Below are 56,022 nucleotides of genomic sequence, written 5' to 3' on the forward strand. Positions count from 1 at the left end.
TCATAGCGGCATAATGGCGGCGTGATCAAATTCACTCTTCGGCTTCCCGAGGACCTTCACGAGCGGCTGGCCGCTCAGGCCGCTACCGACCGGCGGTCCCTCAACTCCGAGATGCTGCACCTGCTTGAGGTCGGCCTCGACACCGTCTCTCCCGAGACGCCGAACCGCCCTGGCGGCGGTTCGGCTACCTCTGCCCCGATACGCAGGAGCGGGCGTTCCCTCCGGCCCTGAAGGACCGGGCCCCTGCCCAGAAAAGATCGGTGGACCGGCGTCGGCGAGATCATCGCGATCGACGGGCGGGCCTGCTGAAGTCGGCCGGGGTGGGCGGGCCCGTGGTGTTCCTGGGCATCCTGGTCGTGGTCACCCTGATCAACCTCGTGGTGACCAGCGGATCCGCGCAGTGGGCGCTGGTCGGCCCCATTTTCGTGCCGATGCTGATGCTGCTGAGCATCCCGCCCGAGTACACCCAGGCCCTAGACCGCATCGCCGACTCGTGCACGAACGCGATCACTCCGATGGGCCCGTACTTCGTGATGGCGCTCGGCTTCCTCCAGCGCTACCGGCGCGCGGCCGGGATCGGCACGCTGGCCTCGATGACCATCCCGCTCTCGGTCACCCTGCTCGTCGTCTGGACGCTACTGTTCTTCGCGTTCTGGTGGCTCGGCATCCCGCTCGGCCCCGGAGCGCCCACTCCCTAGAAAGGACCTCGTGTTGATCACCGACTGGGCCCGGCAGGCCCTCCCGGCCATGCTGGACGACCTCAAGGCCGCGGTGGAGCTGGAAACCCACTGGACGAGGCGTCGGTGGGGGACGCCAGCGACGGGAACTTCGTCTCGGCGCTGGGCCGGCCGGTGCTGGACGGGATGGGCGCGGTGGGGGACGGGGCGCACGCGCGGCACGAGCACGTGGTGGTGGAGCACATCCCGGAGCGCACGGCGCCGGCGATGGGCCTGATCACCGCCCTCACCTGACCACCACCACAGCCCCCTCCGCCGGCACCGCTTCACCCTCAGCCGAAGATGTGGTCGCGAGCCAGGTCCAGGGCGGTCAGCACGGCGCCCTGAAGCACCGCGTTGCCCGTGACCGTGCTGGCGCGAACCTCCGTGGGCGCCGGACCCAGGGCGCGCAGGTGCTCGGCCACCAGTTCGGCCAGCTCGGCCCCGCCCACGTGGCCCGTCGTCCCGCCGAGGACGACGAGGCCGGGGTCGAGGAGGGTGGCGAAGGCGAAGGCGCCCTTGGCGATCCGCCGGGCCAGCTCGTCGCCGTCGAGGCGCAATCTGACCTCGGGGTCCACCTGCTCGCAGAAGGCCACACCGTCCACTTCCAGGAACCCGATCTCCCCCGCGCCGCCCGACATCCCCCGCCGCAGCCGGCCTCCGAGCACGACCGCCGCCCCCACGCCGTCGTCCAGCCAGAGCAGCACGAAGTCCTCGCTCCCCACCGCGGCCCCGGTGCGCGACTCGGCGATGGCGGCGAGGTTGACCTCGTTCTCCAGGATCACCGGCGCGCCCAGGCGCTCGCGTACGGACGCCATCATGCCGGGCCGCCAGCCGGGCACGTCGTTGGACGACACCAGCTCCCCGTCACGCGGGTTGACCAGCCCCGGAGCGCCGACCACGACCGTGTCGAGCGCGCGTTCACCCGCGGCGCCCCTGACGACGTTCACGATGAGACCCGCCAGGTCGCTCCTCGCAACCGCGCCGAACGTCGTCGCGGCCTCGCTGACCACCCGCCCGGTGATGTCGGCGACCGTGACGTTCACGGCGTCGCGCCGGATGTCCACCCCCGCAACGTGGGCCCGATCCGCCACCAGGCCGTACAGGCGCGCGTTCGGCCCTCGCCGGTCCTCGCCGTACTCCCCCGTGACCTCGATGAGCCCGGCCTCCATGAGGCGCTCGATCAGGTCGGACACGGTGGGCCTGGACAGCCCGGTCAGCGTGCGGAGCTGGGGGGCGGTCAGCGGCCCGTGCTCCAGGAGCAGGTCGAGCGCCAGCCGGTCGTTGATCGCACGGGCCAGGGCGGGGGTGGCGGTCTTCACGATCCTCATAATAATCAGGGACCCTGCCTAAAACCCATTTCCATCAGGAAGCCTGCCTGATAATTTGCGGAGCATGAGCCCTCACCGCGCCATCGTGGTCGTCTTCGCCGCGCACGGCGCCGTCGCCGGCAGCCTGTCCACCCGCATCCCCTGGATCCAGGAGCACCTGCAGCTCAGCCCCGGCACCCTCGGCCTCGCGCTGCTGTGCCCGGCGATCGGCGCCTTCGTGGGCATGCCGATGGCCGGCCGCCTCGCCTACCGCTTCGGCAACCGCGCCGCCACGCGCGCCCTCCTCGCGCTGTGGTGCGCGAGCCTGACGTTGCCCGCGCTCTCGCCGTCACCCGTCTGGCTGTTCGGGGCGTACCTGCTGTTCGGGGCGGCGGCAGGCATGTGCGACGTCGCGATGAACGCGTACGCCGTCCTGCTCGAACGGCGCCTGGGCCGCTCGATCATGTCGGGGCTGCACGGCATGTGGGCCGTCGGCAGCCTGGCCGGCGGCGGCATCGGCGCCCTGGCCGCCCACGCGGGCATCGACGCCAGGCTCCACCTCGCGGCCATGTCGCTCGCGTTACTCGTCCTCGGCGGGGCGGCCGGCCGCGGCCTGCTCCCCGACAGCGGGTTGGCAGCGCGCCTGGCCGACGCGCCCGCGCCGCGGCGCTTCGCGCTCCCCACGCGCGCGATCCTGGCCATCGGGCTGGTGGGGTTCTGCGCGACCTTCGTGGAAGGCGCCAGCTCCAACTGGACCGCCGTCTACCTCATCTCGGTCACCGACGCCGATCCCGGACCCGCCGCCACCGGATACACCGTCTTCATGCTCTGCATGGCGGGCGCGCGACTGCTGGGCGACCACGTCATCCGCCTGCTCGGCCCGGTGGCGGCCGTCAGGACGGGCGGTGCCGTGGCGGCCGTGGGCGGCGCGCTCGTGGTCGTGGCCCGCACACCGGCACTCGGGATCGCCGGGTTCGCCCTGATCGGGCTGGGCGTGGCGGTGATCATGCCGCTCGTGATCGCGGCGGCGGGCAACGCGGGAAAAAATCCGAGCGAGGGCGTGGCCGGGGTGGCTACGATCACGTACCTGTCGGGCCTGGTCGCCCCGGCCGTGACGGGCTGGGTCGCGGGCGGGCTCAGCTACCCCGCCGCGTTCGCGATGATCACCGGCGTGGTCGTGCTGCTGGCGTTGCTCGCCCCGGTCCTGCGCCCCTCCCCCGCCTCTCACCCGGAAGGAACCGTCCGTGTCGACGCCTGACCTCGAAGACCCGCAGATCGACGAGGCCCTCGTACGCCGCCTGCTGGCGGCGCAGTTCCCCCGGTGGGCCGATCTGCCCGTCTCCCCCGTGCCACGGTCCGGGTTGGACAACGCGACGTTCCGGCTCGGCACGGACATGTCCGTACGATTGCCCCGCTATCCCCGATGGGTCGGGCAGGTGGAGCGCGAGCACGAATGGCTGCCGCGGCTCGCCCCGCACCTGCCGCTGCCGATCTCCGAGCCGCTCGCGAAGGGCGAGCCCGGCGAGGGCTACCCGTTCCCCTGGTCGGTCTACCGGTGGCTGCCGGGCGAGACCACGGAAGAGCTGGCCGATCCCGTCGATGCGGCCAAGGAACTGGCCGAGTTCGTCGGAGCGCTGCAGCGGATCGACGCCACCGGCGGCCCCGGCCCTTCGTGGAGCAACGCGTTCCGCGGCGTGCCGATGGGCGACGAGCGCGACTCGCTGGCCGTCGAGGCCCGCGTACGCCCCAAGATCGAAGCGCTGCGCGGGATCGTCGACACCGGCGCGGTGACGGCCGTGTGGGACGCCGCCCTGGCGGCCCCCGCCTGGGACGGCCCGCCGGTGTGGGTCCACGGCGACCTCGCGCCCGGAAACCTCCTGACCATCGACGGCCGGCTGAGCGCCATCATCGACTTCGGCACGCTCGCCGTCGGCGACCCCGCCGTGGACCTGCTGCCCGTATGGAAGCTGCTGCCTTCCGAGGCGCGGGGCGTCTTCCGCGAGACGCTCGGCGTGGACGACGCCACCTGGGCGCGGGGCCGCGGCTGGGGACTCGCGGCGTCCCTCCCGGTGCCCGACGACCCCTACTACGCCGACCCGGTACGCACCGCCACCGCCCTGCGGCACCTGGAGGAGATCATCGCCGACTTCCGTTCCACCTGATATCCCGGCATCATGCGGACCCGAAGGTCGCCACCCAGCCGAACGGTTCGTTACGTTGATCGATCAGCCGGCCTACCGTGCAACGCTCTATGGAAATTAGACAATCTGACCGCATGACGGTGATGACCGCCAATGGACAAGGCCGAGCGAGGGGAGACCACCGTGGCCACGCGGGGTGGGAGGCGGACCATGGTGATCGATCCTGCCCCAACAGCACCCGGGCATATGGTCAAGGCGTTCCTCGCCAGAAGCACGGGCACGCTTGACGCCGATCTGGAGACCGACATCGCAGCGGTTCGGGATGTGGTCGACAACGAGGTGAGGGGCACGTGGCCTGACGCCTGATTCTCGACACGGCGCTCATCGCCACCGAGCGGGGCAAGGCAGCCATCGCCGGTCGAGGAGTACACCACGGGCGTTGTCAGGGTCCACACCCGGCTCATGGCACACATTCGGCGACAGGGGAAGGCGAGGGGCGCCTATGACCTGCTGATCGCCGCCACGACCGCAGCGACGGCGAGAACCATCATCACGACGGATTCGTCGGCCGCATTCGACGATCTTCCTGGCTTACGTGCTCGTGTGGTGCCTCGTTGAACACCATCGGCGTGTATCAAGGGTTCGCTGCCAGGGCGGCGCATTGGTTGCAGGCTCGGGAGATGTCGGAACGAACGACAGGGACCCGTCGCGAATCGGCAGAGCTTTGACGGGCTCCGCGCACAGCCCAGTCGGTGCGTCCAGGCGTACGGCGTGCGGAACCGCTTCCCTGCTGGCCCCGGAGATCCCGGCTCGGTAAACGGGTGCTGAGAGCTCCTCAGTCACGACTCGCTGGTGATCGTTCAGGCATGCGGTCATGGTGCGCTGCCAGGCGGCCTCTGCCCAGAAAGCCGCACCATGGTCGATGGCCTGGGAAGCGGGGGTTGAGCCGGCAACCCAACTTGGTAGTCACGTAACGGGCGCGTAGTTGGTGAGCGAAGCGAGCGGGGTTTGGGTGGGCTCCAGCCGGCCAAGCCGGTAATTGGGCAAGGGGCGGGGGCTGGCGAGCGAAGCGAGCGGGGGTTTCGGGGGGTCGAAGGGGGGCTTGCCCCCCTTGGGAGGCGCTGTCTGGAACTCCTTGGCGCGAAGCGCCGCCTTCGTGGAAGGCCATGCGTTTCCCCTGGGCCCTGGGGCGTTCCTGACTAGCGTGGTACGCTCCCAAGCGAGCGCTTGGTTTAGTCGCCTGTCGAGGGGTCGCCGCATGAAGTTCTCGACCTTCCACCTCTACCACCGTTTCGACGGCCACAGCTTCAAGGACGTCTATGACTACCATCTGGAGCTCATCGAGCTGGCCGAGGAGCTGGGGTTCGACGGGGTACGGCTGGCCGAGCACCACTTCCGGGACTACGGCGTCGTCCCCAACCTGTTCACGATGCTCGCCCACGCCGCCGCCCGCACCTCCCGCGTCCGGCTCGGCACGGGCATCGTGGTGCTGCCCCTGCACAACCCGATCCACGTGGCCGAGGAGGCCGCGATGGTGGACGTGCTCTCCGGGGGGCGGCTGGATCTGGGGATCGGGCGGGGGTATCAGAGCTTCGAGTTCGAGGGGTTCGGGATCGACCTGGCGGAGGCCCGCGACCGGTTCAACGAGGCGCTGGAGGTGATCATCGGGCTCTGGACGCAGGACTCGTACCAGCATGAGGGGAAGTTCTACAAGACCGGCTCCGAGGTGGGCCTCGTCCCCAGGCCGCTGCAGTCGCCGCACCCGCCGCTGCACGTGGCGGCGGTCTCCCCCGAGACCGTCACCATGTACGCCGAGCGCGGGCTGCCCATCCTGGCCGACCCGGCGGCGCCGTTCCGCAAGGTCGTCAAGGCGGCGGAGACCTGGCGGGAGACGGCCGCGCAGGCGGGCCACCCCGAGGGCGCGGAGCTGGTGGTGGCGCGCAGCGTGTACGTGGCGCCGACCCTGGAACAGGCGCGCGAGGACCAGGCGCGGTTCGAGGCGGCGTTCGACCGTTCGCGGATCTTCAACGAGCGCAGCGCCCCCATCGACCCGAAGACCGGCCGGGCCGCGCAGGGCTTCGAGTACTACCAGGACCGCTACCTCAAGGGCGGCACGGTGTCGACCGACTTCCGGTGGGAGCAACTGGACGTGATCGGGGACCCGACGCGGGTGATCCAGCAGATCTCCCTCCTGCGCGACTCCGGCTTCTCGAACCTCCTGTGCGACTTCGGCAGCACCCGCCCCATGCCGCTGGAGGAAATGAAGCGGATCATGCGCTTCTTCGCCGCCGAAGTCATGCCGGCGTTCCAGTAACCCCTCGGGAGGCTCAGATGATCCACAGCCTGTCCCTGTCAGACCTCCTCGCCGACCACGCCCGCAGCCGTCCCCAGGTCACGGCGGTGGTGGACGGGGACGTACGGCGCACGTACCCCGAGCTCGACGCCCGGGTGACCCGGCTGGCCGACGCCCTGGCGGGGCGGGGTGTGGCGGCCGGGGAGCGGGTCGTGTGGCTCGGCCAGAACTCCCACGCCGTGCTGGAGCTACTGCTGGCCTGCTCACGGCTGGGCGCGATCCTCTGCCCGGCCAACTGGCGGCAGTCGGAGGACGAGCTGCGGTTCGCCCTGTCCGATCTGACCCCGAAGGTCGTCGTATGGGAGCCTTCTGACGCCACCACGGCCGTGTCCGAGAGCACTTGGGTGCGGGCCGGGGACGAGTACGAGGAGCTGGTGGCGAGCGGGTCCCCGAGGGACTTCCCGCAGGTGGACGACGCCGAGCCCGTCCTCGCCCTCTACACCGCCGCCTTCGGCGGGCGCCCCAACGCGGCCCTGCTCAGCAGCGCCGCCCTGGTCGCCCACAGCGCCTCGCTCCTCGTCGTACGTCAGATGGAGCCCGGCTTCACGTTCCTCAACAACGGCCCGCTCTTCCACGTGGGCACGATGATGTTCTGCCTGGCCACGCTCCAGATCGGCGGCACGAACGTGTTCATGCCCGCCTTCGACGCCGAGGAGGTCTGCCGCCTGATCGACGCCGAGAAGGTGACGCAGGCGTTCCTGTTCGGGCCGATGATCGACGCGGTGACGGCCGCTAACGCGGGGGGCAAGTACGACCTGTCGTCGCTGAGGTTCGTCGCGCACTCGGCCGAGTGGGACAGCATGATCACGGTGGACGACTCTCCCTGGTGCCGGTCCAAGATGGGCGGGTACGGGCAGACCGAGGTCGGGGGGATGCTCACGTTCCTCGGGCTGGCCGATGGGGGGTCGGGGTTCGCGGGACGTCCTTCTCCGCTGGTCCAGATACGCATCCTGGCTCCGGACGGAACCGAGCTGCCGGCCGGCGAGGTGGGCGAGATCTGCGCCCGCGGCAAGACCCTCTTTTCCGGATATTTCGCCCGGCCCGACTTAAATACCGCTAAGTCCGCGTACGGCTGGCACCACACCGGCGACCTCGGCCGCCGCGAACCCGACGGCACCATCACCTTCATCGGCCCCAAGCTCCGCATGATCAAATCGGGCGCCGAGAACATCTACCCGGCCGAGGTCGAACGCGCCCTCAAGTCCCACCCGGCCGTGGCCGACGCCGCCGTCATCGGCGTCCCCGACCCCACCTGGCACCAGGCGGTCAAGGCCGTCGTCGCACTCAAGCCGGACGCCGCCGCCACCGCGGACGAGCTCGTCGAGCATGTCAGGACGCAGCTGGCGCCGTACAAGAAGCCAAGCCGGGTGGCGTTCGTGGACACGATCCCGAAACGCGGCTTCACCCCTGACTACGACGCCCTGGACCAGGCACACGGCGGCGGCAACTACCCCGGCACCTGACCCCAGGCGGCCGCCGGAAGCCCCCTGCCAGCCGTATGGGCGGATGGCTCGGCCAGACGGATGGCTCGACCGGGGGCTGCGGGCGTGCGGGCGATGCCCGAGCGGCCGCCGACGTGCGGGTGAAGGCACGCGAACGGACAGGCGGGGCCGGGCGAGCGGGAGCGGGCGATGGCCGGGGCGTTCGGGCGCGGGGCGGAGGGGCGTGAGCAGGCGGATGGGCGTCGATGGCTGCGCGTCGGCGGATGGACGCGGGCGAGCGTAGCCGGGTGAGCGCCTCTATGGGCTTGCGGTGGGCCAGGGCGGTCTGGGGCGCTTCGGCGAGGGGCTGCGTTCCGGGTGCGATTGCAAGAGAAGACATCCAATAGCTATACAACAATCAATTGAGAGTCTACTCTCAAAATTATGCGACTTCCCATCGAACGCAACCAGGAGTGCCCCTTCGACCCGCCCCCGGGCCTGCGCGGGCTGCCGGCGATGACGCGGCTGGAGATGGCCGACGGGCATTCGGGCTGGCTGGCCACGACGTTGGCGGCGGGCCGTGTCGTGCTGGGCGACCCTAGGTTCAGCGCCAGGCAGGAGCTCAAGCACTCCGCCATGAACGTCGTACGCCCCGGCGGTGCCGATCAGCCCGCCCCGCCCGGGTTCTTCGCCGCCACCGACCCGCCCGAGCACACCCGATACCGCCGTCTGCTCACCGGGCAGTTCACGGTGCGCAGGATGCGGCTGCTGGAGCCGCGTATCGAGCAGATCGCGGCCGATCACCTCGACGCCATGGAGAAGGCGGGCCCGCCGGTCGATCTGGTGACGGCCTATGCCCTGCCGATCCCGTCACTGGTCATCTGCGAACTGCTCGGCGTGCCGTACGCCGACCACGACTTCTTCCAGGACCGCAGCGCCGCCATCGTCACCTCTGGCAGGGACGGCGCGGGGGCGGCGGCCGACCTCACCGCGTATCTGGGCGAGCTCGTACGCCGCAAGCGGGTCGAACCGGGCGACGACCTGCTCAGCGGGCTGACCGGCGAGCTGACGGACGATGAGCTGACCCACGTCGCGCTGATCCTGCTCGTGGCGGGGCACGAGACCACCGCGAACATGCTGGCCCTGGGTGTGTTCGCGCTGCTGAAAGAGGGACTGCGGTATGAGGAGGGCGCGGTGGAGGAACTGCTGCGCTGGTTGTCGATCCTGCACCAGGGGGCGCCGTCCAGGGCGGCGCTCGAGGACGTGGAGGTGGCGGGAGAGCTGGTCAGGAAGGGTGAGACGGTCGCCCTGTCCCTTCCCGTGATCAACCGCGACGGCGCGGTGTTCGAGGATCCGGAGGCGCTCAGGCTGGACCGGCCGGACGCGCGGCGGCACCTGGCGTTCGGCCATGGCGTGCATCAGTGCCTGGGGCAGCAGCTCGCCAGGAACGAGCTGCGCATCGGCTACCGGGCGCTGTTCGAGCGCTTCCCCGGCCTGCGGCTGGCCGTTCCCGCCACCGAGGTGCCGCTGAAGCACGACGCCTCGGTGTACGGGGTGAGATGCCTCCCGGTGACCTGGCCCACGAACGGCTGACCGGTGGCCGACCCACGACCGACCGGCCGATGACCGGCCCACGACCGACTGGCCGATGGCCGGCCCACGAACAGCTGAACGGTGGCCGGCCTGCGAACGGCTGAACGGTGATCTGGTTCGTTACCGGCTGAGGCGTTCCAAGGTCTGGTCGCGGCAGCCTGAGGGCGCGTTCACCGGGTTGCAGCGGACCGTGGCGCCGCCGGGCAGCTCCGCCACGTAGTCGCTGCCGTTCCTGGCGGACAGGCCGATCACGGGGAAGTCGGTGCTGATCATCTGCGCGCCGCTGTCCAGTGCCGCCTTCAGCCGGCTCGTGTCGCCCGACCTGGCCTCGGTGAACGGCACGTCGGACCGGGTACGCACGTAGTACCCCTTCCGTACGAGATCCTGGATCTGCGCGGTGTTGGCGTCCTGCGGCTCGTTCCAGCCGACGAAGGCGGCGTCCGGACGGCCCGGACGCGAGTTCGTGAACAGCACCCGCCCCTCCAGGCTCGGCCGGCCCGCCTTGTAGGGCGTCTGGATGTTCTCGCCCTGGTTGTCCATGAAGAACAGGACCTTGCCGCGCGAGGCCGACAGCTCGGGCCAGCCGTGCTTGAGGACGGACTGTTCGAGGGTCAGCCCCGGCCGGCGGACGTCATCGGGCGTGATGAGCCGATCGTCGGGGAACACCGACCGGATCTCGGCGTCCAGGGCGTCCATCAGCGCCGGGTCCCACGCCGGGCTCTTGGCGCCGCCCATCGCCTCCTTGGCCGGGTCGGTGCTCTTGAACTCGGTCAGGATCGTCAGCGGCACATGCCCAGGGTTCGCGTCGGACCATTCGCGTACCTGACGGAGGCAGGTGACCAGGGCCGAGCAGTTGGTGCCGTAGTCGTGATCGGCCCAGTGCAGCACCTTGAAGCCGGGCCTGGCGAGCGCGGGGTCGTTCAGCGGCGGCAGCCCGGCGTCCCGCCTGACCAGCGGGTTGGCGTAGAGGCCACCCTGTGGGTCGGGGAAGACGTCCAGCTCGATGCCGCGGACGTGCTGGGCGCCGAACTGGTTCGGCAGGGCGGTGTGCGAGTACTGCAGGTTCCACCAGTTGGCGTCGGTCCTGCGCTGCACGTCCTTCTCGGCGTCGGTCAGCTCGCGGTGGTAGCTGTTGTGCGTGGCCATGGTCTGGATCTGGTTGATCCGCAGGTTCCCGCGTCCCGCCGTGGTGGCGTCCGCGGCGGGTACGGACGCCAGCGCGGTCAGGGCGGTGGCGGCGAGGCCGATCAGGGCGAGGCGGCGCATGGGTCTCCTAGCACGGGGGTTTTACCGGGACAGACCATCGAAGTCAGGGGTTAACGGTCGATCACGAAATATCCAAACGCGCTAGGAAATATGCGGAAACGTACGGATCAGAGGATGGCCAGCGGCGTCACCGGGCTGCCCGTGCCCCCCTCGATCCTCAGCGGCGCCACCACGAACACGAACTCCGCACACCCCCTCTCCCCCAGCTCCTCCAGCCAGAGCATCTCGACCAGGTGCACGCCGTGCCGGTGCAGCAGGATGAGGTGCAGGTCGTCGGCGAGCCCCTCGTCGGAGAGGCCTCGGGCGTTGAGCCCGCCGACGGCGGCGTTGTCCGAGGCCACCACGGACACGTCGTGCGCCGCCAGCCAGCGGCCCGCCTCCGCCGACAGTCCGGGCTGACCCGACCAGTACTCCTCGCGCGAGCGCCCCCACACCGAGGGCCATCCGGTACGGATCACCGCGGCGTCACCCGCCCGCGGCGTGGCGATCTCCGCCAGCAGCTCCGCCGGGATCCGGAAGTCGGCGGCCAGGTGGTCGAGGCCGAGGCGCCGGGGCACGTCGAACAGCACCCCCCTGGCCACCACGCCGCCCACCTGCTCGATGCCGCACCTGGTCGCGCCGTAGGAGCGGACCCGGGCCGCCGGGTGGCCGTTGTAGAGCTCGTCGCCCGACCACATGTGGCACAGCGCGTCCATGTGGGTCGTGGTCCCGTGATGGCTGACGAGGAGCGCGTCGTCGGCCACGTACAGGCCCTCGCCGATCGCGCGGGCGCCGGCCGCGTAGTCGCCGCCGTCCACGGACATGAAGTGCTGCGGCAGCGGGCGGCCCGGCAGGTGCGGCACCGTCGTGGGGGCGGGCGAGGAGGTGGCGCCCCTGATCGGCATGGCCAGGCTCAGCACCTCGCCCGTGGTGGCGCTGCGCAGGGCCTCGAGCACCACGGCGGGGGTGAGGAGGTTGAGGGTGCCGCGCTGATCGTCTGGGCCGAATCGTCCCCAGTTGTTAGGCTCGTGAACCAAGTAAGCGCTTCCTTTCTCCTGTCTGATGCGAATGCGGAGGTCTGATGCACTGCGATCCGCGGTTCTCGCGCGTGCGCGAGGTGTTCGAGCGGCATCTCGCCGACGGTGCGGAGCTGGGCGCCGCCTTCGCCGTCTACCTGAACGGCGAGCTGGTCGTGGACCTGTGGGGCGGCGTCGCCGACCGGTACACGGGGCGGCCCTGGGAGCACGACACGCCGGCCTTCGCCTACTCCTGCACCAAGGCGATCACCGCCACCGTGCTGCTGCAGCTCGCCGAGCGAGGGCTGGTGGACGTCCAGGGGCCGGTCGCGGACGTGTGGCCGGAGTTCGCGGCCGAGGGCAAGGGTGCGGTCACCGTCGAGCACCTGCTCACGCACCAGAGCGGGCTGCCGGCGGTGGAGGAGCCGGTGCCGGTGGAGGAGTTCGGGGACCTGGCGGCCATCGCCGCCCGGCTCGCCGGCCAGGCGCCGCTGTGGGAGCCGGGGTCGGCGCACGGGTATCACGCGCTGTCGTACGGGTTCCTGGTCGGGGAGGTGATCAGGCGCGTGACGGGCAAGTCGGTGGGCGAGCTGGCCTCCGCCGAGATCGCCGGGCCGCTGGGGCTGGAGCTGTGGGTGGGCGCGCCGGACACGGTGATCGCCCGCACGGCCCGCCTCAAGGCCGGCGAACACCCCGGCGCAAGCCCGGCACCCACCGAGGGGCAGGCCGAGACGGTGGACGAACGGCCGGGGGAAGGCCCAGCGCCCACCGAAGGGCAGGCCGGGACGGTGCTGGCCGAGATGGCCAAGGCCGCGCTCGATCCGGGCAGCCTCATGAACCGGGCGCTCGGCAACCCCGGCATGCACCTGCTCAAGGGCGGCGCGAACCACCCCGTCATCCTGCGCGCGGGCTGGCCCGCGGCCGGGGTCGTCACCACGGCCAGGGGGCTGGCCGGGTTCTACCGTTCGCTGATCGGGGGCGATCTGCTGCGCCCCGAGACGCTGCGGGACGCCGTACGCCCCCGCGTCCACGGCCCCGACCGCGTCCTCTTCCTGGACACGTCGTTCGGCCTCGGATACATGCGGCCGTCGATGACGTTCCCGATGCCGTCGGAGACCGCGTTCGGCCACTCCGGGCTCGGCGGGTCCCTCGGCGCGGGCGATCCGGAGCGCGGCCTCGGCATCGGCTACGTCATGAACAAGATGGCCAACGCCGTCTCCGGCAACCTGCGCGGCCTGCGCCTGGTGCAGGCCGTCTACGACTCGCTCTGACCGCGTCATGATCGCTCAGTGCATGGTCACGCCGCCGCTCACCGACAGCGTCTGCCCGGTGATGTACGCGGCGCGATCCGTACAGAGGTAGGCCACCAGGCCCGCCACGTCGGCGGGCGTGCCGAGGCGGCGCAGCGGGATGCCACGCGCGATCTTGTCCACCAGCCCCGGCTCGGCCGCCGACACCCGCCGGAGCATCGGCGTGTCCGTGGGGCCGGGGCAGACCACGTTGGAGGTGACCTGCGCCCTGGCGGCCTCCCTGGCGAGCGTCTTGGCCAGGCCGAACAACCCCGCCTTGGTGGCCGCGTACGCGCCCTCGCCGCCCGAGCCCGCCCTGGCGCCGTCCGAGGAGACGAACACCAGCCGCCCCCGGCCCCTGGCCGCCATCCCGGGCAGGAGCAGCTTTGTGAGCAGCATCGGCCCGCGCAGGTTGACCTGCCACATGACGTCCCAGCTCGCCGGGTCGCTCTCGGTGAACGGCTCCACGATCGACACCCCGGCGTTGTGCACCAGGATGTCCACGGGGCCCACGGCGCCGCCGAACTCCTCGACGGACGCCGGCGCGGCCAGGTCGACGGCCAGCGCCCGCGCGCCGGGCAGGCCCGAGGCCACCTTCTCCGCATTTGGCAGGTCCACGTCGGCGACGACGACCTCCGCCCCCAGCGCGGCCAGGTCCGTGGCGATGGCCGCGCCGATCGCGCCCGCTCCGCCGGTGACCACCGCCACGCGCCCGTCCAGGCGCAGCCCGTCCATCGTCACTTCCACGCCTCCACCAGGTCGGCGGTGGTGGCGCGGGTGGCGAGGAGGCTGATCGTGTGTTTCAGCACGGCCTGCGCGTACTCCTCGGGGATGCCCGCCACCGCGTCCCTGACCACGGTCACCCGGTAGCCCAGGTTGACCGCCTCCAGCGCGAGCCCGGGGATGCCCAGGTTGAGCGAGACCCCCAGCGCGACCACGTGCGAGACGCCCAGTGAGCGCAGCGTCATGTCCAGCGCGGTGCCGGTGAACGGGGAGAAGCCGTGGTGCCGGCGGCTCTCCAGGTCGCCGCCGTCCCACAGCTCCGGGAGCACCTCGGTGGCGGCCGTGCCCTCCAGCATGTGCTTCGGGTCCTTGAGGAGGGAGACGATGAACGGGCAGTTGCCCGTGTGGGAGCCGGCCCGGTCGGGGCGGAAGGCCGCCGTGCAGTGGATCACCGGGATCCCGGCCGACCTGGCCGTGTGGAGGAGGCGGGCGGCGTTGGCCACGACGTCGTGCCGCGCACAAGCCGCCACCAGATCTGGAAATTTCGTGAGATCGCCGACGACGCCCCTCTGCATCTCCATCACCAGCACGGCCACGCGCTCCACGGGCGACCTCCGTCGATTTAGCCGAGCGCTTGCTTGGGACGCCTCAGCATATCACCCACGACTCAGGGTTATTTCGCATTAACGCCCGGCGAAATATCTCCAGTCGTGACAACCCGAACCCCGGGTGAGACCGTCGAATCGAAGACGGCTGCTAATGGGGGTTCGACTTGGTCCCTGGTTACCGTGAAGTACGCCAGCTCGGCGCCGGCCGCACCGGCCGCGTGTTCCTCGCCACCTACCAGCAGACCGGCGCCTACGTGGCGATCAAGTACCTGAACGCCACCCTGCGCAGGGACACCGAGTTCATGGACCGCTTCCGGTCGGACACCCACGAACTCGTCGAGATCGACGACCCCAACGTGGTCCGGTGCTACGAGTACGTCGAGACCCCCACCAGGGCGGCCGTCGTCATGGAGCTGGTGGACGGCGTCTCGCTGCGTACGCTCCTGGCCGAGCACCGCGGGATCAGCCCGGAGGCGGCGCTCGCCGTGCTGAAGAGCACGCTGCTGGCCCTGGCCGCCGCGCACGAGCGGGGCGTGCCGCACCGCGACGTCAAACCGGAGAACATCCTGGTCCAGGCCGACGGCACCAGCAAGCTGGCGGACTTCGGCGTGGTCGTGCACGCGGAGGAGCCGGGCGTGCCCGCCGGCAGCCCCGAGTACATGTCGCCCGAGCTGTGGACGCAGGGCAGGGCCGGGCCGCCCGCGGACGTGTACGCGGCGGCGTGCGTGCTGTTCGAGGCGGTCAGGGGGCGGCCTCCCTACCGGGCCGTCAAGGAGGGCGAGGACGGGGAGCTGGACGTTCCCGCGGTGCGGGACAAGCACCTGGTGGAGCCGGTGCCGCTGGAGGTCGCGCCCGACTCGCTGCGCGACCTGCTCAGGCGCGGGATGGCCAAGGACCCGGCGACCAGGTACGCCTCGGCCAGGCAGTTCGCGGCGGAGCTGGAGGAGGACGCGGTCGCCGGGTACGGCCCGGACTGGGAGAAGCGCGGGCGGCGGCACCTGGGCGAGCTGGCCACGTTGCTGGCTCTGCGCTTCCCGCTGGCCAGGACCGAGCGGGCCGCCGGCGTCACGACCACCATCCGGAACCGGGTGCTCCAGATGCCCCGGCTGCCACCGCACCTGTGGGTGGCGGGGGCGACGGTGGTGGCCGTGTCGATCGCGATCATGATGTCGGGCGGGCGCCTGCCTCCCGGGCCCGGCACGGTTCTGATGCCGCCACCCAAGGCGACGCAGAGCGAGCCGGATCCGGCACCCGTGGACGCGGCCACGCCCACCCGCACCCGGGCGTCCGCCGCTCCCCGGCGCACCACGCCCGCGCGCACGGCCACCCCCGCCCCTCCTCCCCCCAGTCCGCCTGCCACGGTGCGGCAGGGCGAGACCTCGGTGCCGCGTCCCGCCGCGGTGCAGGCCGCCGGCATCGTGGGGTGGAGCGGCACGGCGGGGGCGATCAAGGTCTCGGCCGACGGGACGGGGCCCGTGCGGCTGCGGATCTCGTACACGCGGCGGGAAGGGGACGGCGGGGCGGCGCGGACGGTCCGGCAGGAGACGCGGACCTTGCGGGGGAGCACGGCCTACACCAGCGCCGTCACGCACGACCCCGGGGGTGTCTCCTGCGGGAAGCGGGCGTACTTCGGGCTCGTGGTGATGACGGAGCCGGCCGCGGCGAACGGGCCGCAGGTCAGCGAGGTCGCCGTCGACGGCCCCGCCTGCCCCACCCCCACGCCGACCTCCCACCCGCCCGCGCCGACGCCCAGCGAGGAGCACAGCAGGACGGCCGTGGCGACGCCGACGCCGACGGAGGAATCCCTGGCCCGGCCGGACGCGCCCACCGGCGAGCCCACGGGCGAGTCCACCGACGAGTCCATGGTGCGGCCGCTCTCGACTCTCCCGGAGGAGCCGTCCCTTCAGCGCGGAGGGGTGCTGGGGTGGGGCCTTGTGAGGTAACCAAGCGTGCGCTAGCTTGGCAAGCGATGAGCGGTGACACCTCTGCGTACTGGGCCGCCTGCGCGCGCGGCGAGCTGGTCGTCCAGCGCTGTACGTCGTGCGACCGCCGCGTCCACCTCCCCGAGGCGGCCTGCCCCTGGTGCGGCGGCGCGGAGCTCGTCTTCGAGCCGGTCGACGGCGAGGGCGTCGTGCACACCTTCACCGTCGTGCACCGCTCGTTCGCCCCCGCCTACCGGGGCCGGGAGCCGTACGTGATGGCCTGGGTGGACCTGCCGGCGGGCGTGCGGGCCTTCGGGCACGTGGTGGGATGCGCCCCCGACGAGGTACGCGTCGGCATGCCGGTACGCGTGACGTTCATCGACGAACTCCCCCATTGGAGGCCCGCGTGAAGCTCGGCAACGTGCTCATCCCCGTCGCGAACCTGGACGAGGCGATCGCCTTCTACGGCCTGCCGGTGAAGTTCAGGGACGGCGACAGGTTCGCGGCGCTCGACGGCGGCGGGGTCACCGTGGCGCTGGCCGGGCCCGCCGAGCACGTCACGACCTCGGCCGCGCCGTCGTACAAGGTGGACGACGTGGCGGAGGCCGCACGGGAGCTGGTGGCACGCGGCGGCGAGGTGGTGCGGGAGCCCGAGAAGGGGCCGCACGAGATCCGGGCCGTGCTGCGCGACCCCTCAGGAAACGTCTTCGTGCTCTATCAGCCCCTCTGACTGGAGGCCTCCCCCATGGCGCGAACACCCTACGGCAACTACGGCCACGCGATCCTGACCGCCGCGGCGCTGCGCACGCCCGACCAGGTCGCGCTCACGTACTGCGGCGAGCAGAGCTTCACCTACGACCAGCTCAACAGGAACGTCAACCGCCGCGCCAACGCCCTGCTGGAGAAGGGGATCGGGCCGGGCCGGCGGGTGGCGGCGCTGCTCAACGAGACGTTGCGGGTGGCCGAGGTCTACCTCGCGCAGGCCAAGATCGGGGCGGTGACGGCGGCGCTGAACCCGTACTGGCCGGTGGAGACGCTGCGTGACGTGGTGGCGGCCTCGGGGTGCACGGCGTTCGTGTACGACGCGACGGTCGAGGGCGTGGTCGGCCAGATCAGGGATTCGCTCCCCGCCGTCACCACGTGGATCGACGTGCGCGAGCTCGAAGGCGACTCCGACGAGGAGCCGCCGATCAGCGGCCGGTACGACGACCCGCTGGCGCTCTACTACACCTCGGGCACGACGGGACTCCCGAAGGCGGTCGTGCACACGCACGCGTCGTCGCTGGCCACGGCCCAGATCTGGCTGGACGTGCCACGCGGCCCCGACTCGGTGTTCGGGACGGGCGCGATCATCTGGGGCATCGGCTTCCCCGCCATCGTCGGGCCCGCCCTGTACGCCGGGATGCGGCTGGTGCTGGAGCAGGACTGGGGCCCGGCGAACTTCCTGCGCGTCGTCCCCCGCGAACGGGTCACGCATCTCTCGCAGATCCCCTCGTTCTACGCGGCCCTGCTCGCCTCCCCCGAGCACGAGGACGTGGACCTGTCGTCCATCCAGGTGATCATGCTGGGCGGCGAGCCGCTGACCGCGACCATGCTCGAACGGATCAAGGCCAGGCTGCCGCAGGCGGGCGTGTACTCCTACTACGGCCAGACCGAGGCCCCGTACACGTGCATGGGCCGCGTGGACGACGGCACCACCCCGCTCGGCTCCTCGGGCCGCGCCCGCACCGGCAACGCGGTGCGCATCACCGACCCGAACGGCGAGCGGGTGGTCGGCGAGGTCGGTGAGATCAACCTGGCCGGGCCGCACCGGATGACCGGCTACGACGGCCTGCCGGAGCGGACGGCCGAGGTGCTGCGCGGCGAGTGGTACGTCGGCGGCGACCTCGGCACGCTCTCCCCCGACGGCGTGCTGCGCGTGCTGGGCAGGCGGGAGGACTCGATACTCAAGGGCGGCGTCTGGACGCAGCCGGTCGTGATCGAGGAGGCGGCCTCGGCGCTGGACGGCGTGGCCGAGGCGGGCGCGGTGGGCGTGCCCGAGGGGGCCTCCGAGCAGGAGGTCCTGCTGGCGGTCGTGCCGCGGGCGGGACACACGCTGGACGCGTCCAAGCTGGCGCTCTCCCTGGCCGACACCCTGCCCGCCCATCAACGGCCCGACCACATCGTGGTGGCCGACGCGCTGCCGCACTCGCAGGACGCCTCCGGCGGCCCCGGCAAGCTGCTGCGCGGGAAGATCCGCGAGCTGCTCGGGTGAGCGCGTACGAGCATGAGGTCAAGGCGCTGCTCAGCGCGGCCGGGGTGCCGGTGCCGCGCGGGGTGGTGGTGCGGGATCTCGACTTCGACCGGGCGGCGGAGCTGACCGAGCCGCTGGTGCTGAAGGCGTTCGGCCCGGGGCTGGTGCACAAGTCGGACGTCGGCGCCGTCGCGCTGGGGCTCTCCAGGACCGACCTCGCCGCGGCGGCCGCCGGCATGCGGGCCCGGCTGGAGGTCGCCGGGTTCCTCGTCGAGGAGCAGGCCGAGGCTGGCGTGGAGCTCATCGTGGGCCTGGTGCGGGACCCCGGGTTCGGGCCGGTGCTCCTCGCCGGGCTGGGCGGGGTGTGGACGGAGGCGCTGCGTGACACGGCGCTGCGACTCTGCCCGATCTCGGAGGAGGACGCGCGGCGCATGCTCGCCTCGCTGCGCGGTTCCTCCCTCCTGTACGGGAGCCGCGGCGGCCCGCCGGTGGACGTGGACGCGGTGGTCAAGCTGCTCATGACGGTCGGCGGCCCGGGCGGGCTGTGGGAACGCCTCGAACTGGGCGAGTTCGAGCTGAACCCGGTGATCGCCGGCCCCTCCGGGGTGATCGCGGTCGACGCCCGCCACCTGCCCACCCCGGAACCGCCCGCGGGCGCATCCGGTGCGGCGACGGACTTCCTGCCGCTCTTCGAGCCCAGAGCCGTGGCCGTCGTCGGGGCCTCCACGACCAGGCCGAACTTCGGGAACATGTTCCTCGGCTTCTACCGTGACGCGGGCGTCCCGCTGGTGGCCGTGCATCCCACGGCGGCCGAGGTGGCCGGGGTGCGGGCCGTGCCGTCCCTCGCCGATGCGGACGTGGACTACGCGCTCGTGGCGGTGCCCGCCGAGCGGTGCGCCGAGGTGGTGCGGGAGGCGCGCGGGGTGCCGTTCGTGCAGGTCATGAGCGGCGGGTTCGCCGAGACGGGCCGGCCTGACCTGGAGGAGGCGCTGGTCGAGGCGGCGCGGGCGGCGGGGACGCGGCTGCTGGGGCCCAACTGCATGGGCGTGTACAGCCCCCGGGGCCGGCAGACGTTCGTCGGGGGCGGGCTCGGGCCCGCCGGGACGGTGGCGCTGATCTCGCAGAGCGGCGGGCTCGCGGGCGAGGTGATCAAGGTCGGGGAGCGGCGCGGGCTGGCGTTCAGCCGGGTCGTCACCGTCGGGAACTCGGCCGACGTGACCCCCGCCGAGCTGCTGCGCTGGCTGGCCGGGGACGAGGAGACGCGGGCCGTCGGGCTGTACCTGGAGGACCCGCGTGACGGGCGCGAGCTGTTCGAGGCGCTGTGCTCCGCGGACCTGCCGGTGGTGCTGCTGGTCGGCGGGCGGACCGGGCAGGGGCAGGAGGCGGCGGCGTCCCACACGGGCGGCATGGTGAGCGACCGGCGGGTGTGGGAGGCGGTGGCCGAGCAGGCGGGGGCGGTGCTGGTCTCCAGCCAGGACGACCTGATCGGGGTGCTGGCGTACTTCCAGGCGCACGGCTCGCGCGACGCCCGCGGCGGCGTGCTGGTGGCGGGGCCGAGCGGGGGCGCGAGCGTGCTGGCGGCGGACGCGTTCGACCTGGCGGGGGTGCGGCTCGACCCGCTGCCTCCCGACGCGCCGGAGGCGCTGCGCGGGCTCGGGGTGATGGCCGCAGGCAACCCGCTCGAAGTGCCGGTCGGGCCCATGGGGCGGGCCGGGCTCGTGCCCGAGGTGCTCTCCGCCCTGCTGCGCTCCCGGCCGTACGGCGACGTGGTCCTGCACGTGAACGTCCAGGCGTTCTTCACGTACGGGGACGCGGCGGAGCCCCTGTACGCGTACGCGCGGGCCGTGGCGCGGGCGCAGGCCACGCTGCCGGGCACCAGGATCACCCTCGTCACCAGGAACGGCGAGTGCGCGCCCCCGGGCGTCGAGGACGAAGTGCGGCGGATCGCGGCGGCGGCGGGGATCCCCGTCTACCGCTCCATGGAGGCGGCGGCGGTGGCCGTCGCGGCTGGAGGACGTCATGGGATTGCTTGACGGCAAGGTCGCGTTGATCACCGGCGGGGCTCGCGGGATGGGGGCGGCGCACGTGCGGCTGTTCCTCGAAGAGGGCGCGCGGGTGGTGTTCGGTGACGTGCTGGACGAGGAGGGGAAGGCGCTGGCCGAGGAGACGGGGGCCGCGTACGTCCATCACGACGTGACGAACGTGGAGGATTGGGAGCGGGCGGTGGCGACGGCCACCGAGCTGCACGGCCGGCTGGACGTGCTGGTCAACAACGCCGGGATCCTGAAATTTCGTCGCATCAGCGATATGTCGCCCGAGGACTTCGACCGGGTGATCGGCGTCAACCTCAGGGGCACCTGGCTGGGGATCAAGTCGGTGATCGACCCCATAAAGGCGGCCGGGCGGGGCTCGATCGTGAACATCTCCTCGATCGAGGGCTACGTCGGGGCCGAGGGGCTGTCGGCGTACTCGGCGTCGAAGTTCGGCGTGCGCGGGGTCACCAAGTCGGCGGCGCGGGAGCTGGCCCGGTTCAAGATCCGGGTGAACTCGGTGCATCCCGGCGCGATCAACACCTCGATGGCGCTGGATCCCGACCTGATGAACGAGGTCGACGCCGACGCGTTCGTGAAGTCCATGGTCATCAAGCGCTTCGCCAAGCCGGTGGAGGTGTCCCACGTGGTGGCCTTCCTGGCCTCGGACCGGGCGAGCTACTGCACGGGCAGCGAGTTCACGGTGGACGGCGGCCTGCTCACGGGCGCGGGCTACTGACTCGGGCAAGCCTCCCACCTGGAACAAGGTAGATCTTTTTGGATTAAACCTCCTTAGCTTGGACATTTCTGGCAGCATCTTTGACCAGCGGGTTCTTGGTCTTGGAAAACTTGAACGTCCCTTGGTGCTGGCTTGACCTGCCCAGACGGCACGGTAGCCTCGCTCATCACGGAAGACGACAAGCCTCCGGTTTTGTCCCACTAGTCACGGGGTGTCCCTTTACCCGGGATCTACGCGGACAAACCGGTCTTGCCCGGAAGGTTGCCCCATACTTCCATGACGCCAGAGATGCAGAAGTTCATCGAGCTGCTGGAGAGCCAGCTCGGGTATGCCGAGAAAGCCGGGGCATACACCAAGTTCGGCTCGTGGTACGGCAAGAACGTCGAGTTCGACGCCGACTACAGCTCCGCCCCGTGGTGCGACATGTACCTCTCCTGGGCTGCGCACAAGCTCGGGTACGAGGACTGGATCGGGCAGTTCGCGTGGACGGTGTCGCACGCGGAGTGGTTCAAGGAGCAGGGGGCGTGGGGCCACAAGCCCAAGCCCGGGGCGTTCGTCTTCTACGACTGGAGCGGCTCGAACAACATCGACAACATCGACCACGTCGGCATCGTGACGCGGGTCGAGGGCGACAAGATCTTCACCATCGAGGGCAACATCGACGGAGGCGTCGCCAAGCGCAAGGAACGCGACACGAGCAAGGTCGTCGGGTACGGCTACCCGGAACGCATCAAGGACCGCCTGGACGAGGAGGCGGCCCGGCAGCAGCGGGAGGCCCAGAAGAAGGCCGACGAGCAGGCCGCCCTGCAGCCGGGGCCCGGGACCGACGTCGGCGTGCTCCAGCTCCCCGAGCACGATTCGCTCGGCTCCCTGATCCCGCGCAGCGAGATCCAGGAGCCTGCCCAGGCCCCTCGGATCGGCAGCTCCCCCGAGAAGAAGACCCCTGAGCCCGCCCCCTCGCCCACCAAGGTCGCCACCGGCTCCGTCTCGGACGGCACGACTGCCCAGGCCCCCAAGCAGCCGAAGAAGGCCAAGCACGCCAAGCCCGCGACGGCCGACACCACGGCGGCGACCGCCGAGCCCCTCCCCACGCACGCGGACGCCTCGGCGACCGGCCCGCTGCCGGCCATCTCCTCTCCGACGCTGATCGGCTCGGCCCTGGTGGCGGCCCTGGCGCTGCTCGCCGTGGCCAAGACCCGCCGCCTCCGGACCGCCCCGGCCGCCGCCCCAGCCACCGCCAGGGCCACGGTGCCCCGCCCCGCAGCCGACCGCCGCCGTCGCCGCCGCAAGGTCGAGGTCGCGGTCGAGCCGGTCCGTACGAGCCGTCGAACGGCCGCACTCCAGCCGGCCGCCGCCCTGGACGCCCTCCAGCCGGTTACGGCCCTGGAAGCCGCCCAACCCGCCGGACGCCGGAGGCGCCCGCTCGACACGCGCCCCTTCGTCCTCGCCACGGACGCCGACCCCTTCGATGCCTTCCTCGCCTCCCGGCCGGCCGAACCCGCCCGGAGCGGGCCGGTCGAGATCCTGGTGGACACCGGGCCGCTGGAGCGCTTCGTGGACACCGGGCCGTTCGAGCGCATCGTCATCCCCCAGGCGACCAGCGCGTTCGACGCCTTCAGCCCGACTGCCGGCAGGGGAGACGACGTCCTCGACATCGGCGCCACGTACCAGGGACGTCGCCGCCGCCACGGGCGCCCCGCCGACGAGCCGGGAACGACCGACCTCCCGCTGCGCGGCCGCCGCCACCGCCGTCCGGCGCCCACCCAGGGCATGCACATCGGCGGCGCGCAGCCGTTCGCGCAGGACGCCCCGCTGTCGGGCCGCCGCCACGCCTCCGCCGGGTCCCCGCAGCCGCACCGGCGCGAGGACGAGCGCCAGCTGGTCGGCGCGGGCGGCACCGGCAGGGGCGCCTCCAGCCACCCGGCCAGGAGCGCCCCGAGTCAACCTGGCAGGAGCGCCCCCGGCCAGCCCGGTCGGAGCACGCCCGGCCGGAGCACGCCTGGTCAGCCCCGGAGGCGGGGACGCCACCGCGCGTGAGCGACCCTCACGAGGCGTCCCCCACCCCGTAGTCGGCGGCGAAGGCGGCCAGCCGGGACACCGCGTCCCGGCTGCGGCTCCAGGGCCGCACGATCAGCCGCTCCACGCCCAGCGCCGCCCACGCCGGCACCTCGTCGGGCGAGGCCAGCGCGTACGCGTGCGCGGTCACCGGCACCCCCGCCCCCAGCCGGTCGAGCTGCGGCTTGATGGACTCCAGGGTGTGCGGCATGCTGATCCACCCGTCGCACAGCCGGGCCGCCCGGCGCAGCGCGGCGGCCGACTCCCCGCCCGCGAGCACCGGCAGCCGCCGCTGCACCGGCTTGGGCTCGAACGCGACCTCGGGAAATGCGTAGAACGTCCCGGAGTGGGTGACCACCGGCTCGCTCCAGAGCCGCCTGACCACCTCGATCGCCTCGTCCAGCCGGGCTCCCCGGGTGCGGAACTCGACGCCGGCCGCCTCCCACTCGCCCCGGTACCAGCCCGCGCCGACCCCGCAGATCGCCCGTCCCGACGAGACCACGTCCAGGGTGGCGAAGGCACGCGCGGACACGAAGGGGTGGCGCAGGGCGAGGAGCTGCACCGCCGTACCGAGCCTGACGCGGGAGGTGAAGGCGGCGAGCCAGCACAGGTACGCGGGCGCGTCGAACAGCGGCGTGCTGGGCTTGATCCCCGGGTCGGACGTGCCCGGGTAGCGGGCGAGCGACAGGTCGGTGGCGAAGACGAGGTGCTCGGGCAGCCAGACCGACTCGAACCCCAGCTCGTCCGCCGCCACCGCCACGTCCTTCCACGCGGCCGGATGCACCAGCCCGAGCGGCACTCCGAACTTCATGGGTACCTCCGCAGGTCACCGGCCAGCACGGCGGCACGCAGGCGCTCGCGGTGGAAAGCCGTGGTGCCGTACGCGGCCGACAGCGACCAGGCCCGCGCGAGCCAGAACCGCAGGTCCAGCTCCTCGGTGTACCCGATCGCCCCGTGCGCCTGCAGCGCCACCCGGGCCGCCAGGACGGCGGCCTCACCCGCGGCGGCCTTGGCGGCGCTCACGTCCCGGTCGGCGGTCTCGACGTCCCGGTCCACCGACAGGGCCGCCCGGTGCACCAGCGGCGCGGCGAACTCCACCGCCACGCCCACGTCGGCGAGCTGGTGCTTGACCGCCTGGAACGACCCGATCGCCGCGCCGAACTGCGTCCGGACCCGCGCGTAGGCGACGGTGACCGCCAGCAGCTCCCTGGCGACCCCGACCAGTTGCGCCGCCGTCGCCACCGTGGCCCGCCGCAGCGCCGGCGCGGCCGGACCGCCCAGCTCCCCGAACTCGTCGAAGGCCACCTCGAACACGGGACGGCACGGATCCACCCCGGTCCTGGGCACGAGGCGGACGGACTCCCCGGAGACCAGGCGCCACCCGTCGTCCCGCACCACCACCAGCAGGTCGGCCAGATCGGCGTCCGGCGCGTACGCCTGCCCCGGCGGCAGCACGGCGACGCACAGCGCGCCGGAGGCCAGCTTGGGGTGGTCCGGCAGCAGGTACGGCGCCGCCACCGCGGTCTCGACGACCGGCCCCGGGAGGCACGCCCGCCCGGTCTCCTCCAGCGCGGGCAGGACGTCGACCAGCCCGAGACCCAGCCCGTCGGACTCGGGAGGCACCAGCAGGCCGAAGAAGCCCAGCTCGGCCAGCTGCTCCCAAGCCGGCCGCCGCTCGGACCGCAGCGCGGCCGGTGGGCAGTGCGCCCGCAGCACGTCCCGCACCGTGGCGGCCAGCGCGAGCTGCTCGTCCGTGAATCCGAAGTTCATCGTGGCAGCCCCAGGACCCGCTCGGCGATGATGTTGCGCTGGATCTCGTTCGTGCCCGCGTAGATGGGCCCGGCCAGCGCGAACAGGAACCCGTCCAGCCAGCCCGCCTCCCCCGCCCGGTCCCCCAGCAGCTCCATGGCCAGGGCGTGCATGCGCAGGTCCAGCTCGGACCAGAACACCTTCCCCATGCTGGCGGCGGCCCCGATCTCCTCCCCCGCCGCGAGCCGCCGCGCCGTCGCGAACGTGTGCAGCCGGTACGCCTCCGCGTCGATCCAGCACCTGGCGGCCCGGTCGGCGGCGGGGTCGCCCGCGGAGCGGGCCAGCGCGACCAGCCGGTCGGCCGTGGCCAGGAAGCGGCCGGGGCTGCGCAGGGCGAGGCCGCGTTCGGAGGAGGTGGTGGCCATCGCGACCCGCCAGCCCTCGCCGACCTCGCCGAGCACCATCGAGTCGGCCGTGAACACCCCGTCGAAGTGCAGCTCCGCGAACCCCGGCAGCCCGTCGAGCTGCGCGATCGGCCGCACGGAGACGTCCGCGAGGGGGAAGAGGAAGTACGTCAGCCCCTTGTGCCGGGTCCCCGACGTGCGGAACAGGCCGAACCCGTGCGTGGCGTAGGCGGCCCGCGAGCTCCACGTCTTGTGGCCGTACAGGCGCCAGCCGCCGGGCACGGGCTCGGCGCGGGAGGTCAGCGCGGCCAGGTCGCTGCCCGCCTCCGGCTCGGACCAGGCCTGCGCCCACACGTCGTCGCCCCTGGCCATCCTCGGGAGCCACCGTTCGCGCTGCTCGGGGGTGCCGAAGCGCATCAGCGACGGGCCCAGCAGGAAGATGCCGTTCTGGGTGACGCGGGGCGGGGCTCCGGCGGCCCAGTACTCCTCCTCGAAGATCAGCCACTCGATCAGGGAGGCGCCGCGCCCGCCGTACTCCTCGGGCCAGGAGACGACGGACAGCCGCGCGTCCGCGAGCCGCGCCTCCCAGGCGCGGTGCACGGCGAAGCCTTCGGGGGTGTCCATGGACGGAAGCGGTCCCGGCACGTGCGCGCCCAGCCAGTCGCGAACCTCGGCGCGGAAGTCCTGCTCGGCCGGGGAGAAGTCGAGATCCACACAACCAACCTAGCGCACGCTTGGTAACCCGGACAGCGGTTTTCAGACATAGTCTGTTGGCCATGCAGGGACTGCTGTTGAAGCTGTCCACGCTCGACGCCGACGCGGAGAGCGCGGTGCGGGTGATCGCCTACTTCGACTCGCTGCTTCGCGACCACGTGAGCGTGCCCACGCTGCTCGCGGCCACGGCGCGCCTGGCGCAGTGCTCGGTCGGGCTGCTCGACGCGGCCACCGGCCGCCGCACCCGTACGTCGCCCACCGGCGCCGTGGACACGCCCGCCGGCGCCCCGCCCCAGGTCAGAGAGCTGAGCGACGGGCTCGGGGCGGTCTGGATGGAGCGCGAGGGGCCGGCGCACGGGCTCGACGAGATCGTCCTCGAACGGTACGCGGTGGCGGCCGAGGTCACCCTCGAACGCGCGGCGCGCTCAGGGCAGGACCCCGCGCTGGTGGAGCTGGTGCTGTCGGCCGAGGCCGATGACGCCGAACGCGCCCGCGCCCTGCGCCTGCTCGGCTTCGCCCCCTCCACCCCGCTCCAGGCCCTGGCCATCGCCCTGCCGGACCGGGGGCTGGCCGCCGGCCTGCGCGCCATGGGGCACCAGGTGCGGGCCACCAGGATCGGCGACACGCAGGCGGTCCTGGTCACGACCACCCTGCCCCGCGACCTGCCCGAGGGGTCGCGGGTGGGCATCGGGCCCGAGCTGCCGGGCGCGCGGGCGGCCGAGTCGTGGGCCGGCGCGCGGACCGCGCTCCGCTTCACCGGCCCGCGCGATCGTGTGATGCGCTGGTCGGAGCTGGGGGCTCTGGCGCTGTTCGCCGACCTTCCCGAGCCGGCGGTCGCGGGGCTGGCCGACGTCCGGGCGATGGAGCGGCTCGGCGAGGAGCACCTGGCGGCGGTGCGGGCGCTGTGCCTGGCGGGCTCGGTGCGCGGCGCCGCCGCCACCGCGCACCTGCACCACAGCTCGATGGCCGCGCGCATCGCCCGCGCCGAGTCCGTGCTGGGCTTCTCCCTCGCCGACCCCGCCGGACGCCTGCGCGCCCACCTGGCCCTCGCCCTGGTCCGCCTACGCGCCAACCTCAGATCCGGCACACCCGCCTGAGCCACGCGCCGGGCTTCCCTCGTGGGGGCCGCGCGAGCGTCAGAGCCCGTACGCCCGCTTGAGCGCGGCCAGCCGCGCCGCCCGCGCCCGCTTGGAGAGCTCGGCGTCCGGGACCATCCCGTCGAACCCGTGGAAGGCCCCCGGATAGAGGTGAAGCTCGGTGGACACGCCCGCCTGCGACAGCCGCAGCGCGTAGTCGACGTCCTCGTCCCTGAACACCTCCAGCTCACCGACGTCGATGAACGCCGGAGGCAGCCCGGCGAGCTCGGTGGCCCTGGCGGGCGCCGCGTACGGGGGCACGTCGTCGGTGCCGATCCGGTCGCCCAGCAGGGCGGTCCAGCCGAAGAGGTTCGCGCTCCTGTCCCAGACCACCGCCTCGGTGAACTCGTGGCTGGACGGGGTGAGGTTGCGGTCGTCCAGCATCGGGCAGACGAGCAGCTGGAACGCCACATCGGGGCCGCCCCGGTCGCGGGCCAGCAGCACGGTGGCGGCGGCGAGCCCGCCGCCCGCGCTGGCGCCGCCGACCGCGATCCTGGCCGGGTCGATGCCGAGCTCCTCCGCCGCCTTCGCGGTCCACACCAGTCCGGCGTAGCAGTCCTCGACCGGCGCGGGATGCGGGTTCTCCGGGGCCAGGCGGTAGTCGACGGAGACCGCCACGCACCCGAGCTCCTCGACGTAGCCGATCATCATCGCCTCGTCGATCTCGGGCGTGCCGATGATCATCCCCCCACCGTGGATCCAGTAGAGACCCGGCCGCCCCACGCCGCCGGCCGCCGGGCGGTAGATCCGTACCCGCACGTCGGGAGCGCCGTCCGGCCCCGGCACGTGCCGGTCCTCGATCACCACGTCGGTGTCGGCCGACGGCGCGGCGGCGAGGAACGCGTTGATCTGCGCGCGGTGTCCGGGCAGTTCCTCGGGCGTCAGGTTCGCCGTGTCGAACGCCGGGAGCGGCGTCCGCTCGAGGAAGGCGCGGATCTCTGGGTCGAGGTTCGGGTGGTATGCCATCTGATATCCCTTCTACAAGGCCACTCCTCGATGGTCAGAGCCCGCGCCTCGGCGCACAACCGCCATCCGGCGGCGATTGCGCTCCTCAGCCCCGCCGTTCGGCGAGGACGTCGAGGACGCGCTCCGCGAGGGGCGCTGCGCTGGCCGGGTTCTGGCCGGTGGCGAGCCTGCCGTCCACCACGACCTGAGCCTGCCAGTTGGCGCCCGGCTCGTGCTCGGCGCCACGCTCCACCAGCTTGTCCGCCAGCAGGAACGGCACCACGCCGGCCACGCCGCGCAGCCGCTCCTCCTCGTTGGTGAACGCCGCCACCCGCTTGCCGGCCACCAGGTAGGAGCCGTCGGAGAGGGTCAGATTCACCAGCGCGGACGGGCCGTGGCAGACCGCCGCCACCACGCCGCCCCGCTCGTACACCTCCCGCCCGACGCGGATGACGTCCGGGTCGTCGGGGAAGTCCCACATGGTGCCGTGACCTCCGGCGTACAGCACGGCGTCGTAGCGGGAGGCGTCGACGTCCGCGAGGCGGTCGGTGTCCCGCTGCTCGATCTCGGCCAGGAAGGCCAGCTGGGTCCGGTCGCCGGCGTCGAACCCGTCCTGGGGCGGCTGCCCGCCCCGCACGCTGGCCACGTCCACCTCGTAGCCGGCCTTGCGGAAGATCTCCCAGGGGTGGGCCGCCTCCGGCACGTAGTATCCGGTCCGCTCGACGCCCCCGAGGTCGTCATGGCTGGTCAGGGCTATCAGAATGCGCTTGCTCATGCCTCACATCGTGGCCCGCTCCGCCATAAGTAACAAATAACGAAATATCGCCTTAGCCATCAGAATGGTGATATGTCGTCTATCTCGCTCGACCTGCTGCGGACGTTCCTCGCGGTGCACAGGACCGGCTCCATCACGGCCGCCGCGCAGACCCTCGGCCTGTCGCAGCCGGCCGTGACGGCGCAGGTCAAGACGCTGGAGTCGACGCTGGACCGGCCGCTGTTCGACCGCCTGCCGCGCGGGGTGGCGCCCACGCCGGCCGCCGACGAGCTGGCCCGCCGGGTGGCGCCCTCGCTGGACGCCCTGGACGAGGTGGTGGAGTCGGAGCTGCCCTCCGACGCGGCCGTGCACCTGGGCGGGCCCGCCGAGTTCCTGTGCGAGGAGGTCATGCCGATGCTCGCCCCGCTGGTGCGCTCCGGGCTCCGGCTCCGCACGACGCTCGGGCTGTCCGACGACCTCCTCGCGGACCTCGCGGCCGGGCGCCTGGACCTGGTGCTGTCCACGATCCGGCCCCGGGTGCGCGGCGTGCAGGCGGAGCCCGTCTACGACGAGGAGTTCCTGCTGGTCGCAGCCCCTTCCCTGGCGCTTTCCCGGGTGGGGCCGAGGGAGCTGGCCGGTGTGCCGCTGGTGGCGTACGCCGAGGACCTGCCCATCGTGCGCCGCTACTGGCGGTCCGTGTTCGGCAGGCGGCCCGCGATGGCGGCGCAGGTCGTCATCCCCGACCTGCGCGGGGTGCTCAGCGCCGTCAGAGCGGGGATGGGCGTCTCCGTGCTGCCCGCCTACCTGTGCCGCCGCGACCTGGCGGCGGGCACGCTGGTCACGCTGGCCGCGCCCGACGAGGCGCCGATCAACACCGGCTACCTGGCCGTCCGCTCGGGCGCCCTGGCCAAGCCCGCGGTGGCCAGGGTACGGGCGCACCTCATCGAGGCGTTCCGCGCCGCGCCCACCTATTAGGCGGACCAGGAGGCGAGCAGCCGCAGGGACTCCTCGTTGGCGCCCCCCGGCTCGGGGTGGAGCAGGCTGAGCCGCTGCCCCGAGCCGCCCGGCAGGTCGAACGTCTCGTAGCGCAGCGCCACCTCGCCCACCACCGGATGCGTGAACCGCTTGACCCCGTTGGTGCGCTCCTTCACGACGCGACCCGCCCAGAGGGTGCGGAAGCGCGGGCTGTGCACCGACAGCTCGCCGATCAGGGCGGTCAGCGCCGGGTCGTCGGGGTGGCGGCCGGTGGCCAGGCGGAGCTGCCCGACCGTGGCCCGGAGCACCTCCTCGCGGTCCGCGTAGAGATCGGGCTCGGTGAGGAAGTTGTACCTGGCCAGGTTGGAGCCGGGGCGGCAGAGGCCGGGGAAGAGCGCGTCGGCCAGCCGGTTCCAGGCGAGCAGGTCGAGCCGGTGGTCGAAGATCATGGCCGGCACGTCCGTCATGCGGTCGATGAGCTCCACCAGCTCCGGCCGCACCCCGCCGGACGGCCGCGTCCTGCGGGGCCGCGGCGCGGCCAGGTCGAACAGGTGCGTCCGCTCGGCCTCGCTCAGGTCGAGCGCCCTGGCCAGCGACTCCATCACGGACGCGGACGGCTGGGAGGTGCGCCCCTGTTCGAGGCGTACGAGGTATTCGACGCTGATGCCCGCCAGCTCGGCCAGCTCCTCGCGGCGCAGCCCGCGCACCCGCCTGCGCGGCCCGCTCGCCAGCCCCACGTCCTCCGGCGTGACCTCGTTCCTGCGGGCCTGGAGAAATGCCCCGAGTTCCCGGTTCATGGGGACAAGTCTGCCCGTGGATTGCCCTGCCGGGACACGCCGAGCCTGACACTCCGAGTACCTGGATAGCCGCGATCGCGGTGGGCATGCTGGCCTCATGTGCCATTCCACCGACAGCAGGCCGCCCGCACCGCCGATCCAGGGCGAGGTGGCCTCTCACGAGCAGATCGAGCTGACGGCCGCCGACGGCAACCGGCTGCTCGCCTACCGGGCCGAGCCCGCCGAGCCGAACGGGCGCAGCGTGGTGATCCTGCCCGACGTACGCGGGCTGCACCCGTACTACCGCGACCTCGCGGTGCGCTTCGCCGAGGCGGGCTTCCGTACGATCGCGATCGACTACTTCGGCCGCACGGCGGGCCTCGGCGACCGCGGCGACGACTTCGACTACATGAAGCACGTCACGCAGCTCACGGCCGAGCACGTCAGGGCCGACGCCAGGGCGGCCACCGAGCAGCTCGACGGCCCGGTCTTCACGGTCGGCTTCTGCATGGGCGGCGCCCACTCGTGGCGGCAGGCGTACGAGGGGAACGGCCTGGCGGGCGGCATCGGCTTCTACGGCGCCCTGCGCGCCATCCCGGAGCCGACGACCGGGCCCGGCGCGCCCCTGCTGATGCTGCTGGCGGGCGCGGACACGGCGACCACGCCCGAGCAGTTCGAGGCGTTCGAGGCGGCGCTCGACCGGGTGGGCACGGGACACGAGAAGGTCGTCTACGAGGGCGCGCCCCACTCGTACTTCGACCGCACGTACGCCGAATGGGCGGAGGCGTGCCAGGACTCCTGGCGCCGCATCCTGTCGTTCACGGAGCGCCACTCATCCTAGGTAGGCGGCCCTGACGACCGGATCCTCCCGGATCTCGCCCGGCGCGCCGGCGGCGATCACCTTGCCGAGGTCCAGCACGACGATCCGGTCACAGGTCTCCATGACGAAGCCCATGTCGTGCTCGACCAGCAGCACGGTCGTGTCGAGCGCCTTGACGACCTCTCCCAGGCGGGCCGTCTGGGAGGCGTCCAGGCCCGAGGTGGGCTCGTCCAGCAGCAGGAGACGGGGCCGGTCGGCCAGGGCCCTGGCCAGCTCGACGAGCCGGCGCTGCCCGACGGGGAGCGCGGCGGCGTACGCGTCGCGCAGCGGGGTGAGCCCGCACAGCTCCAGCACCTCGGCCACGCGTTCACCGCGCTCCCGCTCCAGCCGGCGGCGGGCGGGCCAGCCGACCAGGTCGGCGGCGAGCCCGCCCCCGCCGCCGTGCCAGTCGAGCGCGGCCAGCACGTTGCCGGCCACGGTGAGCCGGCCGAAGACCTGGGTCCGCTGGAACGTGCGCCGCACCCCGGCCCTGGCCCGCCGGACCGGGGACACGCCGGTCAGGTCCCGGCCCGCCACCCGGACCCGGCCCTCGCCGGGCCGGCGCAGCCCCGAGACCACGTCGAACAGCGTCGTCTTCCCGGCCCCGTTCGGCCCGATCACGCCGCACACCTGACCCGCCGCGACCTCGAACGACACCTGGTCCAGCGCCCTGACCCCGCCGAACGCCACCGACACGCCCTCCACGGCCAGCATGTTCACCGCACCCCCAGGTAGGCGGCGGTCAACCGCTCGCTGTCCACTTCCGAGCGCGGCCCCACCCAGGTGACCCGCCCCAGCCGCATGAACGCCACCCGGTCGGCGACGGCCAGCGCCTCGGTGGCCTTCTCCTCGACCAGCAGCAGGGCCACGCCGCGCGAACGCAGCTCGGCGAACACGTCGAACACCTGCCGCACCATCATCGGCGCCAGCCCCAGCGACGGCTCGTCGGCGATGAGCACCCGCGGCGGCCGCACCAGCGCGGGCGCCAGCGTGAGGAGCTGCTGCTCGCCGCCGGACAGGGCGCCGGCGAGCACGGCGCGGCGCTCGGCGAGCTGGGGCAGGCGCTCGTAGACGGGGTCCGGGTCGGGCAGCCAGGTCCGCAGGTTCTCCTCCACCGTGAGCCCGGGGAACACGCCTCTGCCCTCGGGCGCGAGCAGGATGCCCGCGCGGGCCCTGCGGTGCGCGGGCCAGGCGGTGACGTCCTCGCCGTCCAGCAGGATCCGGCCGCTGGTGACGGCCAGGTCGCCGGCGGCCACGGCACAGGTCGTGGACTTGCCCGCCCCGTTGGCGCCGAGCAGCGCGACGACCTCGCCGGGCCGGACGGCCAGGTCCACGCCGCGCAGCACCGTGGTGTCCGCATACCCGGCGACGACGCCCTCCAGCCTGAACAGCGGCCCGTCCACCTGCACGGGCGGCGGCGCCGGGACCGGCTCCGCCGGGGTGCGGCGGCGGTGGCGGATCCCGGCGAGCTGGGTGAGCACCCCGTCGGGGTGCTTGGCCAGGATCACGCCGCCGGCCCCGAACAGGATGGCGCCGACGTGCGCGGACACGCCCCAGGTGGCCAGCAGTTCGGGCACGGCCACCGCGATCAGGCCGCCGAGCACCGCGCCGCCGATGCGGCGCACGCCCTGGAGCACGACCACGGCCAGCCACACGAACCCGGAGAACGCCGGCAGGTCGGTGGCGGTGATCGAGCCCTTGGAGACGGCGAACAGCACGCCGCCCAGCCCCGCGATCGCCGACGCCAGCGCGAAGAGCATGATCTTGGTACGCGGCGCCGACAGCCCGGACGTCGTGGCGGCGGCGGGGGCCGACCTGACCGCGAGGATCGCCCGCCCGGAGGCCGACCTTTCGAGGTTGCGCACGAGCAGGGCGACGGCCCCGATCAGCACGAGCAGCACCACCACCCGCACCCGCGGATCCGAGGTGTCCGCGAAGCCGAGCCCCAGCGCGGGCACCGGCCAGCCGATGGTCCCGTTGCTGAAGGCGTCCACCTGGAACAGCACCTGGTCGGCCAGCAGCGCCATGGCCAGCGTGGCCAGCGTCAGCACCCGCCCGCCCAGCCGCAGCGCGGGCAGCGCCACCAGCATCCCCACGGCGGCGGCCGCCAGCACGCCCAGCACGATCGCCGCGAAGAACGGCAGCCCGGACGAGAAGGCCCATCCGCAGGTCAGCGCCGCCATCGAGGCGAAGGCGGCCTGGGCCAGGTTGACCATGCCGCCGATCCCGGTCACCACCACGAACGAGCAGAAGATCAGCGCCAGGACCAGCCCCTGCGCGGCCACGCCCACGTAGTACTCGGACGCGAGGAAGGTGAACGCGAGCAGCGCGGCCAGCGCGAGCGCCCACGGCATCCTCCGCCGCCACGGCGGCAGCCCCGCCAGGTGGTCGGGCGGGGGCGCGTCCTCGGCCGCGCTGCCCGCGACCCGCTCGCGCGACCTGTTCAGCAGGACGAGCCCGGCGAACAGCAGGATCACCGGCACGGCCGTACGCAGCCCGGTGACCTCTTCGAGGAAGTCGGTGTATCCGGCGACCAGGTTCTGGACCACGCCGAGCGCGAGCCCGGCCGCGAACGTCCACGGGATCGAGCGCAGCCGCCCGAACACCGCCGCCGTGGCCGAGGCGAACAGCAGCACCGTGTACGCCGTCGCGTCCAGCCCCAGCACGGACACGGCCAGCACCCCGGCGAGCCCGGCGAACCCCGAGCCGAGCATCCACGCCAGCGCCGAGGTTGCGTCCGCGTCGATGCCCCGGAGCGTGGCCAGGCGCCGCCGGTCCACGGCGGCCCGCATGCGCAGCCCGTACGGTGAGTGCCGCATGAACGCCCACAGCCCGGCCGCCGCCACCGCCGAGAAGCCGAACGTGATGAGCTGGTCGGTGTCCAGCCGGGCCCCGAGCACCTCGAAGGGGAGCGCCGGATGCGGGCCGACGCCGCGCGGCAGCGAGGTCGCGTCCGCGCTCGGCAGCCCGGCCAGGTCCACGACCAGCAGGCCCAGCGCGGGCAGCGCGATCGTGAGGCCGATCGTGGCGACGATCTGCGCGGTCTCACCCGCCTGCGCGAGCCCGCCGAACATCGTCCGGTGCAGCACGTATCCGAGCGCGGGCGCGAACAGCGCCGCCGACACCAGGGCCGACAGCCAGGCGGGCAGCCCGGCCGCCTGGTTGAGCTCGTAGAACAGCAGCGCGGACAGGAATCCGACGGCGCCGTGGGCGAAGTTGAACACCCCGGTCGCCGCGTACGACAGCGTCAGGCCCGACCCCATCAGCGCGAAGATCGCCCCGGTGACCAGGCCGCTGAGCACGTATCCCAGGATCATTTGAGCGGCACGTTGTCGAAGCACTTCATGCTCTTGGCCACCTGGAAGGCGCCTTTCTCCAGCTTGACCAGGGCGCCGCAGCCGTTCGGCTCGGTGTGGTCCTTGGGGTACTGGATCCTGCCGAACCCGGCGTTCTCGTAGAGGTAGTCGCCGTTGCCGGTGGCCAGGAACTTCTCGCGGGTGAGGTCCTTGCCGGCCTTGGCGAGCATGTCGAGGAAGATGTCGGCCGACCAGTACCCGATCGCCATGTGCTGGGTGGGCAGGGCGCCCGGCGCGACCTTCTCGACGTCCTGCTTGAACTGGGCGATCTCGGGGGCGGTGGACTCGAACGGCTCGAACATCGGGGCCGCGATCACGCCCTCCAGGGCCTGCGCGCTGGCCGGGTCCTTGAGGATGGCGGCGTCGTAGCTGGTCGCGTCGGTGAGCGCGCCCTGGTAGCCGGCCCGCTTGAGCGCCGAGTACAGGCCGACGTTGAACTTGGTGCCCGCGATCACGGAGACCACGACGTCGGGGGCCTTGCCGCCGTTCGAGGTCATGATCTTGTTGACGTACGGGAGCCAGTCAGGGGGTGGGGCGGCGGCCGGGAGGCCGGAGTTCACGCCGACCAGCTTGAACCCGGCGGCGGTGAACGACTGGGAGATGGTGGTGCCGCCGTACTTGCTGCCGCTGGAGTCGGAGGTCTGGACGTACACGCTCTTGCCCGCGGCGCCGCCGAGCAGGTCGGCCATCTGCCGGCCCCACCACGTCTGGGAGCCCGCCCCCTGCTTGGGGGCCAGGCAGCCGTTGTAGCCGAAGCCGGTCTTCGTGCCGCACCACTGCGGGCCCGTCGCCCAGCCGAACCAGGGCACGCCCTGCTGCTCCAGGAAGGCGGCGCCGCCGAAGTTCGGGGCGTGCACGGGGACGAGGGCGAAGACCTGGTCCTTCTGCACGAGCTTCTTGGCGGCGGCGTCGCCCTTGGCCGCGTCCTGGCCGTCGTCCTCCGCCCCGATGAACTCGATCTTCCGCCCGTTCACGCCGCCCTGGGCGTTGGCCCGCTCGAACCTGGCCTTCGCCCCGATCTCGGCGTCCTTGGTCGAGTAGCCGCTGGCGCTGGTCTTGGTCAGCACGCCGCCGACCTTGATCGTCGTGTCGGTGACGCCCGGCGCGGCGGTGCCTTGTCCCGTTGGGCTCTTCTGCTGGGCCGCGCACCCCGAGACGAGCAGTGTTGTTACCGTGAGTGCCGCCGCGACCCGCCGTACCATCCTGGCCTCCCGCGATTTGGCCTAGCGCTCGCTTGGTTTTGCGCCGAGCGTAAATTCGCCCAGGAGGGGTGTCAACCGGGCTTGCCGAGCAACCGCTTGCTCGCAATCGTGAGGGCGGGTTACCGTGTGGCGCATGCTGATGCGCGCGGCCGTCCTGACCGGCTTCCACGCCCCCATGGAGATCCGCGAGGTGGAGATCGCCGACCCGGGTCCGGGCGAGGTCCGCGTGCAGATCAAGGCGTCGGGCGTGTGCGGCTCCGACCTCAAGGCCATCGACGGCAAGAGCCCGGTGGTCAGCAGGCTGCCGTTCATCCTCGGCCACGAGAGCGCCGGAGTGGTGGAGAGCGCCGGCGCGGGCGTCACCGGCGTGCGGCCCGGCGACCACGTCATCATCTCGATGAACGGCCCCTGCGGGCGGTGCCGCAGCTGCGGGGCGGGCCGGTTCCACCTGTGCTCGGGCCCCGCCAGGCTGCAGACGATCATGGGCGGCGCGCCCAGGATCACCCTGGACGGGCAGGAGACGCGCCGGTTCATCGGCATCGGGTCGTTCGCCGAATACGCGGTCGTCGCCGAGAGCATGTGCGTGAAAGTCCCGAAAACCGCGGCGCTGGACGCGCTGTGCCTGCTGGCCTGCGGGGTCGTCACCGGCATCGGCGCGGTCATGAACGTCGCCAAGGTCCCGCCAGGCGCGAGCGTCCTCGTCGTCGGCTGCGGCGGCGTCGGCCTCAACGTCATCCAGGGCGCGGTGCTCGCGGGCGCCACCACGATCATCGCCGCCGACGTGGCCGAGCAGAAGCTCAAGCTGGCCGAGCGCTTCGGCGCCACCCACGCTCTCGTCGCCGACGACCTGCCGCGGCAGGTGAGCGAGCTGGTCAAGGGCGGCGTCGACTACGCCTTCGACGCGACGGGCGCGCCCGGCGTGCTGTCCAGGGCCTTCGCCGCGACCCAGTCCGGCGGCACCACGGTCATGGTCGGCAGCCCGCCCCAGGGGCAGGCCGTGGAGGTGGACCCCGGCCTGCTGTTCGCCTCCCGCCGCCTCATGGGCACCCAGGGCGGCGACGCCGCGCCCCACCGCGACCTGCCCATGCTGGCCGAGCAGTATCTGCGGGGTCGCCTCGACCTCGACGGCCTCATCTCCGAACGCCTGCCGCTCGACCGGATCAACGACGCCGTGGCCCACGTGCGCGAGGGCTCGGTGGCGCGTACCGTCATCACCTTCTGACCGTCCGGCGCCCCGAAATCCGGGCACCGAACGTGATCGCACTCTTACTCTGAGTGTCATGACGCAGAGAAGACTCGGGGTGCGCATCCGGCGAGCCGCCATGGCCGCGGTTCTCACGGCTCTGGCCATGACCGGCCCGGAGCCCGCCGGGGCCAGGGGCCTGTACGACTTCGGCGCCGACGGCGTGGTCATCTGGCGCGAGCCGCGCGGCGACTCCGTCCTCGTCGGCTTCGGCTATCCGGGCCAGGGCTTCGAGTCGGACCGGTCGGAGGAGTTCGGCCTCTACCAGTGCGACGACTACTTCGACAGCATCCTGTGGCACCACGGCCGCAACGCCGCCACCGGCGTCGTCGGCTGGGTTCCCGCCTGCGGCCTCGCCGACGCCGACTGAGCCGGGGTACATTCCGGTCGTGGCCGTTGAGCTGAGTGTCGTGGGCGACAGTCCCGGGGACGCGCTGCGTGACCTGTACGCCTGGTTGTCCGAGGAGCCCGAGCTGCGAGGCCGGGTCAGGATCGTCGAGGCCCCGCCCGAGCCGGGCGCGCTCGGCACGGCCCCCGACGTGCTGCAGCTCGCGCTGGGCGCCGGAGGGGCGTTCGCGACCACCGCCACGGTCGTGATCGCGTGGCTGCGCACCCGCCGCGGCGAGCTGACCGTCAAGCTCAGCCGCGGCCAGGAGCAGGCCGAGGTCGAGCTGACCGCCAAGGGCATCAAGGACCTGGACGCGGCGGCGGTCAGGGCGATGACCGACCACCTGGCCCAGGCCCTGGAGAAGGCGGCTAGACCCCCAGCTTGACCGGCTCGGGCCGCTCGGGCGCGAGCTCACCCTCCTCCTCGTGGCCCTCCACGGAGAGGTTCGGCAGAATGCGGTCCAGCCAGCGCGGGCACCACCAGTTGAGCCGTCCCAGCAGCACCATCGTCGCCGGCACCAGGAACCCTCTGATGATCGTGGCGTCCACCGCGACGGCCACCGCCAGCCCCACCCCGAACGTCTTCACCATCGGGTCCGGGTACGCGATGAACGCCACGAACACGGCCACCATGATCAGCGCGGCCGACGTGATGACCCGGCCCGTCGAGCCGAGCCCCTCCGCCACCGCCCGCGCGTTGTCCCCGTGCCGCAGGTACGCCTGCCGCACCGCCGTCAGCAGGAACACCTCGTAGTCCATCGACAGCCCGAACAGCACCGCGAACAACATCAGCGGCACGTAGCTCTCGATCGGCACCGAGAAGAAGATCGTCTCCAGGTACGAGGAGCTGGCCGGGGCGTCCATGCCCACCAGGCGGCTGCCCAGGCCGATCGAGAACACCAGGGCGAGCGCGCCGAAGGCGGCGCCGAGCGAGATCAGGTTCATCACCGCGGCCTTCACCGCGACGACGGGAGCGCGGAAGGCCAGCAGCAGGAGCAGGGCGCTCAGCAGCACCACCACTCCGATGACCAGCGGCGTGCGCTCGGACATCCGGGTGCCCGCGTCGGTCATCGCCGCCACCTTGCCGCCGACGTGCACGCTCACCCCGGGCAGCGCGATGGCCCTGATGTCCTCGACCACCTCGGACGCGCGCGCGTCGCTGGGGGCGTACTCGGTGATGACCTGGATCAGCACCGAGCGGCCCGAGGAGTTGACCTTGGGGGTGGCCACGTGCGCGACGCCGTCGACGTCGCCGACCTCGCGGGCGAGCTGGTCGACGACCGGGTCCTTCTGGTCGGCCACCTTGGCCGGCAACTCGGCGACCACGAGCAGCGGGCCGTTGAAACCGGGGCCGAAGCCGGTGGCCATCAGCTCGTAGGACCGCCTGGGCTCCGAGCCCTGGGCGCCGTACCCGTCGTCGAGCGGCCCCAGCTTCAGCGCCAGCGCCGGGGCGGCCAGCAGGCCCAGCACCACCACGCTGCCGAACAGCACCCGCCACGGCCGGCGCGCCACCCACGAGCCCAGACCGGCCCATCCGGAGCCCGACGAGCCGCCGCCGCGCAGGAACGGCACCTTGAGCGCGTTGATCCGGTGGCCGAGCACCCCCAGCAGGGCGGGGACGAGGGTGACCGAGGTCAGGACGGCGGCGACGACGGAGATGCCGGTGATCCACCCGAGCGTCGCCAGCAGCGGGAACCCGCCCAGCATGAGCGCGCTCAGCGCGATCATCACCGTGCCGCCCGCGAACACCACGGCCCCGCCCGAGCTGGCCACGGTCCGGCGGACGGACTCCACCACCGGCACCCCCTCGGCCAGCAGCCGGCGGTGCCTGGACAGCAGGAACAGCGCGTAGTCGATGCCGACGCCCAGGCCGATCATCGTGGCCATGATGCCCGCCTGTTTGGGCACGTCCAGCACGTGTCCGAGCAGGCCGATCACGCCGAGCCCCGCCGCGACGCTGACGAGGGCCGTGAAGATCGGCACCAGCGCGGCCGTCAGCGTCCCGAACGCGAACACCAGCACCAGCAGCGCGCACACCACGCCGATGATCTCGCTGGGCCCGGTCTTGATGTCCTTGTCGGCGGGCGTGGAGCTGTCGGCGGCGACCACCTCGACCCCGGCGGCCCGCACCGGGTCGGCCGCCTTCGACAGCGCCCGCGTGTTCTCGGCGACCTTGGTGCTGTCATGGCCCTGCAGGCGGATGGCGATGAGCCCGATCTGCAGGTTGGAGGAGATGCCGCCGCGCCTGAACGGGGTGTCCACCTGCACGACGTGCGGCATCGTGCGCAGGCGCGCCAGGACGTCCTCGACGGCCTGCTTGCGCGGCTTGTCGATGAGCGGCCCGGCGGCGGAGTAGAGGACGAGCTGCACCGTCCCGCCGGTGTCGTACCCCGGCCCGAAGCCGGTCTTCATGAGATCGTGCGCCCGCTGCGCGTCGGTGCCGGGGATCGACGCGTCGTTGCTGACCGGGCTGCCGAGCACGAGGCTCCCGCCCATCAGCGCGGCCGCCACGACTACCCATAAGGCCAGAACCAGGCGCCCGTGCCGTGCGCACCAGGCACCCAGTCGTCCAAGAAACCGCGTCATCGACCAAGTCCCTCTCGACGGCCGTCCTGTACGCACGTACAGGACTACGATAAAGCAGGAAATATCCGGAGGGGATGGATCGCATGGAAATGAGATGATGACCACACCCGACGACACCCGGACCCGGATCCTGGCCGCGGCCAGAGAGCTGTTCGCCGAGCGCGGTTACTCGGGCACCTCGCTGGCCGACATCGCCGCGGCCGTGGGACTGACCAAGACCGCCGTCGCCTACCACTTCCACCCGAAAGGCCGTCTGGCCTCCGAGTTACTGGCCCCGGCCGGTGACGACATGCTGGCGCTGCTCGGGACCGACTTCCCGGACAGGGAGGCGTTCGTCGACGCGCTGGTGACCTTCGCGGTGCGCTACCGCTCGGTCATCCGCCTGTTCATGGAGGACCTGGCCGCCGAGGACCCCGGCTCGCCGGACTCGGAGCGCGCGACGGTCAGGACGTTCAGGGACGAGATCTTCAGCAGGCTCGTCGGCGACGACCCCGACCCGGAGACCAGGCTGAAGAGCTGGGCCCTGCTCGGCGCGCTGCAGTGGGGCGCGGTCAAGACGATGGACCTGCCGGAGGAGCAGGTCCGCGAGGTGCTGCTGGAGGCCTGCCGCGCGTTCTAGAGACCCAGATGACTCCCCGTTGACGAGCGACAGCCAGGATCCCTAACGTCAGCCGACATACGTGAACCGGTTACATATGTGGAGGCGCAATGCTCACTCTCGCCGTCGTCGGCGCGGGTTCGCGGGGGACCTCCTACGCCCGCCACGCCGCCGCGAGCGGCCGGGCGCGGGTGGTCGCGGTGGCCGATCCGCTGGAGGCCCGCCGCGACAGGTTCCCGGAGGCCGAGCGGTACGCGGACTGGCGCGAACTGGCCGCGCTCCCCCGCCGGGCGGACGCGGTGATCATCGCGACCCAGGACAGGGACCACGTCGAGCCCGCCGTGCGCTTCGCCGAGCTGGGCTACGACATCCTGCTGGAGAAGCCGATGGCGGTCGCCGAGGACGACTGCCGGCGGATCGTCGAGGCCGCCGAACGCTCCGGCGCCGTCTTCGCGGTCTGCCACGTGCTGCGCTACACGCCGTACACGCGGACGCTGAAGGCGCTGCTGGACGCGGGCCGGATCGGCGAGATCGTCAGCATCCAGCACCTGGAACCGGTCGGGTGGTGGCACCAGGCGCACTCATACGTGCGGGGCAACTGGCGCCGCTCCGACGAGTCCGCGTTCATGCTGCTCGCCAAGTCGTGCCACGACCTCGACTGGCTGGTGCACCTCACCGGCAAGCAGGTCACGCGCGTGTCGTCGTTCGGCGGGCTCAAGCACTTCCGCCCGGAGCACCGCCCGGAGGGCGCGGCCGACCGCTGCCTGGACTGCGCGGTCGAGGCGACGTGCCCGTACTCGGCCAAGCGCATCTACCTGCCGCTGGCCGGGCGCGAGCAATGGCCGCTGACGGTGCTCACCGACGACGTCTCCGAGGCCGGCGTGCTGGCGGCGCTCAGGACCGGCCCGTACGGCAGATGCGTGTACGCCTGCGACAACGACGTGGTCGACCACCAGGTCGTGAACATGGAGTTCGAGGGCGGCACGACCGCGTCGTTCACCATGACCGCTTTCACCCCATCCCTCCACCGGCAGACCCGGATCTTCGGCACCCGGGGCTGGATCGAGGGCGACGGCGACCGCCTGACCGTCTTCGACTTCGTCACCGGCCGCGACGAGACGGTCGACACCCGCCCCACGGGAGACCCGACGGCCCGGGGCGGCCACGGGGGCGGTGACGAGGCGCTGGTCGACGCTTTCCTGACCGCGGTCGCCACCGGGGACCGCTCCTCCATCCTCTCCTCGCCGGGCGAGAGCCTGCACAGCCATCTCATCGCCTGGGCCGCCGAGAGGTCGCGGCTGCGCGGTGAGACCGTGACCGTTCCTGAAGACTGAGCACCACGGCGGGGGTCACTCGCTGGGAGTCGGGCCGGTGGGGGTCTCCCCGGGCTCGCCCGGGTCGGGGCCCGACTGCGGGGCCAGGCCGAAGACGATCTCGACCGTGCTTCCCGGCCTGGCGCAGCTGCCGGACTGGAGGCCCTGGTCGAGGATCGTGCCCACCCGCGACTCGTCGTCCACGACCTGACCCCTCGTCCGCACCGCGAACCCGGCCGCGGCCAGCGCCGCCCGGCCGTCCTCCAGCGACTGCCCGACGACCGACGGGACGGTGGCGCCGTTGCGCGCCACCGTGAGCGCCACCGAGGTGCCGCCCGTGACACGCCGGCCCTCCTTGGGCTGCGTGGAGAGCACCTGCCCGTCCGGCTGGTCGACGCAGGAGCGGGTGACGGCGCCCACCGCCAGGCCCGCGTCGGTGAGGGCGTTCTCCGCCGCCTTGCGCTGCAGGCCCGTGACCGCGGGCACGGCCAGCCCGGCCGACACCTCAAGTGAGACCTTGCTGCCCCTGGCCACCAGCATGCCCGGGGCGGGCTGGGCGCTGAGAACCTGGCCGATCTTCTTCGGCGAGTCGAGCTGGGTGACGGTGCCGAGCACCAGCCCGGCCTGCTTGATCGCCTTCGTGGCCGCGCTCTTGTCCATTCCCGCCAGGGCCGGGACCGGGACCGTGACCGGGCGCGCCACCGTCGGACCCGCCGTGGGCCCGCGTTCCTGAGCGGTCGCCGTGGTCCTCATCGGGGTCTTCAGCGGGGTCGTCTTGTCCACCTGAGGCCGGGATCTCACCGGATCGGACTGTGGGGGGACCGACGGGCCGGCCGCCTGCGGCAGCTGGGGCCGATCCTCCCTGTCCGTCGTGGGTATGTGGGCGGTCAGCAGCACGGCCGCCGTCACCAGCAGGGCCGCGCAGACCGCGATGGCGGCCCGGGGCCAGGGGCCCTTGGACGGCATCGGCGGCAATGGACCGTTCCCCGGTCCGGAGTCGCCGGGTGACGACCCGCCCGCTTCCGTGTTCTGCCCGGCGCTCTCCCCCGCGGGGGAGCCGGGCAGCAGGTAGCCGCCGGGCACCCCCGTGGCCTCCGGCTCGGCCATCGGTGACCGCTCCGACGAGCGCTGCTCGGGCACGAGCGGCTGGACCCGCAGGATGTGGGCCGGCGGCGAGCTCAGCACCTCCGACGGCACCTCCGACTCCCCCAGCAGCTCGAACAGCAGGTCCCTGCTGGTGGGGCGGTTCCGCGCGTCCTTGTCCAGGCACGCCGCCACGAGGGTCCGCAGCCGCCCGTCCAGGCGGCCCAGCTCGGGCGGCGCGGTCAGGATGCGGTGCAGCACCGGCGCGACCGAGTCCTGCCCGAACGGCGCCGTGGCGTTGGCCGCGAAGCACATCGTCGCGCCCCACGAGAACACGTCCGCGGCGCCCGTGACGGCCGACGCCGTGATCTGCTCGGGCGCCATGTACGCGGGCGTGCCCACCCCGCGCCCGGTCACCGTGGCCGCCGCGTCCAGCGCCCTGGCCAGGCCGAAGTCGATGACGCGGGGCCCGTCGGAGCCGAGCAGCACGTTCTGCGGCTTGAAGTCCCGGTGCACGATCCCGGCCCGGTGGATGGCCGTGAGCGCGGTCGCCGTGCTTACCGCCAGCCGTTCCAGCGCCCCGCCGCGCCGCGGCCCGGTGAGCGCGACCTCCCTGTGCAGGGACGGCCCGTCGACGTACTCGCTGACGATGTACGGACGCCCCTCGTCGAACCCGGCGTCGACCACCTGGGCGGTGCAGAACCTCGCGACGTGCTTGGCCAGCTCGACCTCTCGCAGGAACGCCGCCCGCTCGTCGCCCACGGGTCCGTGCAGCAGCTTGACCGCGTAGGGCTCCCCGCCCCGCGAGCCGAGGAACACCGCGCCCTGACCACCCTCGCCCAGCCGCCCGGACAGCACGTACTCCCCGAGTCGCTGCGGGTCCCCCGTTCTGAGCGGCTGCGCCGTCGGCACGGACGTCTCCCCTCGCCGCCACCCCTTCCCTGCCTTCTACTGAAAGCAACGGGCCGCCCCGAGTCAACGGTGGTCACGGCAATCGCGGCCTGACCGTGACACAGCTGGTCAGGATGCCCGCGTGACCGTGCCCGAATAGGTCACCTCGTCCTTACCCTGGCGCGTCACCTTGATGGCCATCTGGTTCGATGCCGACGTCGGGAACATCCGCAATGTCCCCGGATAGCACTCCTGGCCCGTGACCTGGTCGAGGGTGAAGACCGTCCCGCTGCCGCTCCGCGAGAGCCGTCCCGAGCAGTGCAGGTCCGCTCCCCACAGCATCGCCCCGCTGCCGCCGTCGGAGCCCAGGCGCAGCTCGACGGGGAAGACCCGCTGGGCGGAGAAGTGCTCGGCCGAGCCCGTCCACGTCCCTTCCAGCCCCGGGCCCTGAGCGCCGCGCAGCCAGAACACGAACCCGGCCACCGCCATGGCCACGCCCGCCGCAGCCACGACCACCTGCCAGGTCTTCACCCGCCTGCGAGGCGGGAGCTCGGGAGCGGTGTCGCGGCTGACGGCGGGGAAGCTCGTGGTGGGGTCGGGGTCGTGGATGCGCCCCGGCCCGTCACCGGGCGGCGCGGTCTCCATGACCAGCCGGAGCCCGGCCGTCTGCGGCTCGCGGTCGGCGAACGCCCTGCCGGAGCCGGTGGCGAACGTGACGCGGGCCGCCGGGCCGGGGCCGACGGCGGCCTGCGCGCCCGAGGACAGCACGTCGCCGCCCGCGGCCGCCTGTCCCAGCAGCCGCCGCAGCGCCTCCTCCGCGTCCGGCCGCTCCCCCGGCTCCGGCGCCAGGCACGCCTCCACGATCTCCCGCAGCCGCCCGGTCAGCGGCCCGAGGTCCGGCTTTCCGTACAGGATCCTGGCCAGGACCTCCTGGTAGGTGTCCGCCGTGTACGCGTGCCGCCCCGTGGCCGTGTACGCGACGGTCAGCGCCCATGCCCACAGGTCGGCGGGCGGCCCGGCGGGCTCGCCGTTGATGCGCTCGGGCGACAGGTACGCCGGCGTGCCGACGGGCACCATGCCGGAGGTGGCCGCGGCGTCCATGAGGCGGGAGATCCCGAAGTCGATCACCCGCGGCCCGTCGAGCCCGAGCAGCACGTTGCCCGGCTTGAAGTCCCGGTGGACCACCCCGGCCCGGTGGATGGCCCCGAGTGCGGTGGCGGTGCCGATGGCCAGGCGTTCGAGCGACCCGCCCAGGCGCGGCCCCTTGGCGACCACGTGCTCCAGGAGCGAGGGGCCCTCGACGTACTCGCTGACCAGGTAGGGCCGGTCGCCTTCGAGGTCGGCGTCGAGCAGCTGCGCCGTGCAGAACGCGGCCACCCTGCGGACCGCCTCGACCTCTCCCAGGAACCTGCGCCGCACGTCGGGGTCGCCGGACAGGCTCGCGTGCAGCAGCTTGACCGCGACCTGGGCGCCCTGCTCGGAGTGCCCGAGGTAGACGACGCCCTGCCCGCCCTGGCCGAGCCTGCGCGACAGGCGATACGATCCCAGCTGTCGCGGATCATCGGCGCGGAGTGCGGACATATTTCCCGATTATGCCGGGGATTCGATCAGTCGCGCATAATCATCGAGGATCGGCAGCACCCTATCTGCGGGCGCGCTGGGCAGGGTGGCCACCGCCTCCTCGATGCCGAGCCCGGCGAAATAGTCGAGCTTCTCCCGCGTCGGCACCGTCCCGAACGGGATCACCTGGGCCATCGGCCGCCCGGCCTTCTCGCACGCCTCGCCCAGCATCGGCAGCGCCGTCCTGATCCCCTTGCCCCCGATCGGCATCCAGCCGTCGGCGTACTCGGCGACCTGGGCGAACAGCTTCGGCCCCGCCGCGCCGCCCACGTACACCGGCAGGTTCCGCAGCGGCTTGGGCCAGGACCAGGACGGCTCGAAGCCGTCGAACGAGGCCACCTCGTCCCGCCACAGCGCCTGCATGGCGAGCACGTTCCGCCTGGCCACCTCGCGGCGGCGGGCGTACGGGACGCCGTGGTTCTCGATCTCCTCGACGTTCCAGCCGAAGCCGACCCCGACCGCGACGCGCCCGCCCGAAAGGTGGTCGAGCGTGGCGATCGCCTTCGCGGTCACGATGGGGTCGCGCTGGGCGGCGAGCAGGATGCCGGTGCCGACGCGCAGCCGGCGGGTCGCGGCGGCGGCGAAGGACAGGGCGACGAGCGGGTCGAGCGTGCGCTTGTACTCCTCGGGCAGCACGTCCTGCCCCGCCGCGGGAGGCGTGCGGCGCGAGACCGGGATGTGGGTGTGCTCCGGCACGTAGAGGGAGTCGAAGCCACGCTCCTCCGCGGCCCTGGCGAGGTCCTGGACCGGCATGGCCAGATCCGTGGCGAACATCGTGACCCCAAGTCTCATGGGACCTCCTCCTAGTTAACCAAGCGATTGCTCGGTTAAGATTTCCAGAGTACCTTGCAGAAGACCATTCCGCGGAAAGAGGTCCCCGGTGAAGTTTTCTATCTTCCTGAATCCGCAGATTCCCGGCTCCGGGTACGCGGCCGAGGAGAACGCCAAGGCCAAACGCCCGATCGGGCGCGACACGGAGTCGTACCAGAAGCTGCTGCACGAGGTGCGGGAGATAGCAGTGCACGCCGACCAGATCGGGTTCGACGCGCTGATGATGACCGAGCACCACTTCCACTCGGAGGGCATGGAGTTCTCGGTCAACCCGCTGATGTTCCTCACCGACCTCGCCGCCAGGACCGAGCGGATCCTGCTCGCGCCGCTCGGCCTGGTGCTGCCCGCCTGGGACCCGATCAGAGCCGCCGAGGACGTGGCGCTGCTCGACCAGTTCAGCAAGGGCCGGCTGCGGCTGGGCGTGGCGCGCGGCTACCAGAACCGCTGGATGAACGTCCTGGGCCAGCGCTGGCACGCCGCCGCCGCGCGCTCCGACGGGTCGGCCTCCGACACGCGCAACTTCGACGTCTTCGGCGAGGTGCTGAAGATCATGAAGCTGGCGTGGACGCAGGAGACGTTGCGCTACAAGTCCGACGTGCTGGACTACCAGGTGCCGTATCCGTTCGAGGGCATCGAGGGATGGCCCGCGCTGGAATGGACCCGGACGTTCGGCGCGCCGGGTGAGATCTCCGAGGACGGCAAGGTGCAGGCCGTCTCCGTCTGCCCCCGGCCGTACCAGAACCCCCACCCCGAGCTGTGGCAGCCGTTCACGATCTCGGACCGGTCGGTCATCAGGGCCGCCCAGGAGGACATCCTGCCGTGGATGTTCACCCCCAACCCCGACGACCACGCCGCCAAGGCCAAGCTGTACCAGGAGGAGTCGGCCAAGCAGGGCCGCCACTACAAGCTGGGCGAGCACACCGGCATCCTCAAGATCGTCGGCATCGCCGACACCACCGAGGAGGCCATCAACACCTTCGGCCGCAGCATCCCCAAGGACTTCGCCGCCTTCTTCGGCCCGTTCGGCTACCTGGAGGTGCTGCGCAAGAAGGAGGACGAGAGGCACAAGCCCATCTCCCCCGAGAAGGGCGACGCCAAGCGCATGAACGACGTGGAGATGGCGCTGTTCGGCACGCCGGACGACGTCAAGCGCGGGATCCAGCGGATGCTCGACCGCATGCCCGACCTGGAGTGGTTCGGGCTCTACATGCAGGGCCAGCAGGGCGTGCTGCCGCTGGACACGGTCAAGCGGAACCTGGAGCTGTTCGCCACCAAGGTCATCCCGGAGTTCCAATGAGATTCTGGCTGGGGGCCTCGTTCGTCGACACCGACCAGTTCACGGAGCTGGCGCGGGCGGCCGAGCGGTGCGGGTTCGACACGCTCACGCTGTCGGACCACCTGTTCTACGCCGACTTCGCCTCGCCGTACCCGTACTCGCGGTCGGGCCGGCCCCGGTGGGACGCGCGTACGCACTGGCCGGACGCCTGGGTGACGATCGGCGCCATGGCGGCGGTGACCACGACCCTGCGCTTCTCCCCCAACGTCTACATCGCGCCCGCCCGCGACCTGTTCACCGTGGCCAAGCAGGTGTCCACGGCGGCGGTGCTGTCGAAGGACCGGGTCACGTTCGGGGTCGGGGTGGGGTGGTGCAAGGAGGAGTTCGTCGGCACCGGGCAGGACTTCCACACCCGGGGGCGGCGGCTGGACGCGATGCTCCCGACCCTGCGCTCGCTCTGGGCCGGCGAGACGGTCGCCCTCGACGGCCTTCCCGAGCTGTCGATCTCGCCCACCCCCGCCCGGCCGATCCCCGTCTACGTGGGCGGCGACAGCGACGCAGCGCTGCGCCGGGCCGCCCGGCTGGGTGACGGCTGGATCGGGAACCGGATCTACACCGAGGAGCAGCTCGACGCGGTGCTGGACACGCTCCGCGGCCACCTCGACGAGAGCGGCCGGACCGAGCCGTTCGACATCGTCGCGGGGCTCGCGGTGATGCCGGACGCCGACACCTACCGCCACTTCGCCGCCAAGGGCGTCACCGGGACCATGGCGGCCCCGTGGTGGCTGGCCACCCCCGAGGAGAAGGCCAGGTACGGCGAGGGGACGCTGGAACTCAAGATCGCCACCATGGAGCGCTTCGCCGAGGAGGTCATCGCCAAGCTCTGACCTCAGCGGGGCCGCAGGCCCAGCTCCTCCAGGGCGTGCCCGGCCAGGTCCTCCGGCACCTGCGCCACCGCGCCGATGCGGGCCAGGGCGGCCAGGCCGAGATAGCCGCCGTACGCGGTCAGCGCCCGCCGGGCGGCCTCGTCCGGCGGCTGGCCGACCTCCTCCAGGACGGCTCGCATGAACGCCAGCCGCCGCTCGCTCACCCGCCGCACCACAGCGCCCACCTTTGGGCCCACCACCGGGCCCGCGGCGGGGTCGTCGACCTCACTGATCAGCCGGAACGAGATGGCGGCGTCACGACCGTCGCCGAAGGCCCACTCCAGCAGCGTCCGCATGCGCTCCACCGGGTCGGGCACCGGCTCCAGCCGGGCGATGACCTCGTCGGTGCCGGCCTCCCACCGCTCCAGCGCCGCCTCCACCAGCGCCTGGCGGTTGGGGAAGTGCCAGTAGAAGCTGCCCTTCGACACGCCGAGCCGCACCGCCACCGGCTCCACGGCCACGGCGGCCAGCCCGCCCTCCGCCAGGGCTTCCAGCGCGGCCCGCGCCCAGTCGTCCGCGTTCAACCGACCCATTCGCCCATCCTTCCATACGCCACCGTATAGTCAGAACCGTACGTATCCGTATGGAAAGAGGTGGCCCATGCCCACGCTCACGGACCGGTTCATCCCGCGGCCCGACGCCTCCGAGCGGCACTCCATCGTGATCAAGGCACCGCGCGAGCGCGTCTGGGACGCCGTCGCGGACCCGGGCTCGTTCGACCTCCGGGCCGTCGTGGCCATCCGCGACGTGGCCGCGCGCCTGAGCGGCGGCCGGCCGCACCGGGGCACGCCGCGCTTCACGCCGCTCGCAGAAGACCCGGGCCACGAGCTGGTCATGGGGCTCATCGGGCAGTGGTGGCGCCTCGGGCACGCCGAAAGGAGCGGCGCGATCTCCGGCGCCGCCGACTTCCACGCGTTCGACCGCCCCGGCTACGCCAAGGGCACGCTGAGCTTCCGGCTGGACGACGCGGGCGAGGGGCGGATCAGGCTCGTCACGGAGACCCGCGTGGTGGCCACGAGCGAGGACGCGCGGCGCGCGTTCCTGCGCTACTGGCTGGTGATCCGGCTCGGCAGCGGCCTGATCCGCCGCATCATGCTCGCCGCCATCCGCGCCCGCGCCACCCGGCCCCTCTAGCCGCCCGGCCGGCTGACCGGTCCCGCCGCACGCCGTCCCGGGCGTGAGGGGGGCCTGGGTGGGCGGTAGCCTTCGTCCTGTGCTGGAAAGGATCTCAGCCACCCGTTACGTAACCCCATTGCGAGAGGGCGGCTCCCTGCCCGGCGTCGTCGAGGCCGACGACCTGGGCACGTACGTGGTGAAGTTTCGTGAGGCGGGCCAGGGTCGGCGGGTGCTCGTCGCCGAGATCATCGCGGCCGAGCTGGGCCGCAGGCTGGGGCTGCGGACCCCCGATCTCAAGCTCATCGACCTCGACCCGCAGCTCGGCATCCGGGAGCCGGACGAGGAGGTGCAGGACCTACTCAAGGCCAGCACCGGCCTCAACCTGGCGGTCGACTTCCTGCCGGGCGCGCTGGGGTTCGAGCCGCTGGCGTGGGCGGCGGACCCGGTGTTCGCGGCCAGGGTGCTGTGGTTCGACGGCCTGATCCACAACATCGACCGCAGCTGGCGCAACCCCAACCTGCTGGTCTGGCACCGCGAGACCTGGCTGATCGACCACGGCGCGGCGCTCTGGTTCCACCACAACTGGCGCACGGCCGACCCTCAGCGGAAGTTCGACGCGAGCGACCACGTGCTCGCGCCGTACGCCGGTGACGTCGAGGCCGCGGGTGACCAGCTGGCCGCGAGGATCACGCGAGGGCTGCTGGAGACCGTGACCGCGATGGTGCCCGACGAGTGGCTGGACGGCGAGCCGGGGTTCGACGGGCCGCAGACGGTGCGCGAGGCGTACGTCGATCAGCTGATGGAGCGGGCGCACGGCCCGCGCGAGTGGCTCGTGCGCGGCGAGGCCAAGCCGACGCGCGGCGGCCCCGGGTCCGTGGGCGAGTTCTGGCGGGGAGGCGGCCGGTGACCAGGGACGTCTACGAGTACGCGGTGATCCGCGTGATGCCCAAGGTCGAGCGCGGCGAGCTGATCAACGCGGGCGTGCTCCTCTACTGCCAGCCGCGCGGCTACCTGTGCGCGCGGGTCGAGCTCGACGCCGCCCGGCTGCGCGCCCTCGACCCGAACGCCGACATCGACGGGGTGCGCCGTGCGCTCAGCGCGTACGAGCTGGCCTGCGGCGAGCGGCCGGGACCGCTGGCCGAGGAGTCGCTCGGCAGCAGGTTCCGCTGGCTGACCGCGCCGCGCAGCACGATCGTGCAGGCCGGGCCCGTGCACGCGGGCCTCACCGCCGACCCCGACACCGAGCTGGCCAGGCTGTTCGACAAACTCGTCCGTATTTAGAACAGGACGGACATGAAGGTGTCGACCTCCTGGAAGCCCACCTTGCGGTAGACGGCCCTGGCCGAGAGGTTGAAGTCGTTGACGTAAAGCGTGACCACGGGGGCGAAGCAGCTCTTCGCGGCCTCCACGACGGCGGCCATGCCGGCCGCGGCATGGCCCCTCCCCCGCAGCTCGGGGGCGACCCAGACGCCCTGGATCTGGCAGGCCTGCGGCGTGACGGCCCCGACCTCCGCCTTGAACACCACCCGGCCGTCGTCGATGCGCGCGTAGGAGCGGCCGATCCTGATCAGCTCGGCGACCCTGGTGCGGTAGAGCGCGCCGCCGTCGCCGAGGTTCGGCGAGACGCCGACTTCCTCGGTGAACATGGCCACGCACGCGGGCAGCAGGATGTCGAACTCCTCCGGCCGCACCCGGCGCACCAGCGGATCGGCGGGCACCGGCGGCTTGCGCGAGGTGGCCATGACCGGCTGCGCCCAGCGGATGGCCCGCGCCCGGCCCCAGTGCGGCTCGAGGCGCTCCCACAGCAAGGAGACGGCGTCGACCGGGCCCACGATGGAGGAGCAGCGGCGCCCCTGTTTGCGGGCACGGTCGGCGAAGGCGTGCACGGCCTCGGGGCCGGCGTTGACGGGCACCATGTTGGCCCCGGCGTAACAGAGTGACACAAGGCCGCCGCGCGCGCCGAACCCCCACATCTGCCCACCCAGCCTCGCCGGATTGAGTCCGACGGCCCGCACTCTGGAGGAGACGAAGACGTTCGCGACCGGGTCGGTGTCCAGCAGGGCTAGGACCTCGTCCCGGTCGCTGTCGTCGAGCACGCGCGACGCCGATGTACGCAGCATCACATGGTCAGACTACGCGAAGCGTCACCGATTGGCTCAGTGGGCGACGGCCACGGTAATCCTTTCTTGACGTCAGTCAGAGACCAAGCGTGCCGAGGAGCCCGAGCAACCCGGCCGGCGGGCTCACGGCGTCCGCCGTCATGTGGGTGGACGGGCGCGGCTCCGGCAGCGCGGCGCACTGCACGTCACGCGGCGGCACCGTGCTGTCACGCAGGTACGCCGCCAGATGCTCGTCCACGCACTCGTTGCCGGTCAGCGACACGCCGTGGTTGCCGCCGCCGTCGATCACCATCGACGCGCGGACGAAGTGCCTGCGCATCTCCAGCGCCCCCTTGAACGGCGTCGCGGCGTCGTCGCGGGACTGGATGAAGAGCACCGGCGGCAGGCTCGCCGCACCCTGGACCTCGATCGGCGTCCCGCCCCGCACCGGCCAGAAGGCGCACGGCGCGTTGAACCAGGCGTTCGGCCAGGTCAGGAACGGCGCCCGGCGGTGCAGCCGGGTCATGTCGGACCGCCACTTCTCCCACTTGCGCGGCCACTTGGCATCCGCGCACTGGACGCCCAGGTAGGAGGCGTAGCCGTTCTCGTCCTGCTTGTCGTCCTTGCCGTGCTTGTCGTAGATGCCGACCAGGCCCTTCACGTCGCCCTGCCGCACGTACGCGGACCAGGCCGCGGCGAACGCGGGCCAGACCCGGTCGCTGTACCCGGCGACCGTGAACGTGTCGTCCAGTTCGCTCGGCCCGACGATGCCGCCGGCCGGGCGGGCCCGCAGCCGGTCGCGCATCGCGTAGTAGGCGAACGACGTCTGCTTGGGCGTGGTGCCCAGCCGGTAGACGTCGTTGTGCTTGGCCGTCCAGGCCAGGAACTGGCGGTGACGGTTCTCGAAGGCGCCGTCCTGCCTGAGGTTCGCCTCGTACCACACGCTCGTGGGGTCGACCGTGCTGTCCATGACCAGCCGCTTGACCCTGGTCGGGAAGAGCGTGGCGTAGACGGCGCCCAGGTAGGTGCCGTACGAGTAGCCGAGGTAACTGATCTTCTGCTCGCCGAGCGCGCCCCGGATCGAGTCCATGTCCCTGGCGGAGTTCTCGGTGGTGAGATGCGGCAGCAGCCAGGACCACTGCGCGCCGCACCGGTCGGCGAACTCGTGCGCCCGCCCGAGCAGCACCCGTTCCTCGGCCGGCCCCTTCGGCACCGCGTCCGGCCTCGGGGCCTTGAAGAAGACGTCCGGGTCCACGCAGTGCAGCGTCGGCTCGCTGCCCCCGACGCCGCGCGGGTCGAACCCGATGATGTCGTAGCGCTCGCTCACGTCCGACGGCAGCGCCGAGGACACGAACTCGGCCAGGCTCCGCCCCGGCGCCCCCGGCCCGCCCGGGTTCACCAGGAGCACCCCCAGGTAGTTGGCGCTCTTGGACACCCTGGCCCGGACCCGGTTGACGGCCAGCTCGATCGTCTGACCCCAGGGCTCCCGGTAGTCGAGCGGTACGCGTATGGTGCCGCATTCCAGGTTGGCCGGCGCCGGCCTCCCGTTCCCTATCGGACAGGGCCCCCAGGCGATGACCGACGGCGCCTGTCTCGCGCCACTGGCGATCGCCGTCCCATCCCCGCTGATCATCCCGCCGACGAGCACCGCAACCCCGGCGACAACCCCAACGACCCGCTTCACCCGGCCCCCTCCCATGTTCATGAGCCTTGCGATGCTCCCGTGGGCGACCGAGTGATCACGTTGGGTATGGAGAAAAGCTTGCCAATTTGTAATCGCACAATTACAGTAAGTACTCTTTGCGTGTCGGGCCACAGATTGCCCGGCAGCGGCGCACATCCCGGCATGGCAAGAGATGCAGAACTGCTCGCCCGAGCGCTGGCGAGCATGATCGAACATATGTTTTAATAAGAGCGTGAAGCTTGCAGGTGCACGCCTGTACGGGCGGCGCGGGGTTCGCAACCAGGCGCTGCGGGTGGCCACCGCCGCCAAAGCCTGTAATCGGGCGACCTCGTGAAGGTCGTCCAGGCGTACCGGTACGCGCTTGACCCCACACCTGGCCAGATGGAAGCGTTCGCGTCGCACTGCGGTGCGGCACGGTTCGCGTTCAACTGGGGTCTGGCACTGGTCAAGGCAGCTCTCGATCAGCGGGAGGCGGAGCGGACCTACGGCATCAGCGGGCAACTGCTGACCGAGGCGCCCTGGTCACTGCCCACGCTCCGCAGAGCGTGGAACATCGCCAAGGGCACGGTCGCACCGTGGTGGGCCGGCAACTCCAAGGAGGCCTACAGCAGCGGCCTAGATGCCCTGGCACGAGCACTGAAGAACTGGTCGGCATCCCGCAGAGGCGAACGGAAAGGCAGAGCGCCAGGGTTTCCCCGGTTCAAGTCCAAGCACCGTGCCACCCTCTCGTGCCGGTTCACCACCGGAACGATCCGCCTGGAGACTGACCGCCGCCATGTGACGCTGCCCCGGCTGGGCACCATACGCACCGCCGAGTCGACCCGCAGGCTCGCCCGGCACCTGGAACGTGGTACGGGCCGGATCATGTCGGCCACCATCCGGTACGACGGTGGTCGGTGGTTCGTCTCCTTCACCTGCGAGATCAACCGGGCCGACCCCACCACCGCACGGCCCGACGCCGTGGTGGGGATGGATCTAGGGGTGAAGAACCTCGCAGTACTTTCCACGGGTGAGGTGATCCCCAACCACAAGCACCACCAGGCAGCGCTGCGAAAGCTGCGCAGTCTGAACAAGGAACTGGCCCGTCGCCAGGGCCCCCGCGCCCCGAGCGGGGGCAAGCGTGAGACTTCGGCCCGCTGGCGCAAGACCAAAGCGGCGCTCGGCAAGGCGCGTGCGCGGGTAGCCCGGCAGCGGCGCGACGGCCTGCACCAGCTCACCAGCCGCCTGGCCACCACCTACGGCACGGTCGTAGTGGAAGACCTCAACGTGTCGGGGATGCTCGCGAACCGCCGCCTGGCCCGTGCCATCGCCGATGTCGGTATGGCCGAGGTGCGGCGGCAGCTCATCTACAAGACCGCCTGGAGGGGCGGCAGGCTCATCGTGGCCGACCGTTGGTTCGCCTCCTCCAAGACCTGTTCCGGCTGTGGCGCGGTGAAAGCCAAGCTCGCCCTGTCGGAACGTACCTACGTATTCGCCTCCTGCGATCTCATCCTCGACCGGGACGAGAACGCCGCACGCAATCTGGCCGCCCTCGCGGCCGACGTCGCCCAGAGTTGCGGGGAGACGGAAAACGCCCCCCGGGAGATCGGGCGGGGCGGCATCGGCCGTCCCGGTGGAGCCGGTGTAAGACCCACCGCGAGTGGGCGGTCGGCCGTGAAGCGGGAACCCCCGATGCGGGGAACGCCGGGCCGCAAGGCCACGGTTGCCTGACCTGTGCTCACATTTGATCACATTTCAGGTAACGGATATCGGTACGTCGACTACGCGTGCTCCGCCGTGTCGAACAGGGCCTTGGCGGCGTCGCCGAAGTACGGGCCGTACATGGTGCGCTGGTCGTCGCTGTACTTGAAGCTGCTCACCGACGTGATCGTGCCCTTGCCCGTGCCCAGGTCGAACGTGGTCATCCACGGCCCGCCGCTCGACCCCGCCGTCATGTCGCACCCCAGCCCCTGGTCGCGGCTCTGCGCGTACGGGTCGGGCTTCAGCCGTCCCGCGCAGTAGAACAGATGGCGCCCGTCGTACGGCGGGTCGGCGGGGTAGCCGAAGCCGAACGCCTGGCCCCCGCGGGCCGCGTTGAAGGCGATCTCCTGCGTGCCCACCACGTC

General features: G+C 72.2%; 52 protein-coding genes and 2 pseudogenes (2 of these 54 running past the window's edge). 31 read left to right on the top strand and 23 right to left on the bottom strand.

The features are described 5' to 3' along the window. On the bottom strand, nt 1–35 hold the 5' end (the start) of the coding sequence (locus tag ABZS69_RS38745; RefSeq protein ID WP_355380951.1) for a transposase. It extends 1,297 nt beyond the left edge of the window; only the first 35 of its 1,332 coding nucleotides appear in the window; it begins with the start codon at nt 33–35; the stop codon falls past the left edge of the window. Between ABZS69_RS38745 and ABZS69_RS38750 the strand changes: the two genes are divergently transcribed. The 3 genes and pseudogenes from ABZS69_RS38750 to ABZS69_RS38760 form a co-directional block, all read left to right on the top strand. Continuing rightward, nucleotides 22–231 carry an Arc family DNA-binding protein gene (locus ABZS69_RS38750; RefSeq protein WP_355380953.1) on the top strand — a complete coding sequence of 70 codons (210 nt, stop codon included), beginning with the start codon at nt 22–24 and terminating at the stop codon, nt 229–231. The genes ABZS69_RS38745 and ABZS69_RS38750 overlap by 14 nt on opposite strands. A 30-nt stretch (nt 232–261) precedes the next feature. Next, nucleotides 262–698 (top strand): annotated as a pseudogene (locus ABZS69_RS38755) (AbgT family transporter); the annotation flags it as partial. A 90-nt stretch (nt 699–788) separates the two neighbouring features. After that, nucleotides 789–971: pseudogene (locus tag ABZS69_RS38760) on the top strand (M20 family peptidase); the annotation flags it as partial. Between the two features lie 38 nt (nt 972–1,009). Here the strand turns inward: ABZS69_RS38760 and ABZS69_RS38765 are convergent. After that, nucleotides 1,010–2,038 carry an ROK family transcriptional regulator gene (locus tag ABZS69_RS38765; protein WP_355380955.1) on the bottom strand — a complete coding sequence of 343 codons (1,029 nt, stop codon included), beginning with the start codon at nt 2,036–2,038 and terminating at the stop codon, nt 1,010–1,012. Nucleotides 2,039–2,111: 73 nt separating this feature from the next. Between ABZS69_RS38765 and ABZS69_RS38770 the strand changes: the two genes are divergently transcribed. From ABZS69_RS38770 to ABZS69_RS38795, 6 genes are all read left to right on the top strand, one after another. Next, nucleotides 2,112–3,284: an MFS transporter gene (locus ABZS69_RS38770; protein WP_355380957.1), complete on the top strand. Its 1,173-nt coding sequence runs from the start codon at nt 2,112–2,114 to the stop codon at nt 3,282–3,284. Beyond that, entirely contained in the window at nt 3,271–4,188 is a 918-nt protein-coding gene (locus ABZS69_RS38775) for an aminoglycoside phosphotransferase family protein (RefSeq protein WP_355380959.1), read from the top strand. Before ABZS69_RS38770 ends, ABZS69_RS38775 begins: the two co-directional genes overlap by 14 nt. Nucleotides 4,189–4,377: 189 nt before the next feature. Beyond that, complete coding sequence (locus ABZS69_RS38780; protein ID WP_355380961.1) at nt 4,378–4,533, top strand: hypothetical protein; 156 nt, start codon at nt 4,378–4,380, stop codon at nt 4,531–4,533. A gap of 892 nt (nt 4,534–5,425) precedes the next feature. Beyond that, nucleotides 5,426–6,481, top strand: coding sequence for an LLM class flavin-dependent oxidoreductase (locus ABZS69_RS38785; protein ID WP_355380963.1), 1,056 nt, complete (start codon nt 5,426–5,428; stop codon nt 6,479–6,481). Nucleotides 6,482–6,498: 17 nt separating this feature from the next. Continuing rightward, nucleotides 6,499–7,983, top strand: coding sequence for an AMP-binding protein (locus ABZS69_RS38790; protein WP_355380965.1), 1,485 nt, complete (start codon nt 6,499–6,501; stop codon nt 7,981–7,983). 402 nt (nt 7,984–8,385) lie between these two features. Further along, the gene (locus tag ABZS69_RS38795) at nt 8,386–9,534 is read left to right on the top strand and encodes a cytochrome P450 (RefSeq protein ID WP_355380967.1); all 1,149 of its coding nucleotides are present in this window, start codon (nt 8,386–8,388) and stop codon (nt 9,532–9,534) included. A 120-nt stretch (nt 9,535–9,654) separates the two neighbouring features. On the opposite strand, the gene ABZS69_RS38800 is transcribed toward ABZS69_RS38795, so the two are convergent. Further along, the gene (locus ABZS69_RS38800; RefSeq protein WP_355380969.1) at nt 9,655–10,800 is read right to left on the bottom strand and encodes a phosphatidylinositol-specific phospholipase C1-like protein; all 1,146 of its coding nucleotides are present in this window, start codon (nt 10,798–10,800) and stop codon (nt 9,655–9,657) included. Nucleotides 10,801–10,907: 107 nt separating this feature from the next. Continuing rightward, on the bottom strand, nt 10,908–11,816 hold the full coding sequence (locus ABZS69_RS38805) for a cyclase family protein (RefSeq protein WP_355380971.1): 909 nt from the start codon (nt 11,814–11,816) through the stop codon (nt 10,908–10,910). Nucleotides 11,817–11,860: 44 nt separating this feature from the next. Between ABZS69_RS38805 and ABZS69_RS38810 the strand changes: the two genes are divergently transcribed. Beyond that, the gene (locus tag ABZS69_RS38810) at nt 11,861–13,066 is read left to right on the top strand and encodes a serine hydrolase domain-containing protein (protein ID WP_355380973.1); all 1,206 of its coding nucleotides are present in this window, start codon (nt 11,861–11,863) and stop codon (nt 13,064–13,066) included. 15 nt (nt 13,067–13,081) lie between these two features. Here ABZS69_RS38810 and ABZS69_RS38815 read toward each other — a convergent pair whose 3' ends face one another. Next, entirely contained in the window at nt 13,082–13,819 is a 738-nt protein-coding gene (locus tag ABZS69_RS38815; protein WP_355381100.1) for an SDR family NAD(P)-dependent oxidoreductase, read from the bottom strand. A gap of 2 nt (nt 13,820–13,821) precedes the next feature. Next, a complete protein-coding gene (locus ABZS69_RS38820) occupies nt 13,822–14,412 on the bottom strand; it encodes an isochorismatase family cysteine hydrolase (RefSeq protein WP_355380974.1) in 591 nt (196 codons plus the stop codon). A 167-nt stretch (nt 14,413–14,579) separates the two neighbouring features. Here ABZS69_RS38820 and ABZS69_RS38825 point away from each other — a divergent pair, with 167 nt between their 5' ends. From ABZS69_RS38825 to ABZS69_RS38855, 7 genes are all read left to right on the top strand, one after another. Then, nucleotides 14,580–16,358: a serine/threonine-protein kinase gene (locus tag ABZS69_RS38825; protein WP_355380976.1), complete on the top strand. Its 1,779-nt coding sequence runs from the start codon at nt 14,580–14,582 to the stop codon at nt 16,356–16,358. A gap of 26 nt (nt 16,359–16,384) precedes the next feature. After that, nucleotides 16,385–16,747, top strand: coding sequence for a Zn-ribbon domain-containing OB-fold protein (locus tag ABZS69_RS38830; protein ID WP_355380978.1), 363 nt, complete (start codon nt 16,385–16,387; stop codon nt 16,745–16,747). After that, nucleotides 16,744–17,067, top strand: a complete 324-nt coding sequence (locus ABZS69_RS38835; protein WP_355380980.1) for a VOC family protein — start codon at nt 16,744–16,746, stop codon at nt 17,065–17,067. Before ABZS69_RS38830 ends, ABZS69_RS38835 begins: the two co-directional genes overlap by 4 nt. A gap of 15 nt (nt 17,068–17,082) precedes the next feature. Beyond that, a complete protein-coding gene (locus ABZS69_RS38840; protein WP_355380982.1) occupies nt 17,083–18,591 on the top strand; it encodes a class I adenylate-forming enzyme family protein in 1,509 nt (502 codons plus the stop codon). Beyond that, on the top strand, nt 18,588–20,603 hold the full coding sequence (locus tag ABZS69_RS38845; RefSeq protein ID WP_355380984.1) for an acetate--CoA ligase family protein: 2,016 nt from the start codon (nt 18,588–18,590) through the stop codon (nt 20,601–20,603). The genes ABZS69_RS38840 and ABZS69_RS38845 overlap by 4 nt, the downstream gene beginning before the upstream one ends. After that, entirely contained in the window at nt 20,590–21,339 is a 750-nt protein-coding gene (locus ABZS69_RS38850) for a glucose 1-dehydrogenase (RefSeq protein ID WP_355380986.1), read from the top strand. Before ABZS69_RS38845 ends, ABZS69_RS38850 begins: the two co-directional genes overlap by 14 nt. Nucleotides 21,340–21,615: 276 nt before the next feature. After that, the gene (locus ABZS69_RS38855; RefSeq protein ID WP_355380988.1) at nt 21,616–23,376 is read left to right on the top strand and encodes a CHAP domain-containing protein; all 1,761 of its coding nucleotides are present in this window, start codon (nt 21,616–21,618) and stop codon (nt 23,374–23,376) included. A 7-nt stretch (nt 23,377–23,383) separates the two neighbouring features. Here ABZS69_RS38855 and ABZS69_RS38860 read toward each other — a convergent pair whose 3' ends face one another. From ABZS69_RS38860 to ABZS69_RS38870, 3 genes are read right to left on the bottom strand one after another with little or no spacing between them, the layout of a single operon-like run. After that, entirely contained in the window at nt 23,384–24,205 is an 822-nt protein-coding gene (locus ABZS69_RS38860) for a TIGR03619 family F420-dependent LLM class oxidoreductase (protein WP_355380991.1), read from the bottom strand. Further along, nucleotides 24,202–25,164 carry an acyl-CoA dehydrogenase family protein gene (locus tag ABZS69_RS38865; RefSeq protein WP_355380993.1) on the bottom strand — a complete coding sequence of 321 codons (963 nt, stop codon included), beginning with the start codon at nt 25,162–25,164 and terminating at the stop codon, nt 24,202–24,204. Before ABZS69_RS38865 ends, ABZS69_RS38860 begins: the two co-directional genes overlap by 4 nt. Then, nucleotides 25,161–26,261, bottom strand: a complete 1,101-nt coding sequence (locus ABZS69_RS38870; RefSeq protein WP_355380996.1) for an acyl-CoA dehydrogenase family protein — start codon at nt 26,259–26,261, stop codon at nt 25,161–25,163. The genes ABZS69_RS38865 and ABZS69_RS38870 overlap by 4 nt, the downstream gene beginning before the upstream one ends. A gap of 62 nt (nt 26,262–26,323) precedes the next feature. Here ABZS69_RS38870 and ABZS69_RS38875 point away from each other — a divergent pair, with 62 nt between their 5' ends. Next, nucleotides 26,324–27,358, top strand: coding sequence for a helix-turn-helix domain-containing protein (locus tag ABZS69_RS38875; RefSeq protein WP_355380998.1), 1,035 nt, complete (start codon nt 26,324–26,326; stop codon nt 27,356–27,358). A gap of 39 nt (nt 27,359–27,397) precedes the next feature. Here the strand turns inward: ABZS69_RS38875 and ABZS69_RS38880 are convergent, their stop codons facing one another. After that, on the bottom strand, nt 27,398–28,363 hold the full coding sequence (locus ABZS69_RS38880) for an alpha/beta hydrolase (RefSeq protein ID WP_355381001.1): 966 nt from the start codon (nt 28,361–28,363) through the stop codon (nt 27,398–27,400). Between the two features lie 85 nt (nt 28,364–28,448). Beyond that, the gene (locus ABZS69_RS38885) at nt 28,449–29,117 is read right to left on the bottom strand and encodes a type 1 glutamine amidotransferase domain-containing protein (protein ID WP_355381004.1); all 669 of its coding nucleotides are present in this window, start codon (nt 29,115–29,117) and stop codon (nt 28,449–28,451) included. 72 nt (nt 29,118–29,189) lie between these two features. On the opposite strand from ABZS69_RS38885, the gene ABZS69_RS38890 reads away from it, so the two are divergent. Continuing rightward, nucleotides 29,190–30,071 carry a LysR family transcriptional regulator gene (locus tag ABZS69_RS38890; protein ID WP_355381006.1) on the top strand — a complete coding sequence of 294 codons (882 nt, stop codon included), beginning with the start codon at nt 29,190–29,192 and terminating at the stop codon, nt 30,069–30,071. Here the strand turns inward: ABZS69_RS38890 and ABZS69_RS38895 are convergent. Further along, nucleotides 30,068–30,868 carry a helix-turn-helix transcriptional regulator gene (locus tag ABZS69_RS38895; protein ID WP_355381009.1) on the bottom strand — a complete coding sequence of 267 codons (801 nt, stop codon included), beginning with the start codon at nt 30,866–30,868 and terminating at the stop codon, nt 30,068–30,070. The two genes, ABZS69_RS38890 and ABZS69_RS38895, sit on opposite strands and share 4 nt — an antisense overlap. A 97-nt stretch (nt 30,869–30,965) precedes the next feature. Between ABZS69_RS38895 and ABZS69_RS38900 the strand changes: the two genes are divergently transcribed. Beyond that, nucleotides 30,966–31,688 carry a dienelactone hydrolase family protein gene (locus ABZS69_RS38900; protein ID WP_355381012.1) on the top strand — a complete coding sequence of 241 codons (723 nt, stop codon included), beginning with the start codon at nt 30,966–30,968 and terminating at the stop codon, nt 31,686–31,688. Here the strand turns inward: ABZS69_RS38900 and ABZS69_RS38905 are convergent. From ABZS69_RS38905 to ABZS69_RS38915, 3 genes are read right to left on the bottom strand one after another with little or no spacing between them, the layout of a single operon-like run. Next, entirely contained in the window at nt 31,680–32,420 is a 741-nt protein-coding gene (locus ABZS69_RS38905) for an ABC transporter ATP-binding protein (protein WP_355381014.1), read from the bottom strand. The two genes, ABZS69_RS38900 and ABZS69_RS38905, sit on opposite strands and share 9 nt — an antisense overlap. A gap of 2 nt (nt 32,421–32,422) precedes the next feature. Further along, complete coding sequence (locus ABZS69_RS38910; protein ID WP_355381016.1) at nt 32,423–35,023, bottom strand: ATP-binding cassette domain-containing protein; 2,601 nt, start codon at nt 35,021–35,023, stop codon at nt 32,423–32,425. Then, nucleotides 35,020–36,264: an ABC transporter substrate-binding protein gene (locus ABZS69_RS38915; protein ID WP_355381018.1), complete on the bottom strand. Its 1,245-nt coding sequence runs from the start codon at nt 36,262–36,264 to the stop codon at nt 35,020–35,022. The genes ABZS69_RS38910 and ABZS69_RS38915 overlap by 4 nt, the downstream gene beginning before the upstream one ends. Nucleotides 36,265–36,397: 133 nt before the next feature. Here ABZS69_RS38915 and ABZS69_RS38920 point away from each other — a divergent pair, with 133 nt between their 5' ends. From ABZS69_RS38920 to ABZS69_RS38930, 3 genes are read left to right on the top strand one after another with little or no spacing between them, the layout of a single operon-like run. Continuing rightward, entirely contained in the window at nt 36,398–37,486 is a 1,089-nt protein-coding gene (locus ABZS69_RS38920; protein WP_355381020.1) for an alcohol dehydrogenase catalytic domain-containing protein, read from the top strand. A gap of 58 nt (nt 37,487–37,544) precedes the next feature. Then, nucleotides 37,545–37,877, top strand: coding sequence for a hypothetical protein (locus ABZS69_RS38925; RefSeq protein WP_355381022.1), 333 nt, complete (start codon nt 37,545–37,547; stop codon nt 37,875–37,877). A 19-nt stretch (nt 37,878–37,896) separates the two neighbouring features. Further along, nucleotides 37,897–38,280, top strand: coding sequence for a hypothetical protein (locus ABZS69_RS38930; RefSeq protein WP_355381024.1), 384 nt, complete (start codon nt 37,897–37,899; stop codon nt 38,278–38,280). Here ABZS69_RS38930 and ABZS69_RS38935 read toward each other — a convergent pair. Then, entirely contained in the window at nt 38,264–40,405 is a 2,142-nt protein-coding gene (locus ABZS69_RS38935) for an MMPL family transporter (RefSeq protein WP_355381026.1), read from the bottom strand. The two genes, ABZS69_RS38930 and ABZS69_RS38935, sit on opposite strands and share 17 nt — an antisense overlap. A 169-nt stretch (nt 40,406–40,574) precedes the next feature. Between ABZS69_RS38935 and ABZS69_RS38940 the strand changes: the two genes are divergently transcribed. Both ABZS69_RS38940 and ABZS69_RS38945 read left to right on the top strand, forming a co-directional pair. Then, the gene (locus ABZS69_RS38940; RefSeq protein ID WP_355381028.1) at nt 40,575–41,099 is read left to right on the top strand and encodes a TetR family transcriptional regulator; all 525 of its coding nucleotides are present in this window, start codon (nt 40,575–40,577) and stop codon (nt 41,097–41,099) included. An 89-nt stretch (nt 41,100–41,188) separates the two neighbouring features. Continuing rightward, complete coding sequence (locus tag ABZS69_RS38945; RefSeq protein WP_355381030.1) at nt 41,189–42,412, top strand: Gfo/Idh/MocA family oxidoreductase; 1,224 nt, start codon at nt 41,189–41,191, stop codon at nt 42,410–42,412. Between the two features lie 15 nt (nt 42,413–42,427). On the opposite strand, the gene ABZS69_RS38950 is transcribed toward ABZS69_RS38945, so the two are convergent. From ABZS69_RS38950 to ABZS69_RS38960, 3 genes are all read right to left on the bottom strand, one after another. After that, nucleotides 42,428–44,386, bottom strand: a complete 1,959-nt coding sequence (locus tag ABZS69_RS38950; protein ID WP_355381032.1) for a PASTA domain-containing protein — start codon at nt 44,384–44,386, stop codon at nt 42,428–42,430. Nucleotides 44,387–44,494: 108 nt separating this feature from the next. Further along, nucleotides 44,495–45,946, bottom strand: a complete 1,452-nt coding sequence (locus ABZS69_RS38955) for a serine/threonine-protein kinase (RefSeq protein ID WP_355381034.1) — start codon at nt 45,944–45,946, stop codon at nt 44,495–44,497. A gap of 9 nt (nt 45,947–45,955) precedes the next feature. Further along, a complete protein-coding gene (locus tag ABZS69_RS38960) occupies nt 45,956–46,777 on the bottom strand; it encodes an LLM class F420-dependent oxidoreductase (protein ID WP_355381036.1) in 822 nt (273 codons plus the stop codon). Nucleotides 46,778–46,865: 88 nt separating this feature from the next. Here ABZS69_RS38960 and ABZS69_RS38965 point away from each other — a divergent pair, with 88 nt between their 5' ends. Together ABZS69_RS38965 and ABZS69_RS38970 are read left to right on the top strand one after the other, a co-directional pair. Continuing rightward, on the top strand, nt 46,866–48,113 hold the full coding sequence (locus tag ABZS69_RS38965; RefSeq protein WP_355381038.1) for an LLM class flavin-dependent oxidoreductase: 1,248 nt from the start codon (nt 46,866–46,868) through the stop codon (nt 48,111–48,113). Continuing rightward, entirely contained in the window at nt 48,110–48,979 is an 870-nt protein-coding gene (locus ABZS69_RS38970; RefSeq protein ID WP_355381040.1) for a TIGR03619 family F420-dependent LLM class oxidoreductase, read from the top strand. Before ABZS69_RS38965 ends, ABZS69_RS38970 begins: the two co-directional genes overlap by 4 nt. Before the next feature lie 2 nt (nt 48,980–48,981). Here ABZS69_RS38970 and ABZS69_RS38975 read toward each other — a convergent pair whose 3' ends face one another. Continuing rightward, a complete protein-coding gene (locus tag ABZS69_RS38975) occupies nt 48,982–49,551 on the bottom strand; it encodes a TetR/AcrR family transcriptional regulator (RefSeq protein ID WP_355381042.1) in 570 nt (189 codons plus the stop codon). A 67-nt stretch (nt 49,552–49,618) separates the two neighbouring features. Between ABZS69_RS38975 and ABZS69_RS38980 the strand changes: the two genes are divergently transcribed. From ABZS69_RS38980 to ABZS69_RS38990, 3 genes are all read left to right on the top strand, one after another. After that, a complete protein-coding gene (locus ABZS69_RS38980; RefSeq protein WP_355381044.1) occupies nt 49,619–50,152 on the top strand; it encodes a hypothetical protein in 534 nt (177 codons plus the stop codon). A 79-nt stretch (nt 50,153–50,231) separates the two neighbouring features. Next, the gene (locus ABZS69_RS38985) at nt 50,232–51,041 is read left to right on the top strand and encodes a HipA family kinase (RefSeq protein WP_355381046.1); all 810 of its coding nucleotides are present in this window, start codon (nt 50,232–50,234) and stop codon (nt 51,039–51,041) included. A 35-nt stretch (nt 51,042–51,076) separates the two neighbouring features. After that, a complete protein-coding gene (locus ABZS69_RS38990) occupies nt 51,077–51,415 on the top strand; it encodes a DUF3037 domain-containing protein (protein WP_355381102.1) in 339 nt (112 codons plus the stop codon). Here ABZS69_RS38990 and ABZS69_RS38995 read toward each other — a convergent pair. Both ABZS69_RS38995 and ABZS69_RS39000 read right to left on the bottom strand, forming a co-directional pair. Continuing rightward, nucleotides 51,412–52,254, bottom strand: coding sequence for a GNAT family N-acetyltransferase (locus ABZS69_RS38995; protein ID WP_355381104.1), 843 nt, complete (start codon nt 52,252–52,254; stop codon nt 51,412–51,414). The two genes, ABZS69_RS38990 and ABZS69_RS38995, sit on opposite strands and share 4 nt — an antisense overlap. A 76-nt stretch (nt 52,255–52,330) precedes the next feature. Further along, nucleotides 52,331–53,917, bottom strand: a complete 1,587-nt coding sequence (locus ABZS69_RS39000) for an alpha/beta hydrolase (protein ID WP_355381048.1) — start codon at nt 53,915–53,917, stop codon at nt 52,331–52,333. Between the two features lie 330 nt (nt 53,918–54,247). Between ABZS69_RS39000 and tnpB the strand changes: the two genes are divergently transcribed. Continuing rightward, nucleotides 54,248–55,627: an IS607 family element RNA-guided endonuclease TnpB gene (gene tnpB, locus ABZS69_RS39005; protein WP_355381050.1), complete on the top strand. Its 1,380-nt coding sequence runs from the start codon at nt 54,248–54,250 to the stop codon at nt 55,625–55,627. Nucleotides 55,628–55,677: 50 nt separating this feature from the next. Here the strand turns inward: tnpB and ABZS69_RS39010 are convergent, their stop codons facing one another. After that, on the bottom strand, nt 55,678–56,022 hold the 3' end of the coding sequence (locus tag ABZS69_RS39010) for a trypsin-like serine protease (protein WP_355381052.1). It continues 798 nt past the right edge of the window; only the last 345 of its 1,143 coding nucleotides appear in the window; its start codon lies beyond the right edge, outside the window; its stop codon occupies nt 55,678–55,680.

Origin of the sequence: Nonomuraea sp. NPDC005650 (genome assembly GCF_040605375.1) — a bacterium.
GTDB lineage: Bacteria > Actinomycetota > Actinomycetes > Streptosporangiales > Streptosporangiaceae > Nonomuraea.

Excerpts from the sequence above, each read along its gene's own strand:
- ABZS69_RS38905 (WP_355381014.1), bottom strand. The coding sequence starts at position 32,420 with ATGCTGGCCGTGGAGGGCGTGTCGGTGGCGTTCGGCGGGGTCAGGGCG.
- ABZS69_RS38940 (WP_355381028.1), top strand. The coding sequence starts at position 40,575 with ATGATGACCACACCCGACGACACCCGGACCCGGATCCTGGCCGCGGCC.
- ABZS69_RS38780 (WP_355380961.1), top strand. The coding sequence starts at position 4,378 with ATGGTGATCGATCCTGCCCCAACAGCACCCGGGCATATGGTCAAGGCG.
- ABZS69_RS38955 (WP_355381034.1), bottom strand. The coding sequence starts at position 45,946 with ATGTCCGCACTCCGCGCCGATGATCCGCGACAGCTGGGATCGTATCGC.
- ABZS69_RS38945 (WP_355381030.1), top strand. The coding sequence starts at position 41,189 with ATGCTCACTCTCGCCGTCGTCGGCGCGGGTTCGCGGGGGACCTCCTAC.
- ABZS69_RS38970 (WP_355381040.1), top strand. The coding sequence starts at position 48,110 with ATGAGATTCTGGCTGGGGGCCTCGTTCGTCGACACCGACCAGTTCACG.
- ABZS69_RS38910 (WP_355381016.1), bottom strand. The coding sequence starts at position 35,023 with ATGATCCTGGGATACGTGCTCAGCGGCCTGGTCACCGGGGCGATCTTC.
- ABZS69_RS38840 (WP_355380982.1), top strand. The coding sequence starts at position 17,083 with ATGGCGCGAACACCCTACGGCAACTACGGCCACGCGATCCTGACCGCC.
- ABZS69_RS38890 (WP_355381006.1), top strand. The coding sequence starts at position 29,190 with ATGTCGTCTATCTCGCTCGACCTGCTGCGGACGTTCCTCGCGGTGCAC.
- ABZS69_RS38915 (WP_355381018.1), bottom strand. The coding sequence starts at position 36,264 with ATGGTACGGCGGGTCGCGGCGGCACTCACGGTAACAACACTGCTCGTC.
- ABZS69_RS38995 (WP_355381104.1), bottom strand. The coding sequence starts at position 52,254 with ATGCTGCGTACATCGGCGTCGCGCGTGCTCGACGACAGCGACCGGGAC.
- ABZS69_RS38900 (WP_355381012.1), top strand. The coding sequence starts at position 30,966 with ATGTGCCATTCCACCGACAGCAGGCCGCCCGCACCGCCGATCCAGGGC.
- ABZS69_RS38810 (WP_355380973.1), top strand. The coding sequence starts at position 11,861 with ATGCACTGCGATCCGCGGTTCTCGCGCGTGCGCGAGGTGTTCGAGCGG.
- ABZS69_RS38860 (WP_355380991.1), bottom strand. The coding sequence starts at position 24,205 with ATGAAGTTCGGAGTGCCGCTCGGGCTGGTGCATCCGGCCGCGTGGAAG.
- ABZS69_RS38925 (WP_355381022.1), top strand. The coding sequence starts at position 37,545 with ATGACGCAGAGAAGACTCGGGGTGCGCATCCGGCGAGCCGCCATGGCC.
- ABZS69_RS38785 (WP_355380963.1), top strand. The coding sequence starts at position 5,426 with ATGAAGTTCTCGACCTTCCACCTCTACCACCGTTTCGACGGCCACAGC.
- ABZS69_RS38990 (WP_355381102.1), top strand. The coding sequence starts at position 51,077 with ATGCCCAAGGTCGAGCGCGGCGAGCTGATCAACGCGGGCGTGCTCCTC.
- ABZS69_RS38865 (WP_355380993.1), bottom strand. The coding sequence starts at position 25,164 with ATGAACTTCGGATTCACGGACGAGCAGCTCGCGCTGGCCGCCACGGTG.
- ABZS69_RS38980 (WP_355381044.1), top strand. The coding sequence starts at position 49,619 with ATGCCCACGCTCACGGACCGGTTCATCCCGCGGCCCGACGCCTCCGAG.
- ABZS69_RS38875 (WP_355380998.1), top strand. The coding sequence starts at position 26,324 with ATGCAGGGACTGCTGTTGAAGCTGTCCACGCTCGACGCCGACGCGGAG.
- ABZS69_RS38885 (WP_355381004.1), bottom strand. The coding sequence starts at position 29,117 with ATGAGCAAGCGCATTCTGATAGCCCTGACCAGCCATGACGACCTCGGG.
- ABZS69_RS38960 (WP_355381036.1), bottom strand. The coding sequence starts at position 46,777 with ATGAGACTTGGGGTCACGATGTTCGCCACGGATCTGGCCATGCCGGTC.
- ABZS69_RS38880 (WP_355381001.1), bottom strand. The coding sequence starts at position 28,363 with ATGGCATACCACCCGAACCTCGACCCAGAGATCCGCGCCTTCCTCGAG.
- ABZS69_RS38830 (WP_355380978.1), top strand. The coding sequence starts at position 16,385 with ATGAGCGGTGACACCTCTGCGTACTGGGCCGCCTGCGCGCGCGGCGAG.
- ABZS69_RS38770 (WP_355380957.1), top strand. The coding sequence starts at position 2,112 with ATGAGCCCTCACCGCGCCATCGTGGTCGTCTTCGCCGCGCACGGCGCC.
- ABZS69_RS38920 (WP_355381020.1), top strand. The coding sequence starts at position 36,398 with ATGCTGATGCGCGCGGCCGTCCTGACCGGCTTCCACGCCCCCATGGAG.
- ABZS69_RS38975 (WP_355381042.1), bottom strand. The coding sequence starts at position 49,551 with ATGGGTCGGTTGAACGCGGACGACTGGGCGCGGGCCGCGCTGGAAGCC.
- ABZS69_RS38790 (WP_355380965.1), top strand. The coding sequence starts at position 6,499 with ATGATCCACAGCCTGTCCCTGTCAGACCTCCTCGCCGACCACGCCCGC.
- ABZS69_RS38795 (WP_355380967.1), top strand. The coding sequence starts at position 8,386 with ATGCGACTTCCCATCGAACGCAACCAGGAGTGCCCCTTCGACCCGCCC.
- ABZS69_RS38855 (WP_355380988.1), top strand. The coding sequence starts at position 21,616 with ATGACGCCAGAGATGCAGAAGTTCATCGAGCTGCTGGAGAGCCAGCTC.
- ABZS69_RS38800 (WP_355380969.1), bottom strand. The coding sequence starts at position 10,800 with ATGCGCCGCCTCGCCCTGATCGGCCTCGCCGCCACCGCCCTGACCGCG.
- ABZS69_RS38895 (WP_355381009.1), bottom strand. The coding sequence starts at position 30,868 with ATGAACCGGGAACTCGGGGCATTTCTCCAGGCCCGCAGGAACGAGGTC.
- ABZS69_RS38815 (WP_355381100.1), bottom strand. The coding sequence starts at position 13,819 with ATGGACGGGCTGCGCCTGGACGGGCGCGTGGCGGTGGTCACCGGCGGA.
- ABZS69_RS38850 (WP_355380986.1), top strand. The coding sequence starts at position 20,590 with ATGGGATTGCTTGACGGCAAGGTCGCGTTGATCACCGGCGGGGCTCGC.